46 protein-coding genes and 5 pseudogenes are annotated in these 57421 nt (G+C 71.3%); 32 read left to right on the top strand and 19 right to left on the bottom strand.

The annotated features are described in order from the left end of the window. The first annotated feature begins 182 nt into the window (after window positions 1-182). From CIB93_RS23840 to CIB93_RS23795, 10 genes are all read left to right on the top strand, one after another. Window positions 183-1343: an ATP-binding protein gene (locus CIB93_RS23840; RefSeq protein ID WP_096629682.1), complete on the top strand. Its 1161-nt coding sequence runs from the start codon at window positions 183-185 to the stop codon at window positions 1341-1343. Between the two features lie 169 nt (window positions 1344-1512). Then, window positions 1513-2652 carry a phenylalanine--tRNA ligase subunit alpha gene (gene pheS, locus CIB93_RS23835; protein WP_096629681.1) on the top strand — a complete coding sequence of 380 codons (1140 nt, stop codon included), beginning with the start codon at window positions 1513-1515 and terminating at the stop codon, window positions 2650-2652. Beyond that, window positions 2652-5165: a phenylalanine--tRNA ligase subunit beta gene (pheT, locus tag CIB93_RS23830; protein WP_096629679.1), complete on the top strand. Its 2514-nt coding sequence runs from the start codon at window positions 2652-2654 to the stop codon at window positions 5163-5165. The genes pheS and pheT overlap by 1 nt, the downstream gene beginning before the upstream one ends. Window positions 5166-5583: 418 nt before the next feature. Continuing rightward, on the top strand, window positions 5584-6930 hold the full coding sequence (locus tag CIB93_RS23825; protein ID WP_096629677.1) for a transcriptional regulator: 1347 nt from the start codon (window positions 5584-5586) through the stop codon (window positions 6928-6930). Window positions 6931-7016: 86 nt separating this feature from the next. After that, a complete protein-coding gene (locus CIB93_RS23820) occupies window positions 7017-7547 on the top strand; it encodes an NUDIX domain-containing protein (protein ID WP_096629676.1) in 531 nt (176 codons plus the stop codon). A gap of 938 nt (window positions 7548-8485) precedes the next feature. Continuing rightward, entirely contained in the window at window positions 8486-8824 is a 339-nt protein-coding gene (locus CIB93_RS23815) for a MerR family transcriptional regulator (RefSeq protein ID WP_096629674.1), read from the top strand. Window positions 8825-9223: 399 nt separating this feature from the next. Beyond that, complete coding sequence (locus CIB93_RS23810; RefSeq protein ID WP_096629673.1) at window positions 9224-9427, top strand: cold-shock protein; 204 nt, start codon at window positions 9224-9226, stop codon at window positions 9425-9427. Window positions 9428-9750: 323 nt separating this feature from the next. Then, the gene (locus CIB93_RS23805) at window positions 9751-11265 is read left to right on the top strand and encodes a DEAD/DEAH box helicase (protein WP_096629671.1); all 1515 of its coding nucleotides are present in this window, start codon (window positions 9751-9753) and stop codon (window positions 11263-11265) included. 45 nt (window positions 11266-11310) lie between these two features. Continuing rightward, window positions 11311-11715 carry a CBS domain-containing protein gene (locus tag CIB93_RS23800; protein WP_096629669.1) on the top strand — a complete coding sequence of 135 codons (405 nt, stop codon included), beginning with the start codon at window positions 11311-11313 and terminating at the stop codon, window positions 11713-11715. 57 nt (window positions 11716-11772) lie between these two features. After that, entirely contained in the window at window positions 11773-12084 is a 312-nt protein-coding gene (locus CIB93_RS23795) for an SCO5918 family protein (protein ID WP_096629667.1), read from the top strand. Between the two features lie 104 nt (window positions 12085-12188). Here the strand turns inward: CIB93_RS23795 and CIB93_RS23790 are convergent, their stop codons facing one another. Then, the gene (locus CIB93_RS23790; protein ID WP_096629698.1) at window positions 12189-12548 is read right to left on the bottom strand and encodes a hypothetical protein; all 360 of its coding nucleotides are present in this window, start codon (window positions 12546-12548) and stop codon (window positions 12189-12191) included. A 344-nt stretch (window positions 12549-12892) separates the two neighbouring features. Here CIB93_RS23790 and CIB93_RS23785 point away from each other — a divergent pair, with 344 nt between their 5' ends. Then, window positions 12893-13666 (top strand): potassium channel family protein, encoded by a 774-nt coding sequence (locus CIB93_RS23785; RefSeq protein WP_096629666.1) that lies wholly within the window; start codon window positions 12893-12895, stop codon window positions 13664-13666. Window positions 13667-13968: 302 nt separating this feature from the next. Here CIB93_RS23785 and CIB93_RS23780 read toward each other — a convergent pair. Next, window positions 13969-14081: pseudogene (locus CIB93_RS23780) on the bottom strand (3-hydroxyacyl-CoA dehydrogenase family protein); the annotation flags it as partial. A 306-nt stretch (window positions 14082-14387) separates the two neighbouring features. Between CIB93_RS23780 and CIB93_RS23775 the strand changes: the two are divergent. Continuing rightward, window positions 14388-14797: pseudogene (locus CIB93_RS23775) on the top strand (transposase); the annotation flags it as partial. 156 nt (window positions 14798-14953) lie between these two features. Here the strand turns inward: CIB93_RS23775 and CIB93_RS23770 are convergent. The 6 genes and pseudogenes from CIB93_RS23770 to CIB93_RS23745 form a co-directional block, all read right to left on the bottom strand. Beyond that, on the bottom strand, window positions 14954-15910 hold the full coding sequence (locus CIB93_RS23770) for a glycine betaine ABC transporter substrate-binding protein (protein WP_257002328.1): 957 nt from the start codon (window positions 15908-15910) through the stop codon (window positions 14954-14956). 79 nt (window positions 15911-15989) lie between these two features. Next, on the bottom strand, window positions 15990-18038 hold the full coding sequence (locus CIB93_RS23765; protein ID WP_096629664.1) for a proline/glycine betaine ABC transporter permease: 2049 nt from the start codon (window positions 18036-18038) through the stop codon (window positions 15990-15992). Then, window positions 18035-19105: a glycine betaine/L-proline ABC transporter ATP-binding protein gene (locus CIB93_RS23760; protein WP_096629662.1), complete on the bottom strand. Its 1071-nt coding sequence runs from the start codon at window positions 19103-19105 to the stop codon at window positions 18035-18037. The genes CIB93_RS23765 and CIB93_RS23760 overlap by 4 nt, the downstream gene beginning before the upstream one ends. A gap of 26 nt (window positions 19106-19131) precedes the next feature. Further along, window positions 19132-19697 (bottom strand): annotated as a pseudogene (locus CIB93_RS23755) (aldehyde dehydrogenase family protein); the annotation flags it as partial. Between the two features lie 667 nt (window positions 19698-20364). Then, window positions 20365-20780 (bottom strand): annotated as a pseudogene (locus CIB93_RS23750) (transposase family protein); the annotation flags it as partial. A 10-nt stretch (window positions 20781-20790) separates the two neighbouring features. After that, entirely contained in the window at window positions 20791-22605 is a 1815-nt protein-coding gene (locus CIB93_RS23745) for a SpoIIE family protein phosphatase (RefSeq protein ID WP_096629661.1), read from the bottom strand. A 106-nt stretch (window positions 22606-22711) separates the two neighbouring features. On the opposite strand from CIB93_RS23745, the pseudogene CIB93_RS23740 reads away from it, so the two are divergent. From CIB93_RS23740 to CIB93_RS23735, 3 genes and pseudogenes are all read left to right on the top strand, one after another. Then, a pseudogene (locus tag CIB93_RS23740) lies at window positions 22712-25460 on the top strand (RHS repeat-associated core domain-containing protein); the annotation flags it as partial. A 309-nt stretch (window positions 25461-25769) separates the two neighbouring features. Beyond that, a complete protein-coding gene (locus tag CIB93_RS39035; protein ID WP_257002327.1) occupies window positions 25770-25910 on the top strand; it encodes a hypothetical protein in 141 nt (46 codons plus the stop codon). Then, a complete protein-coding gene (locus tag CIB93_RS23735) occupies window positions 25898-26380 on the top strand; it encodes a hypothetical protein (protein ID WP_096629659.1) in 483 nt (160 codons plus the stop codon). The genes CIB93_RS39035 and CIB93_RS23735 overlap by 13 nt, the downstream gene beginning before the upstream one ends. 486 nt (window positions 26381-26866) lie before the next feature. On the opposite strand, the gene CIB93_RS23730 is transcribed toward CIB93_RS23735, so the two are convergent. Next, window positions 26867-27724 carry a 3-hydroxybutyryl-CoA dehydrogenase gene (locus tag CIB93_RS23730; RefSeq protein ID WP_096629658.1) on the bottom strand — a complete coding sequence of 286 codons (858 nt, stop codon included), beginning with the start codon at window positions 27722-27724 and terminating at the stop codon, window positions 26867-26869. A 232-nt stretch (window positions 27725-27956) separates the two neighbouring features. Here CIB93_RS23730 and CIB93_RS23725 point away from each other — a divergent pair, with 232 nt between their 5' ends. Further along, window positions 27957-29204 (top strand): glycoside hydrolase family 10 protein, encoded by a 1248-nt coding sequence (locus tag CIB93_RS23725; RefSeq protein ID WP_096629656.1) that lies wholly within the window; start codon window positions 27957-27959, stop codon window positions 29202-29204. A gap of 109 nt (window positions 29205-29313) precedes the next feature. Here CIB93_RS23725 and CIB93_RS23720 read toward each other — a convergent pair whose 3' ends face one another. Together CIB93_RS23720 and CIB93_RS23715 are read right to left on the bottom strand one after the other, a co-directional pair. After that, a complete protein-coding gene (locus tag CIB93_RS23720; RefSeq protein WP_096629655.1) occupies window positions 29314-29523 on the bottom strand; it encodes a DUF1918 domain-containing protein in 210 nt (69 codons plus the stop codon). Between the two features lie 59 nt (window positions 29524-29582). Next, window positions 29583-30602 (bottom strand): DMT family transporter, encoded by a 1020-nt coding sequence (locus tag CIB93_RS23715; protein WP_096629653.1) that lies wholly within the window; start codon window positions 30600-30602, stop codon window positions 29583-29585. On the opposite strand from CIB93_RS23715, the gene CIB93_RS23710 reads away from it, so the two are divergent. Then, window positions 30601-32106 (top strand): PLP-dependent aminotransferase family protein, encoded by a 1506-nt coding sequence (locus CIB93_RS23710; protein WP_096629652.1) that lies wholly within the window; start codon window positions 30601-30603, stop codon window positions 32104-32106. The two genes, CIB93_RS23715 and CIB93_RS23710, sit on opposite strands and share 2 nt — an antisense overlap. Here CIB93_RS23710 and CIB93_RS23705 read toward each other — a convergent pair. Next, on the bottom strand, window positions 32063-32644 hold the full coding sequence (locus tag CIB93_RS23705; RefSeq protein ID WP_096629650.1) for a hypothetical protein: 582 nt from the start codon (window positions 32642-32644) through the stop codon (window positions 32063-32065). The genes CIB93_RS23710 and CIB93_RS23705 overlap by 44 nt on opposite strands. A gap of 246 nt (window positions 32645-32890) precedes the next feature. Here CIB93_RS23705 and CIB93_RS23700 point away from each other — a divergent pair, with 246 nt between their 5' ends. Both CIB93_RS23700 and CIB93_RS23695 read left to right on the top strand, forming a co-directional pair. Further along, on the top strand, window positions 32891-33466 hold the full coding sequence (locus CIB93_RS23700) for a histidine phosphatase family protein (protein WP_096629649.1): 576 nt from the start codon (window positions 32891-32893) through the stop codon (window positions 33464-33466). Window positions 33467-33587: 121 nt separating this feature from the next. Further along, a complete protein-coding gene (locus CIB93_RS23695; RefSeq protein WP_096629647.1) occupies window positions 33588-34085 on the top strand; it encodes a peptidylprolyl isomerase in 498 nt (165 codons plus the stop codon). A 112-nt stretch (window positions 34086-34197) separates the two neighbouring features. Here CIB93_RS23695 and CIB93_RS23690 read toward each other — a convergent pair whose 3' ends face one another. Next, a complete protein-coding gene (locus CIB93_RS23690) occupies window positions 34198-34590 on the bottom strand; it encodes a DUF5997 family protein (RefSeq protein ID WP_096629646.1) in 393 nt (130 codons plus the stop codon). A 58-nt stretch (window positions 34591-34648) separates the two neighbouring features. Between CIB93_RS23690 and CIB93_RS23685 the strand changes: the two genes are divergently transcribed. Both CIB93_RS23685 and CIB93_RS23680 read left to right on the top strand, forming a co-directional pair. Next, a complete protein-coding gene (locus CIB93_RS23685; protein ID WP_096629644.1) occupies window positions 34649-35455 on the top strand; it encodes a LysR family substrate-binding domain-containing protein in 807 nt (268 codons plus the stop codon). A 116-nt stretch (window positions 35456-35571) separates the two neighbouring features. Beyond that, on the top strand, window positions 35572-36894 hold the full coding sequence (locus tag CIB93_RS23680) for a hypothetical protein (RefSeq protein ID WP_257002326.1): 1323 nt from the start codon (window positions 35572-35574) through the stop codon (window positions 36892-36894). Here CIB93_RS23680 and CIB93_RS23675 read toward each other — a convergent pair. Beyond that, window positions 36840-37445 carry a GPP34 family phosphoprotein gene (locus CIB93_RS23675; protein WP_096629643.1) on the bottom strand — a complete coding sequence of 202 codons (606 nt, stop codon included), beginning with the start codon at window positions 37443-37445 and terminating at the stop codon, window positions 36840-36842. The two genes, CIB93_RS23680 and CIB93_RS23675, sit on opposite strands and share 55 nt — an antisense overlap. A gap of 323 nt (window positions 37446-37768) precedes the next feature. Between CIB93_RS23675 and CIB93_RS23670 the strand changes: the two genes are divergently transcribed. The 6 genes from CIB93_RS23670 (at window position 37769) to CIB93_RS23645 (ending at window position 44362) form a co-directional block, all read left to right on the top strand. Next, the gene (locus tag CIB93_RS23670) at window positions 37769-39142 is read left to right on the top strand and encodes an ankyrin repeat domain-containing protein (protein ID WP_096629641.1); all 1374 of its coding nucleotides are present in this window, start codon (window positions 37769-37771) and stop codon (window positions 39140-39142) included. A gap of 326 nt (window positions 39143-39468) precedes the next feature. After that, window positions 39469-40497, top strand: coding sequence for an N-acetyl-gamma-glutamyl-phosphate reductase (gene argC, locus CIB93_RS23665; RefSeq protein ID WP_096629640.1), 1029 nt, complete (start codon window positions 39469-39471; stop codon window positions 40495-40497). Beyond that, window positions 40494-41648, top strand: coding sequence for a bifunctional glutamate N-acetyltransferase/amino-acid acetyltransferase ArgJ (argJ, locus tag CIB93_RS23660; protein WP_096629639.1), 1155 nt, complete (start codon window positions 40494-40496; stop codon window positions 41646-41648). The genes argC and argJ overlap by 4 nt, the downstream gene beginning before the upstream one ends. Continuing rightward, window positions 41645-42598: an acetylglutamate kinase gene (gene argB, locus CIB93_RS23655; protein ID WP_096629637.1), complete on the top strand. Its 954-nt coding sequence runs from the start codon at window positions 41645-41647 to the stop codon at window positions 42596-42598. The genes argJ and argB overlap by 4 nt, the downstream gene beginning before the upstream one ends. Next, the gene (locus CIB93_RS23650; protein WP_096629636.1) at window positions 42595-43800 is read left to right on the top strand and encodes an acetylornithine transaminase; all 1206 of its coding nucleotides are present in this window, start codon (window positions 42595-42597) and stop codon (window positions 43798-43800) included. The genes argB and CIB93_RS23650 overlap by 4 nt, the downstream gene beginning before the upstream one ends. A 25-nt stretch (window positions 43801-43825) precedes the next feature. Then, a complete protein-coding gene (locus CIB93_RS23645; RefSeq protein ID WP_019764598.1) occupies window positions 43826-44362 on the top strand; it encodes an arginine repressor in 537 nt (178 codons plus the stop codon). A gap of 35 nt (window positions 44363-44397) precedes the next feature. On the opposite strand, the gene CIB93_RS23640 is transcribed toward CIB93_RS23645, so the two are convergent. After that, window positions 44398-45105, bottom strand: coding sequence for a L,D-transpeptidase (locus tag CIB93_RS23640; RefSeq protein ID WP_096629695.1), 708 nt, complete (start codon window positions 45103-45105; stop codon window positions 44398-44400). Window positions 45106-45268: 163 nt separating this feature from the next. After that, window positions 45269-46189, bottom strand: a complete 921-nt coding sequence (locus CIB93_RS23635) for a hypothetical protein (protein WP_257002325.1) — start codon at window positions 46187-46189, stop codon at window positions 45269-45271. Window positions 46190-46337: 148 nt separating this feature from the next. Here CIB93_RS23635 and CIB93_RS23630 point away from each other — a divergent pair, with 148 nt between their 5' ends. The 3 genes from CIB93_RS23630 to CIB93_RS23620 all read left to right on the top strand — a co-directional run bounded on the left by CIB93_RS23630 (window position 46338) and on the right by CIB93_RS23620 (window position 50120). Beyond that, entirely contained in the window at window positions 46338-47531 is a 1194-nt protein-coding gene (locus CIB93_RS23630) for an argininosuccinate synthase (RefSeq protein WP_096629634.1), read from the top strand. Window positions 47532-47616: 85 nt separating this feature from the next. Continuing rightward, window positions 47617-49044 carry an argininosuccinate lyase gene (gene argH / locus CIB93_RS23625; protein WP_096629633.1) on the top strand — a complete coding sequence of 476 codons (1428 nt, stop codon included), beginning with the start codon at window positions 47617-47619 and terminating at the stop codon, window positions 49042-49044. A 104-nt stretch (window positions 49045-49148) separates the two neighbouring features. Next, the gene (locus CIB93_RS23620) at window positions 49149-50120 is read left to right on the top strand and encodes an aldo/keto reductase (RefSeq protein ID WP_096629631.1); all 972 of its coding nucleotides are present in this window, start codon (window positions 49149-49151) and stop codon (window positions 50118-50120) included. Window positions 50121-50138: 18 nt separating this feature from the next. On the opposite strand, the gene helR is transcribed toward CIB93_RS23620, so the two are convergent. Together helR and rox are read right to left on the bottom strand one after the other, a co-directional pair. Continuing rightward, complete coding sequence (gene helR / locus CIB93_RS23615) at window positions 50139-52307, bottom strand: RNA polymerase recycling motor ATPase HelR (RefSeq protein ID WP_096629630.1); 2169 nt, start codon at window positions 52305-52307, stop codon at window positions 50139-50141. Between the two features lie 80 nt (window positions 52308-52387). After that, the gene (gene rox, locus CIB93_RS23610; RefSeq protein ID WP_096629628.1) at window positions 52388-53848 is read right to left on the bottom strand and encodes a rifampin monooxygenase; all 1461 of its coding nucleotides are present in this window, start codon (window positions 53846-53848) and stop codon (window positions 52388-52390) included. 339 nt (window positions 53849-54187) lie between these two features. On the opposite strand from rox, the gene CIB93_RS23605 reads away from it, so the two are divergent. Both CIB93_RS23605 and CIB93_RS23600 read left to right on the top strand, forming a co-directional pair. Then, a complete protein-coding gene (locus CIB93_RS23605) occupies window positions 54188-54739 on the top strand; it encodes a TetR/AcrR family transcriptional regulator (RefSeq protein ID WP_096629627.1) in 552 nt (183 codons plus the stop codon). Beyond that, the gene (locus CIB93_RS23600) at window positions 54736-56280 is read left to right on the top strand and encodes an MFS transporter (RefSeq protein ID WP_096629625.1); all 1545 of its coding nucleotides are present in this window, start codon (window positions 54736-54738) and stop codon (window positions 56278-56280) included. Before CIB93_RS23605 ends, CIB93_RS23600 begins: the two co-directional genes overlap by 4 nt. 74 nt (window positions 56281-56354) lie before the next feature. On the opposite strand, the gene CIB93_RS23595 is transcribed toward CIB93_RS23600, so the two are convergent. Next, complete coding sequence (locus tag CIB93_RS23595; RefSeq protein ID WP_096629624.1) at window positions 56355-57026, bottom strand: 1-acyl-sn-glycerol-3-phosphate acyltransferase; 672 nt, start codon at window positions 57024-57026, stop codon at window positions 56355-56357. Between the last annotated feature and the right edge of the window lie 395 nt (window positions 57027-57421).

The following is a 57421-nucleotide window of genomic DNA, read 5'->3' as shown; positions in this document are numbered from 1 at the left end:
CGGCCCCCGCCGGAGCAGCGCCCCGACGGCCCGTCAGCGTACGATCCCGGCCAATCCCGAGCCCCGCCCACCGGCGCACTCCTGTCCGCGCCCCCACAGGGTGTCGCCGGTTCACCGGCGGCTAGTAGGGTGACGAACTCGGGGGCCCACTGCACCGGTTCGAGAGGTGGGGATACGGGAATATGGCTGTCGGCATGAGCTCGCCGCGACCGGCGCACACCGCCGTCGTAAGCGCCGCGGGCGAGGACCCGGACGGCGCGGAGACGGGTCCGGACGGCCTCGACGGCTTCGGGATCGACCCGGACGATCTACCCGACGGTCTCGTCGTCGCCGACGAGAGCGGACGCGTCATCTGCTTCAACGCCGCCGCCTCCCGCATCACCGACACCTCCCGCGCCGCCGCGATCGGCCGCCCCCTGGACGCGGCTCTCCCGCTGGAGGACCTCAAGGGCAAGCGCTGGTGGCCGCTGACCGACCCGTACGGCGGTCTCGCCACCCGCAGCGGCCAGCCCGAGCGCAATCTGCTGCTCCCCGGCGGCCGCGAGGTCCTCGTCTCCGCCCGCTACGTACGCGAGACGCCCACCGGGCCCGTGCGCCGGGTGGTGGTCTCGCTGCGCGGCACCGAGGCCCGTCGGCGTACCGAACGCAGCCACGCCGAGCTGATCGCGACCGTCGCCCATGAGCTGCGCTCCCCGCTGACCTCCGTCAAAGGGTTCACCGCCACCCTCCTCGCCAAGTGGGAGCGGTTCACCGACGACCAGAAGCGGCTGATGCTGGAGACCGTCGACGCGGACGCCGGACGGGTCACCCGGCTCATCGCGGAACTGCTCGACATCTCCCGGATCGACTCCGGGAGGCTGGAGCTGCGCCGCCAGCCCGTCGACGTCTCCGCCGCCGTCGCCCGCCACGTCCAGGGCCTGATCACGGGCGGCCAGGCTCCCGAACGCTTCCGTGTCCGCGCCGGGGGGCCGCTGCCCGCCCTCTGGGCCGACCCCGACAAGGTCGACCAGGTCCTCGGCAACCTCCTGGAAAACGCGGTGCGCCACGGCGAGGGAACCGTCACCATTGAGATCGCCCCGGCACCCGCGCCGGGGACGAGCGATGAGATGGGAACGGCTGTCACCGTGAGCGACGAGGGCCCCGGCATCCCCGAGGAGTCGATGGGCCGTGTCTTCACCCGCTTCTGGCGGGGGAGCAAGCGCGGCGGCACGGGCCTCGGGCTCTATATCGTCAAGGGCATCGTCGAGGCCCACGGCGGAACCATCACCGTCGACCGGGGGCCCGGCGGCGGAGCCGAATTCCGATTTATTCTGCCTGTGAGCATGCCCGCCTATCTGAAGTAGAGGGGTTTGCGCAGCAATCAGGCAGGGTGGTGGTGGGCGACGGGAGGGTGTGAGCAGCCCACGGGCTCCCCGACCGTCCTGCGGCCTTTAGACTCGACCTTTGGCACCTTTGCGTCCTGCGGTCGTCGAGCCGGGTCGCGCCATCAGCCAATCGGAAGCACGGGAAGAGATGTCGGCACCGAACAAGTCGTACGACCCAGTCGAGGTCGAGGCACTGAAACCGGAAGAGATCGAGCGCCTGCGGGACGAGGCGTTCGCCGCCTTCGCCGCCGCCGGTGACCTCGACGCGCTCGCCCAGGCGAAGACCGCGCACACCGGAGGTACCTCGCCGCTGTCCCTCGCCAACCGCGAGATCGGCGCCCTGCCCCCGCAGGCCAAGGCCGAGGCGGGCAAGCGTGTGGGCCAGGCCCGCGGCGCCGTCTCCAAGGCACTGGCCGCCCGCCAGGCCGAGCTGGAGGCCGAGCGGGACGCCCGGGTGCTCGTCGAGGAGGCCGTGGACGTCACGCTGCCCTACGACCGCATCCCGGCAGGCGCCCGCCATCCGCTGACGACCATCATGGAGCGCGTCGCGGACGTCTTCGTGGCCATGGGCTACGAGATCGCCGAGGGCCCCGAGGTCGAGGCGGAGTGGTTCAACTTCGACGCCCTGAACTTCGTGCCCGACCACCCGGCCCGCCAGATGCAGGACACCTTCTTCGTCCAGGGCACCACGCCCGACGGCAAGGCGACCGAGGGCGACGAGTCCGGCGTCGTGCTGCGTACGCACACCTCGCCGGTCCAGGCCCGCTCGCTGCTGGAGCGCAAGCCCCCCGTCTACGTGGTCTGCCCCGGCCGGGTCTACCGCACCGACGAGCTGGACGCCACGCACACCCCGGTCTTCCACCAGATCGAGCTGCTCGCCGTCGACGAGGGTCTGACCATGGCCGACCTCAAGGGCACCCTGGACCACATGGTCCAGGCGCTCTTCGGGCCGGACATGAAGACCCGGCTGCGGCCGAACTTCTTCCCGTTCACCGAGCCGTCCGCCGAGATGGACATGGTCTGCTACGTCTGCCGCGGCGAGTCCGTCGGCAACCCGGACCGCCCCTGCCGCACCTGCGGCAGCGAGGGCTGGATCGAGCTGGGCGGCTGCGGCATGGTCAACCCCAAGGTGCTCACCGCCTGCGGTGTGGACCCCCAGAAGTACAGCGGATTCGCCTTCGGGTTCGGCATCGAACGGATGCTGATGTTCCGCCACAACGTCGAAGACATGCGAGACATGGTCGAGGGTGACGTCCGGTTCACCCGGCCGTTCGGGATGGAGATCTGATGCGCGTCCCGCTTTCCTGGCTGCGGGAGTACGTCGACCTGCCGGCGACGGAGACCGGCCGTGATGTACAGGCCAAGCTCGTCTCCGTCGGCCTTGAGGTCGAGACCGTCGAGCAGATCGGTGCGGGCCTCAAGGGCCCCCTGGTCGTCGGACAGGTCCTGACCATCGAGGAGCTGGAGGGCTTCAAGAAGCCCATCCGCTTCTGCACCGTCGACGTCGGCACCGCCAACGGCACCGGCGAACCGCAGGAGATCGTCTGCGGCGCCCGTAACTTCTCGGTCGGCGACAAGGTCGTCGTGGTCCTCCCGGGCGCGGTCCTGCCCGGCGACTTCGCGATCGCCGCCCGCAAGACGTACGGCAAGACCTCCCACGGCATGATCTGCTCCACCGACGAGCTGGGCATGGGCGACGACGGAACGCACGGCATCATCGTGCTGCCGCCGGAGCACGAGGTCGGCACCGACGCGATCGAGCTGCTCCAGCTCGTCGACGAGGTCCTCGACATCGCCGTCACCCCGGACCGGGGCTACTGCCTCTCGATGCGCGGTGTCGCCCGCGAGACCGCGACCGCCTACGGGCTGCCGCTGCGCGACCCGGCGCTGCTGGACGTGCCCGCGCCCAACGCGTACGGCTACCCGGTCCAGATCTCCGACCCGATCGGCTGCGACCGCTTCACCGCCCGTACCGTCACCGGTCTCCAGCCCGAGGCCCGCTCCCCGATCTGGCTGCAGCGCCGCCTCCAGAAGGCCGGGATGCGCCCCATCTCGCTGGCGGTCGACATCACCAACTACGTGATGCTGGAGCTCGGCCAGCCGCTGCACGCCTACGACCGCACCCGGGTCGAAGGCCCCATCGGTGTGCGCCGCGCCCAGCAGGGCGAGAAGCTCACCACGCTTGACGGCACCGTGCGCGTGCTGGACGCCGAGGACCTGGTCATCACCGACAACCGCGGGCCGATCGGCCTCGCGGGCGTCATGGGCGGCGCCAACACCGAGATCGCCGACGCGGACGGCGAGCACGCCCTCACCACCGAGGTCGTCATCGAGGCCGCGCACTTCGACGCGATCTCGATCGCCCGCACCGCGCGCCGCCACAAGCTGTCCTCCGAGGCGTCCAAGCGCTTCGAGCGCGGCGTTGACCCGCAGGCCGCCGCAGCAGCGGCGCAGCGCACCGTCGACCTGCTGGTCCTGCTCGCGGGCGGCACCGCCGAGGCCGGGGTCACCGAGATCACCGCGCCCCACGCGCCCCGCACCATCGCCATGCCGGCGAACCACCCGGACAAGGTCGCCGGTGTGGAGTACGGCCGCGAGACCGTCGTCCGCCGCCTCCAGCAGGTCGGCTGCGACGTCTACGGGCAGGACGAGCTGATCGTCACCGTCCCGTCCTGGCGGCCCGACCTGAACGAGCCGAACGACCTCGCCGAAGAGGTCATCCGGCTGGAGGGCTACGAGAACCTGCCGTCCACCCTGCCGACGCCCCCCTCCGGCCGCGGTCTCACCGACCGCCAGCGGCTCCACCGCCGCATCGGCCGGGTGCTGGCCGGAGCCGGGTACGTCGAGGCGCTGAGCTACCCGTTCATCGGCGACGCGGTCCTGGACCAGCTGGGCCTGGAGGCGGACGACGCGCGCCGCCGCACGGTCAAGCTCGTCAACCCGCTCTCCGACGAGGAGCCGTCGCTGCGCACGACGCTGCTGCCGGGCCTCCTCGGCGCACTGCGGCGCAACGACGGCCGCGGCAGCCACGACCTCGCGCTCTTCGAGACGGGCCTGGTCTTCCGGCCCACGGGCGAGGAGACCCAGGCTGTCCGGCTGCCCGTCGACCGCCGCCCCACCGACGAGGAGATCGCCGGACTGAACGCGGCCCTGCCGCGTCAGCCGCGCCGCGCCGCCGTCGTTCTCGCGGGCGCCCGCGAGCAGGCCGGCTGGTGGGGCAAGGGCACCCCGGCGACCTGGGCGGACGCCGTCGAGGCCGCCCGCTCGATCGCCGCGGAGGCCGGTGTCGAGGTCGTCGTCCGCGCCGACCAGCACGCCCCGTGGCACCCGGGCCGCTGCGCCGCGCTGTACGTCACCGTGAACGGCGAGGAGACCCTCCTCGGACACGCGGGCGAACTGCACCCGCGCGTCATCAAGGCGCTCCACCTGCCCGAGCGGACCTGCGCCGCCGAGATCGAGCTCGACGTCCTGGAGCGGGCCGTCGACGGAGCACTCCAGGCGCCCCGGATCTCCACCTTCCCGGTGGCGACCCAGGACGTCGCCCTCGTCGTCGCCGGGGACGTCCCGGCCGCCGACGTGGAGCGGGCGCTGCGCGAGGGCGCGGGTGAACTCCTCGAATCGCTGCGGCTGTTCGACGTCTTCACCGGCGATCAGATCGGCGAGGGCAACAAGTCCCTGGCGTACGCGCTGCGCTTCCGCGCCGCCGACCGCACGCTGACCGTGGAGGAGGCCTCGGCCGCCCGCGACAGCGCGGTGGCCCTGGCCGCCGAGCGCACGGGCGCGGTGCTGCGCGGGGCGTAGTAGCTGCGAAGGCGTTGAGAAGGGGCGTATCCGGCCACCGGATACGCCCCTTCTCCTTCTCCCGCCGAGTGGCGGAGGGACCACACGCCGGATCCGGCGGGGAACCGGGAGGAACGCGGTTCCGAGCCTCCGTTCCGCAGCCACCCTCCTTCGTCGTCGGTCAGTGGGCCGTGCGGTCCTGGCGCCGTCCGCGCTGCCACGGAGTGTCGGGCAGGTCAGCAGTGCGGACGGCGCGGTGCGGGTCGTCAACCGTTACGAGGGGGAGCCGACGACCCGGCCGCCTCTTGCGAGGGTGTTCATTCAACCGAGACCGGGAGCGGTGCGGCAGAGCGCACAGCAGGAGGGTTCGGGCATTCCGTTCACACCCCGTGTGAATCGTGCTCCACTAGGCTCATTGCGACACGTACCTGGGGGGACGATGGAGCCCAATGTCCTGCTCGAATCCCTGATCGAGGAGGCCGGTGTGTCCCGGGCGGGCCTCGCCGGTCACGTCAACCGGGCGGGCCGGAGCCGTGGCCTGAGCCTGCGGTACGAACACACCGCGGTCTCCCGCTGGCTGAAGGGCCAGCGGCCGCGCGGCCAGGTGCCGGACCTGATCTGCGAGGTGCTGGGCGGCCGGCTGGGACGGCCGGTCGGGCTCGACGACATCGGCCTGGGCGCCGCGGCCGCCTCCGGTACGGACAGCGCCGCCGAGTGCACGTCCCTCTCCGGCTTCGTCGACCGGGCCACCGCGCTGTGGCGCTCCGACGAGCAGCGCCCGCATCTGGCCACCGTGCCCGCCGTCACCGGCACCACGGCGGTGATGCCGGTCTGGGAGTGGGAGAACCCCCCGGAGGACACCGATGTCTCGCGGCCGGGCCCCGGCCGGGTCAGTGAGGCCGACATAGCGATGCTCAGGGCGGCCCGCGACCACTACGAGCAGATGTACCGCAAGACCGGGGGTGTGGCGACCAGGTCCCGGATCGTCCGCTTCCTCAACTCGGAGGCCGCACCCCTGCTGCGCGGCGGCTACAGCGACGCCCTGGGCCGGAGCCTGCACCGGGCGACGGCGGGTCTGGTGGCGGTGGCGGGCATCTGCGCCTACGACTCCGACGCCCACGGGCTCGCCCAGCGCTACTTCCACCAGGCGCTGCGGCTCGCCAAGTCCAGCGGCGACCGGGCGCTCGGCGGCTATGTGATCGCCCTGCTGGTCACCCAGTCCCTGTTCCTCGGCGACTACCGCCGCTCCATCGCCTTCGCCGAGGCCGCGCTGCGGGCCGCCGGCGACCACATCACCCCCGCCCTGGCCGCCGATCTGTACGCCATGCAGGCCAAGGCGTACGGCCGCCTCGGCGACGCGGCGAGCGCCCGGGCCTGCATCGGCCGGGCCGAGGCCCAGGCGGGCCGCATCCACACGGGACGCGAACCGGACGAGACGGGGTACGTCCAGCCCGGCCTGGTGGACGTCCAGGTGGCGGAAGCCCTGCTCAGCCTCGGGGATCTGCCCGGGGCGAGAGAGCACGCGGCCTCCGCGGTGCGCGCCCCGGCGCACGACCGGGGGCGCGTGCACCGTCTTGCGATGCTCAGCCATATCGAACTGCTCCAGGGCGAGCCGGACCGCGCGGCCGGTACCGCCGCCGAAATGGCCGAACGGGCCCGGGGGATGGAGTCCCAGCGGCTGCGCGACCGGCTGCGGCAGGTCCGGGCTCAGCTGGCCGAGAGCGGCTGCGCCGACGCCGTACAGACCGCCGGTCTCATCGAGGGGGCGCTCCGAGTGCCTCTGTGAGCTCCGGCGACGCCCCGCCGTTCGTTCCGCTTCTGAGCCGACCCTGCTGGCATGTTGACCTCAACATGTCGAAAGGCGGCAGAACCGTGCAGTGGACGAACTTAAGCGAACAGAATGTGTATCAGAACCCCTGGTTCCGGGTGAATCTGGCCGATGTCGAGCTGCCCGACGGCAGCCACCTCGACCACTTCGTCATCCGGCTGCGCCCGGTCGCGGCGGCCACCGTCGTCAACGAGGCCAACGAGGTGCTGCTGCTGTGGCGGCACCGCTTCATCACCGACAGCTGGGGCTGGGAGCTGGCCGCGGGCGTCGTCGAGGACGGCGAGGACCTCCCGGCCGCCGCGGCCCGCGAGATGGAGGAGGAGACCGGCTGGCGCCCCGGCGAGCTGCGCCGGCTGCTCACCGTCGAGCCCGCCAACGGCCTCACCGACGCCCGGCACCACCTCTACTGGTCCGACGAGGCGCACTGGACCGGGCCTCCGCAGGACGCCTTCGAGTCGTCCCGGCGCGAGTGGATACCGCTCAAGGTGGTCCCGGACATGATCGCCCGGGGCGAGGTGCCCGCCGCGAACATGGCAGCCGCGCTGCTGATGCTGCACCACCTCAGACTGGGCTGACCGTCCCGCACAGGTGTCCCGTACGCCCCCACGCGCGAGGAGCCGGCCCCGGGGTGTCCGGGACCGGCACCCCCTGGCCGCCCGGGCGGGGCTTGTGCCCTGGCCGGCCGCCCTCTCCGGCTGCGCCCCGGCTGCGGCGCAGCCGGAGAGGGCGGCTGTGGGTAACGGTTCTGGCCGGATGCAGTGGTCTCGGCCGGGGTGACCCGCCCATGCTCCGTCGGTGGTTCAGGCAGAAAGTCTTCCTGACCAACATCTCGAAATCTATGCTGACTGGGGTAGACATTGGGATGCGGGGTGGTTATGGTTTCTCTCGTATCCAAGAGGGACAGCAGAGCTCGGCAGAGATGAACTGCCGGGCGGTAGTAATCAGCAGTTGCAGTACGCAGGTCGGTGCGGTGGTGGAGTTCCGAAGCCGGGGTTGTTGCAGGATGGCGACGGGACTGGCCCCGGACCGGGTGGCCCGCAGTTTCAGGGGCTGCCGCGAGCAGAACCGCAGGACCCAAGTGCAGTCCGCAGTACCAGTGGTCCCTCGGTAAATGGCGTCAGGCTGCGGCGCGCGTACCGGGAAGTTCGGCAGTGGGGTTCTAAGCCAGAGCAGATGCAGGACGGGCGACGGGGCTGGCTGCCGAAGTGGCGCTGTGAGAGGCCACCAGGAGTACGGAAGTAGTTGGCCAGAGGGAAAGAACGGAGGAGTTGAACGCCATCAGGATCGCCCGGGCGGACCTATTGGGCCCGGGTACCGCAGGACATCGATAGTGAGGTGGTCTCCGGTCAAGCAACCGCGATCCCCGCAACCCCCGGACCTCTTCCCGGCAGGTATGCGGAAACATAGAGCCGGCGTAGCCGATCAGGCCGGCTGATGGTGTAGCAGTTCCTTCGGGGCCCGGGTGCCAAATGGCACCCGGGCCCCCCGACGCGTGTTCCACAGGAAGGTACAGATGACAGCAGATGACTCGTTCGGCCGCCTCGACGACGACGACTACCCCGCCTACACCATGGGCCGGGCAGCCGAGATGCTCAACACCACGCAAGGGTTCCTCCGCGCCATCGGTGAAGCCCGCCTCATCACACCCCTGCGCTCCGCGGGCGGCCACCGCCGCTACTCCCGCTATCAGCTCCGCATCGCCGCCCGCGCCCGCGAGCTGGTCGACGGCGGGACCCCGATCGAGGCCGCCTGCCGCATCATCATCCTTGAGGACCAACTCGAAGAAGCCCGGCGCATCAACGCCGAACACCACCGAGCCGCCAAGCCGCCCAGCACTCCGCCCGTAGCCTGAAGCCTGCGCGGCCGGTGGAGAACCGGCAGGTGCCGAACCCCCTGCCCGGAAGTGCGCTCGTCGGCCGCCTCCCTTCCCCGGTGGTCATGCTTCCTGCAACGCTGCGCCCGGAGCGGGCCAATATCTATGGCCGCGGGGTGAGGGTTCAATGCGCCGTGCCGGGAGTATTCTTGACGCAGCAAATAGAGTGGATTTTTTTCACCGTACGGGGACCATTACGGCATGCTACTGTCGATCTCAGTTGCAGTTGTGGTACCCAAATTTCTGAGCTTTCGGGCGAGACCTTCCGGCCCGAAGAGCCTTTTGTATTTCCGGTTCCCTCCGGTCGGGGCATCATCGCGGCGACGCGGGATCCGTGCATCACGGGTCTCGGCGCACTGCCCTCGAAGGAGATGTGACATGGCGTCAGGCACGGTCAAGTGGTTCAACGCGGCCAAGGGCTTCGGCTTCATCGAGCAGGACGGCGGCGGCGCTGACGTGTTCGCCCACTTCTCGAACATCGCCGCCCAGGGCCTCCGTGAGCTGCTCGAAGGCCAGAGGGTCACCTTCGACATCGCGCCGGGCCAGAAGGGCCCGATGGCCGAGAACATCGTTCCCGCCTGATACTGGCGCGTACTTCGTAGCTGGGTCCCGTATCCCTCGGGGTGCGGGACCCAGCTACGGCCATTCTTCCGGAGTGGCGCCATCTGCGGCAGAACCTTCGCCCGCAGAGTCCTCTCGCTGCCCGCTCCTTCCGAGTCCCACCACCGGTGGAACTGGATTCCTCGCCTATATGGCGCCACTCCTCCCATGGTCTGCATCCCGCTCCGGGATTAACTGCAGGTCTCATTTTATTTCGCATCCGCTCGGCCCGTTCTTGTGATTTCCTGCGCTGTTCCACCGCTGCGGAAATTTCTTGATACGTGCCGTATCAGGGAAGGTTCTGAATGAATCCCACACGTACGGGCAACCGCTCGTCCCGCAGCCGTGCCGCCGACTCCGGCCGGGGCGGTAGCCGCTTCAACTCGCCCGCCCCGGCCCGTTCCGCCGCCCCGGCGCGCTCCGGCGGCTCGGGCCGCTCGGGCCGCTCGGGCGGCCAGGGGCGGCGGCCCGCCACGGTTCAGGGCGAGTTCGCCCTGCCGGTCACGGTCACTCCCGCGCTGCCCGCCGTCGAGACGTTCGCCGAACTCGACATGCCGGGGCCGCTGCTGGCGGCGCTGACCGCACAGGGGGTGAGCGTCCCGTTCCCGATCCAGGGGGCGACCCTGCCCAACACCCTCGCGGGCCGCGACGCCCTGGGACGCGGACGCACCGGCTCTGGCAAGACCCTCGCCTTCGGCCTGGCTCTGCTGGCCCGCACCGCCGGTCAACGTGCCGAGCCCCGTCAGCCCTTGGCCCTGATCCTCGTGCCGACGCGCGAGCTGGCCCAGCAGGTGACCGACGCCCTGGCCCCCTACGCCCGCTCGGTGAGGCTGCGCCTTGCCACCGTCGTCGGCGGAATGTCGATCGGGAGGCAGGCCAACGCACTGCGCGGTGGCGCGGAGGTCGTGGTGGCGACGCCGGGCCGGCTCAAGGACCTCATCGACCGTGGTGACTGCCGACTTGACCAGGTCGCGATCACCGTTCTGGACGAGGCCGACCAGATGGCTGACATGGGCTTCATGCCCCAGGTCACCGAGCTTCTGGACCAGGTCCGTCCCGAGGGGCAGCGGATGCTCTTCTCCGCCACCCTGGACCGTAACGTCGACCGCTTGGTCCGCCGCTACCTCAGCGACCCGGTCGTCCACTCCGTCGACCCCTCCGCCGGGGCGGTCACCACGATGGAGCACCATGTGCTGCACGTCCACGGTACCGACAAGCACCGGGCAACGACCGAGATCGCGGCGCGGGAAGGCCGGGTCATCATGTTCCTGGACACCAAGCTGGCCGTGGACAAGCTCACCGACCACCTGCTGGCCAGCGGTGTGAGGGCCGCCGCTCTGCACGGCGGCAAGGCGCAGTCGCAGCGCACCCGGACCCTGACCCAGTTCAAGACCGGGCACGTCACCGTGCTCGTGGCCACGAACGTCGCCGCCCGCGGCATCCACGTCGACAACCTCGACCTCGTCGTCAACGTCGACCCGCCGACCGACCACAAGGACTACCTCCACCGCGGCGGCCGTACCGCGCGGGCAGGGGAGTCCGGCAGTGTCGTCACCCTCGTCACCCCCAGCCAGCGCCGAGGCATGAGCCGCCTCATGACCGCCGCGGGCATCGTGCCCCAGACGACCCAGGTCCGCTCAGGCGAGGAGGCACTCGGCCGGATCACCGGCGCCCGGACCCCCTCCGGTATTCCGGTGACCATCACCGCGCCGGTGGTCGAGCGACGACGGCGCAGCGCGCCCTCACGGGGCCGGCGCAGCCCCGCCTCCGCGGCCCGGCGCGTGACCGCACATCAGTCCTCCTTCGATGCGGCTGCCTGAAACTTCGTGATCCGGAAGCTGACCCATCTGTGCAGGAGGCACCTTTTGACGCTGGTCCAGATGCAGCCGGGCTCGACGCACGCCACGCCCGCAGGCGGGACGGTGGCCGACGTGATGGAGACCGCCGGGCCGCAGGTCTGCGACGACATGACCGTCGAGGTGGCCCTGGCGGTCCTGGCCAGTGCCCGCACCGGACATCTGCTCGTCTGCGACGACAGCGGCCGGTGTACCGGACTGGTCACCCGGTCCCGGCTCGCAGTAGTCCGTGACGGCTCCGCGTACTCGGACAGGGTCCAGCTGCGGGACATCCTCGGCGACCGAGGGCCTTTCATCTCACCGGTGACCACCATGGCCGAAGCCGGGCACATGATGCACCACAGCCGCGTCGACGCCCTGCCCGTGGTCGACGAACACGGCAGCGCGCTGGGCGTTCTCGCCCTCGCCGGCTGAGCCGCCCCATCCGCAGCAGAAACACCCCCCTCTCCGTTCCTCTCCCTGTGAGGCATCATGCGCTGTGTCATCGCCCGCTTCCCGTTCGACCTGACCAAGAGCGGTGTCCTGGAATCGATGAAGGGCGTCAAGCCCGAGCAAGTATCCGGTGAGTCCGTGGTCATCGGCCGACGCACCTACCCCGTCAAACAGGTCGGCCAGGTCATCACACGCCAGGACCGCCGCGACTTCAGCGCGGGAGAAGTCCTGCGGGCCATGACCCAGCTCGGCTTCACCTGCCGCGACCTGCCCCCGGCCCCCGCACCCACTCGGGTTCTCGACCCGTTGCAGCAGGCGTCCGCGATGCTCGGAGCCCCTGTGGCCGCCTGAGCGACAGTCAGGCGTGAGCCGTCAGCAAGCAGCGGTGAGGGTCCGACCGGAGCATCCGGCCGGACCCTCACCGCGTACCCCGGGTTTCCCGGCGAGTCAGCGGGTCAGTTGTCGGAGTAGCTGAAGTCGCCCATCGTCCAGGCGCTGACGTCCTCGATCGCGACCCGGTACATCCCGCCCGTCTCCGGGATCCCCACCGCGCCCTGCAGAATCCGCGCCACGTGGAAGTGCAGATGCGTGGGCTGCCCGTCCTCGGGTGCAGTGGTGGTGAACAGGCCGGAAAAGGCGCTCAGGCGGGCCGAGTCCGCAAGGACTTCCGACACCCGCTGCCTCCAGACGGCTTCGGGAGCCAGCCGACCCGTGATGACAGCACCACCGGCGACCACGGTCAACGACATCTGATTGCTGCGCCCGGACTCCACCAGGGCGGCAACGTCAACGAGCAGCGCGTCAGGCTTCGACATGCGGCCAATCATATTCGTCGACCGACGGACTGCTTTCCTGCGGTCCCGTTCCGGGCTGGACGGCGCCGAGGCCCCTGTGGCTGAAGGCGCTGAACCCCCTGTGAGCGGTACGGCCGGGACGGGCGGCTCCAAGGCCCCGGCGACCGCGAACCGGGCCGCCTCGCAGGCCGGCGACGTGGGCTGCGGCCGGTGCTGGATCTCGGCAGCGGCATCCACGCCGATGCCGAAGGGTTCAAGCATCTGTGGGGCCGCGAGGTGAACCAGATCGGCGCAACGCGGAACCCCTGCTTCACACCCCGAGGCCCTCTGGGGCCTCTCTCCTTCCCGGATCCTACGATGCCCGTATGAAGCATGGAACCAGGCTGAGCCGATGGGAACAGCGCACACGTACGCCCCTTCTGCTGCTGGCAGTGCTGTTCGCCGTCGCATACGCCTTCCCTGTCCTCGCTCCGGACGCACCGGACTGGGTGCACGCGGCGTGCCGTGCCGCCGAGTGGAGCGTTTGGGCGGCGTTCGCCTTCGACTACGCGGTTCGGCTGGCACTGGCCTGCGGCAAGTGGGCGTTCGTCCGGAGCCATCCGCTGGATCTGCTGGCCGTCGTCCTGCCGCTGGTTCAGCCGCTGCGCTTGCTGCGGCTGGTCTCCACCCTGCTCCTGGTGGGCCGACGGGCCAGGCACGCGCCGCAGATCACGATGACGGTCTACGTCGCAGGCTCGGTGGTCGGGCTCATGATGTTCGGCTCGCTCGCGGTGCTCCAGGTGGAGCGGGACGCACCCAATGGCAACATTCGCACGCTGGGCGACGCGGTGTGGTGGTCATTCACCACCATGACGACGGTCGGGTACGGGGACCTGGCGCCCACCACCGGGCTCGGCCGGCTGCTCGCCGTGGGGCTGATGCTCTCCGGCATCGCACTGCTCGGTGTCGTGACGGCGAACATCGCGGCCTGGTTCATCTCCCGCTTCGAACGGGACAACGCCGAGGAACGCAGGCAGACAGCCCTCCTGGAGGCCCTGACCGCGGAAGTCACCGCACTGCGGGCCGAGGTCGCGCGGCTCGCAGTCGCGCCGGGGCCCCAAGCGGCCAACGTGCCCGGACCTTCCTCTCCGGGGCCGTGAACACCTGACGGGAAAAGGCCAGGACCGGCTCCCGGCACTCGCCGGCGACGGATCACCCTTTCACCGCGTCTCTCCTTCGGCCGCCGGATCCGCTGCCGGTCAGCGGCCTGCCGCGGCGGCAGCCAGGGGCCGGAGGCGCTCGTCCAACTCCAGCCGCGCCAGCTGGAGGCGTACCCCTGCGGTGGCGCGCATGACGTCGCCGGTGGCCAGCAGGTCGAGCAGAGCTCCACGCGGGTCCTGACCTCGGGGGACGTGCCCCGGCGGGCCCGGCTGCGTGAGCGCCGGGCCTGCCGGTAGGGCGGTCAGTACGGGTAGAAGCCCGAGCCCGTCTTGCGGCCGAGGCGACCCGCGTCGACCATGCGCTGGAGCAGCGGGGGAGCAGCGGGGGAGCGGCGTACAGCGGCTCCTTGTACTCGCGTTCAACTGGTCGGCGCTGCGCGCCATGGTCGGTGGTCGGGGCGGGACCACGTACCCGAGCGACGAGGACCGCTTGATCGCGCTCGGTTTCGCCGGCGCCTATCTGGAGCAGGTGAGCAAGAGACCAATCGTCGAGGAGCGCCACCGACGCGTCGGTGGCGCTCCTCGACGATTCAGGTGCGGTCAGCCGCGTGCGGTGTGCTGGGTAGCCTGTCCCAGAAGCCGCGCCCGGGGCCTTCGTTCTCACCTTGGACATGGCCTTCGTACCAGCCGTGGACGGCCGCGTGGAGGAGTGGCCTTCTGCACCCGCCCCGAGCACCTGTGGACCAGAGGCACCGACCTGCTCGGCCTCCTCACCGCAGGGTGCCCGGAGATGACCGCACTCGCCCGGCTCACCGGCGAGTTTGCCGCGCTCCTGGCCCCGGCCCAGGCCAACGACGACAAGCTCACCCAGTGGATCGCCACGGTCCGCGCCGCCGGCCTGCCCCACCTGCACAGCTTCTGCAACGGCCTCGAACTCGACCGCGCCGCTGTGAACGCAGGCCTCACCCTGCCCACCGCAACGGCCGGACAGAAGGCGTCGATACCCGAACCAAGAAGATCATGCGGCAGATGCACGGCCGAGCAGGATTCGGCCTTCTCCGTCACCGCATCCTCCTGCAACAAGGAGAACCCACCGTCACCACCGACTACGGAACAGAGCCGAACGTTTGACAGACCCGGCCAGGTAGACGTGCAGGCCCCCGACATCCCGGCCACGCGAGCGACAGAGACGGCGCCGAGGGCGGCCGGGGTACGTGGAGCACCCTGGCCGCCCTCGTGGACGTACGTCCCTCGGTCGCCGTTCTCAGCTGCCGTTCCCGACCGCCGTTACTTCTTCGGCAGCCAAGCCTCCCATACGGCCTTGTTCTCCTTGACCCACTTCTCAGCGGCTTCCTTGCCGGACATTTTGTCCTTCGCTATCCACTTGGCGACCTTGTTCTGCTCCTCGGTCGACCAGTTGAAGTTCTTGATGAACTGGGCCGCGTCGCCGCCGTCCTTCGCGAAGTCGGCGTTCAGGTACTTCTGGAGGGGGGTGACGGCGTAGGCGCAGTCCGTCGCCGTCTCGGGCTCGTTGCAGCCCTCGGTGTATTCCGGCAGCTTGACCTCGACCAGGTCGATGTCGGCGTTCAGCCACTGGGGGTCCCACCAGTAGGTGATGAACGGCTCCTTGTCGCGGTACTTCTGCTGAATCTCCTTGATCTGGGCGGCTTCGTTGCCCGTTTCCTTGACCTTGAGATTCAGGCCGAGGTTCTTGATGATGTGCTCGTCGTACGTGGTGTACGACGGAGCCGCACCAAGGAACTCACCCTTGTCGCCGCTGTTGGCGGACGTGAAGTCCTTCGCGAACTTATTGAAGTTCTTCGCGTCGAGGATCTCCGGGTTCTCATCCGCGTAATACTTCGGCACGAACCAGCCGATGTGGCCGTCGACACCGAGGTCGCCGCCCTTGACGATCGTCTTCTTCTCCTCGACGTAGAGCTGCTCCTTCTTCGGGGAGCCGCCCCAGTCCTCCAGGATCGCGTCGGCCTTGCCGTTGTTCAGCGCGTCGAAAGCGACCGGCTCGTCCAGCTGCTGGAGCTTGACCTTGACGTCCAGCTCCTGCTCCAGGACCACCTTGGCAACCTCGGCGTTGGCGCGGGCGCCGACCCACGACGGGACGGTCAGGGTGACCTCGTCCGCGGAGGAGGCCGACTCGGTCTCGGCGGCTCCGCAGGCGCTGAGGGCGAACATTCCGAGCGCGCCGACTCCGGCGACGAGGGTGGTGCGTATCCGCTTGTAGTTCACGAGTCTGTTTCCTTTTCTTCCATGAGTTGGGAGAGATGGGTGAGCTTGATGAGTTGCGTGATGGACGGAAGTCGGGGGGCTATTGAGAGGCCTCGGCGCGTTCTTTCGCCGTCGTCGCCGGCTGCGAGATCCGGTCGAGCAGCAGCCCCAGGCAGACGATCGCGATACCGGCGGTCATCCCGAGCCCCAGATCACCCTTGGCGAGCCCCTTGACCACATCGACGCCGAGCGCGCCGCCGCCGATCATGCCGCCGATGACGACGATCGCGAGGACGAGCACCAATCCCTGGTTCAGGGCGAGTTGCAGTGCGGGACGGGCCAGCGGGATCTGGACCTGGCGCAGTTGCTGTCCCGTGCTGGCGCCGAGTGAACGGGCAGCTTCCAGGGCCGACGGGTCGATCTGCTTGATTCCCTGAGTGGTGATACGAACCACGGCTGGCAGCGCGTAGACGACCGCCGCGGCGACGGCGGCCGTGCGGCCCCCGCTGAACAGCGCGATCACCGGGATCAGATAGATGAACTGCGGCATGGTCTGCATGACGTCGAGCGCCGGCCTGATCAGCCGTTCCACCCGGCCCGCGCGGGCCGCCAGAATGCCGATGGCGAAGCCGATCAGCAGCGTGACGACGAGCGCGGCGAGCACCTGGGACAGAGTGTCCATGGAGCGGTTCCACAGACCCATGACGCCGATCGCGCTCAGCGCAAGCACGACGGTGACGGTGGCGCGCCAGCGTCCGGCGCGGAAGGCGAGCACACCCGCGAGAGTCAGCATCGCCCACCAGGGAGTGGCAAGCAGGACGTCGCGCATCGGGTTGATGACCCAGATGGCGAAGTTTTCGGCCCAGGTGAGCGTGCCGCCGAGGACGGGGATGCCGGAGCCGAGTTCGCGCTCGATCCAGTTGACGACGGAGTTGACCGGCTCGCTGATGGAGACGGTCCAGGCGTCGGGCCATGTCTGCCGGCCGAGGAGGGACCCGAGGAGGGCGCTGCCGCCGACAGCGACGGCCATGCCGGGCCAGATCAGATACCAGGCGCCGCGGTGTCCGCCGGCCGGGTCGTCGAGCTGCTCGCCGGCCGCGGCTGTCGTCCGGTCCAGCCAGACGGCGATGAGGACGACCGCGATACCGGCGGGCAGGGCGAGGCCGACGTCGACGGTGGAGAGCGCGGTGAAGATCTCGTCACCGAGACCGCCCGCGCCGATCAACGAGGCGAGAACGACCATGGACAGACACATCATGATCGTCTGGTTGAGGCCCAGGAGCATCTGCTTGCGGGCGAGCGGCAGGCGTGCGGTGAACAGCTGCTGCAGGGAGCTCGCCCCGAGCGAGGCGGACGCCTCCAGAGCCGCCGGGTCGGCGCCGCGCAGGCCGAGTGCGGTGAGCCGGGCCATCGGCGGAGCCGCGAAGATGACCGTGGCGACGAAGACCGACGGCGTACCGATGTCGAAGATCAGGACGAACGGCAGCAGATACGCGAAGGCGGGCAGCACCTGCATCGTGTCGAACACCACGCGCAGTATGCGCTCGCCTCGTTCGGAGAGTCCGGCGACGAGCCCGAGGAGGGCTCCGACGACAGCCGAGACGGCGACCGAGACGATCATCAGGGCCAGCGTCTCCATGGCCGGCTCCCACATGCCGAGGAGCCCGACCACCGCGAAGGTGCCGAGCGCGGTGCCCGCGGTGCGCAGGGCCCGGCGGTGCAGGCCGGCCCCTCCGGCGTACCAGGCGATCAGTACGGCGGCGAGGGTCACCCCGATGAAGCCGAGGCCCTCCAGCAGGCTGAGCACACCCTCGACCGAGCTTTCGGCCGTGTTGCTGATGTGCAGCAGGAAGTAGAGGAAGAGGGGGTGGGTGGTGCGGTTGTCGACGAGCCAGCGGTTGAGATCGTCGAGCGGGGACTGGACGTCGGCGGTCAGGCCGGACGGCCACACCCCGCTGCCGGTGCCAGTGACGACGGCGCTGACGACGGCGACGAGGACAACCGCGATCAGCAGCATCGTCTTCGGATTCCCTGCGATCCGGGAGAGCGGGCCGGGCGTGCCGGTGCCGTCCCCGTCCTCGATCAGGTGCGGGTCGGACGTGCGGGTGGTGTCCCGTTGGTCGATGACGGGATTCGGGGCGGCGCTCATACGGCCGCCACCTTCTTGGGCTCCGGCTCGCTGTCGTCGTCGAGCCCGGCGACGACAGCGAGGAGCTGTTCGTGGCCGACGATGCCGAGAGTGCGTCCGTCGTCGACGACGCGGCAGTACTCGCCGCTGCGGGCGACGGCCTCGATCGCTTCGGATACCAGCGTCTCGGGGGCGAGGGCCACCCCCGACTCGTTCTCCCCCGGCTCGACGGGACGCATGGCCCGCCGTACGGAGATTACCTGCTCACGCGGTACGTCCCGGACGAAGTCGCGTACGTAGTCGTCGGCCGGATCGGCGACGATCTCCTCGGGCGTGCCGAGCTGCACGATCATGCCGTCGCGCATCAGGGCGATCCGGTCGCCGAGGCGCAGTGCCTCGTTGAGGTCGTGGGTGATGAAGACCATGGTGCGGCCCTCTTCACGGTGCAGGCGGATGACCTCCTCCTGCATGTCACGGCGGATCAACGGGTCGAGCGCGCTGAACGGTTCGTCGAAGAGGAGCACCTCGGGGTCGACGGCGAGGGCGCGGGCGAGGCCGACGCGCTGCTGCTGCCCGCCGGAGAGCTGGCCGGGGCGGCGCTCCTCCATGCTGGCGAGGCCGACCTTGGCGACGACCTCGGCGGCCTTGGCGCGGCGTTCGGCGCGGGCCATGCCCTGGATCTCCAGGCCGTAGGCGACGTTGTCAATGACGGACCGGTGGGGCAGCAGACCGAAGTGCTGGAAGACCATGGCGGCGCGGTGTCGGCGCAGCTCGCGCAGCCGGTTCCTATCCATGGAGATGACGTCCTCGCCGTCCATGGCGAGTTCGCCGCTGGTCGGCTCGATGAGCCGGGTCAGACAGCGGACGAGGGTCGACTTGCCGGAGCCGGAGAGGCCCATGACGACGAATACCTCGCCCTTGCGGACGTCGAAGGAGACGTCACGGACGGCCGCGGTGCAGCCGGTGCGAGCGCGCAGCTCCTCGGCGGAGAGCCCGGCGAGTTCCTTGTCGCCGGGTATGCGGTCGGCCTTGGGTCCGAAGACCTTCCAGAGATTACGTACGGCGAAGACCGGTTCGGTGGCGGTCATCACGCATCACCTCCCGGTGCGGTTGTTCCAGCAGTAACGGTCACAAGGTCGACGGCGGGATGTTCGGCCATGCTCGCGCCGACGGGGTCGCCGGCGCCGACGGGCAGTCCGGCCTCGGTGAGCAGCCGCATCGGGGCGACGGTGGCAAGCAGGGTGATCTCACTCGGTTTGATCACGAAGGCGTTGCCCGCGGCGAGCGTCGGGCGGTCTTCCATCCGGTCTGGAGAGGAGGACGGTCCCAGGGGGTGATCAGCGCGCAGACGCCGACGGGCTCGTGGACGACGAAGCGGCCCTCTTCGAGGGTCTTTCGGGCGTCCCGGCTCTCCAGGAGACCGATCTCCTCGCGCTCGCGCCGCAGGAGCGCTTCGCCCCGGAGTAATAGGCGTGCGAGCTGGGCGGCCAGGGTACGCGGCCAGGGTCCGGAGTCGAAAGCGGCGCGCGCGGCACCGAGCGCGGCGTCGGCGTCCTCGGCCGCGCCCTCCGCCACGACGGCGAACGGCGTGGCATCGGCCGGGTCGAGGATGTCGCGCGTGGTACCGGGAAGGGCGTTTCGCCACTTTCCGTCCACATGAATGATCTTTTCTACCGACACGCCGACTATTGCCTTCCGTTACCAACGTGGTTTCCCCAGCAGCATCGACTGGCGATCGGGACATCTGCCCTCAGTGGCGCGAAGTATGCGTGTTCGGTAACCGAAAGTGCTACGGGTCTCTCGACGACTGACGTGCCCCGTTCGCCCGGGGCGTCATCGGCCGCGCTCGGCTCGTCCTGAAGGGCGGGCCCGGCGACCCGTAAGGGAGCGTGCCAGTGTCCGACGAGTACCCAGGCGAGGGGGTGTGCGAGCAGGACGAGCACGGCCCCACCACCGACCGGCCCGACGCATACGGCACCGAGCGCGGTGGCGGTGAGCAGGGGGCTGGTCAGCCTGTGTGCGGACGTACATGCGGTCACGCTCAGCGACCTGCCGCTCGTCGAGAATCAGGCCACGGAGCTCAAGGAGTCCGAGGGTGGCCCCGTTGTCGACACCGGTTACGAGGGACGAGGGGAGCAGTGGTTCCGCCATGACGAAGATCGCCCAGTCGACGCCGAACAAGGTAGACCAGATCCAGGCCCCGACGATGAGCCCGGTGAGGACTGCATGCGCCCCGCCTCCGCGTGGAGGTGGCGCAGAGGGCCTGCCGCCCCGGTCGTTCATGAGGGGTGCGTGCGCTGGTCGTAGCGGGTGGGCGTGCTGGACCTTCTGGCGCGTGGTCATGCCTGCTCCTGGTCCTGTCGGTGCCGCAGCGGAGCTTCCGCAGGAGGCGCCGGCCCTTGAGAGTGGCCATGGCCTGCTCGCCGAGGCAGCGGATCTTGGCGCGGCTGCTGTTGTGAAGGCGCTTCCATCTCTTCAGGCAGGGGCCCCGGAAGTGGACTCGGACGAGTCCACCCGCTCCTTGGTACGCCTTGTCCGCCCAGCATTTCAGTTCGGATTCGGTCAGCGCTTCGATGATCCCGCGGGTCCGTGCGGCGGTCAGGTCGTGGACGGACCCGGGAAAGGCGGGGGACGCCCACAACAGCCGACCGAACAGATCGGTGAGACCTGGACGTTCATGCCGTGGCGCTTGTGTTTCCCGGAGTAGTACGGGGTGTCGGCGGCGATCCGGTCGATCGGCAGGAGGGCGCCGTCCGGGATCACGGGGAAACCTTCACACCACGGCCTGGCGCTCGGCTGGGACCGAGGATGGCATGTTCTGTTCTGCCCAGACCACCTTGCCGGTGACCGTGCGGGACGAACCCCAGCGGCGGCACAGCATGTTGATGAGCTGAAGCCCCCGTCCGCCCTCGTCGCTGAGGTCCGCGTGCTGGATCTGGGGCAGGTCGGGGCCGGTGTCCGACACCTCCACGACGAGGCGTTCCCCGCGCAGCAGCCGCAGCTTGCCGGGGCCGTTCCCGTAGCGCAGTGCGTTGCCGACCAGTTCGGAGACGACGAGCTCGGATACGTCGGCGAGTTCCTCAAGGCCCCATGCGGCGAGCTGGCCGGTGACGAGGCCACGGGCGGCCGAGGCGGCCCGGCCGTCCTGCGGCAGCTCCCACACCCGCAGGTCTCCAGCCGGGAGTGCGGCGCTCGTGGTGACGAGGAGCACCGCCTCGTCGAACCGGGCGGCGGCGGCCGGGGCGCGCTCCACCAGACCCCCCTTCTCCAGCGACCCGGGCGGCAGGCTCAGCGCCGCCGTACGCAGCCGGTCCAACTGGGCGTCCACGTCCTGGTCCCGGGACTTGATCAGGCCGTCCGTGTACATGACCAGGTGGGCGCCGTCCGGGACGCGCAGCCGCAGGGGGTCGTACGGAATCACGCCCGCTCCCAGCGGCGCGCCGGTCAGCACCGGGACGAGGTCGGCGGCGCCCTGGCCGTCGAGGAGCAGCGGCGGCAGGTGCCCGGCACTCGCCAGCGTGTAGGAGGAGTCGGCGGGGTCGTAGACCGCGCACAGGCAGGTGGAGACCTGCTCGTCCTCCAGGTCTCGGGTGGCCAGGTCGAGCCGCGCGAGGATCCGCTCGGGGGCCATGTCCAGGGTCATCAGCGTGCGGGCCACCGTCCGCAGGCGCCCCATGGTGGCGGCGGCGGGCAGCCCGTGTCCCATCACGTCGCCCACCATCAGGGCCGTCCTTCCGCCGGGCAGGGCCATCACGTCGTACCAGTCCCCACCCACGCCGTGATGCGCCGCCGCGGGCGCGTACTCGGAGTGCACCAGTAGGCCCGGCGTCGCCGGGGTGACGCGCGGCAGCAAGGAGCGCTGCAACGAGACGACGTGCTCGCGCTCCCGCCCGTACAGACGCGCGTTGTCGATGAAGACCGCCGCCTTGGAGGCGAGCTGCTCCGCCAGCGCCAGGTCGGTGGTGGAGAACGGCGGGGTTCCGCGGCCGCGCACGAAGTCGGCGCTGCCGAGCAGCAGCCCACGGGCGATCAAGGGCACGGCCAGGTAGCTGTGCACACCGGCGGCACGCAACTGCGCGGCGGCGCTCGCGGTGGGCGCGACGCGGATGAAGTCTTCGTCGCGCACCCTGCTCAGCAGCACCGGCTTGCCCTGCCGGAGGACGTACCGGTGGAGCAGCGTCTCGTGCGGCTGCTTGGCGTGCACGAAGATCTCACCCACCGGGGTCGGCTCCAGGTTGGAGAGCTCCTCGATGGCGCACAGCGCCGTGGCCCGCATCTGCGGAATGCCGGGCTCGGTCTTCCGGGAGCCCTCGTCACCCCGCAGGACACTCTCGAGGATGTCCACGGCCGCCCCGTCGGCGAAACGGGGCACGGTGAACTCGGCGAGTTCTTGTGCGGTGCGCTCCAGGTCCAGGGTCGTGCCGATGCGGGAACTGGCGGAATTCAGCCAGGCAAGACGGCTGCGGGTGGTGAACCGGTCCGGCGGCAGAACGCCTCTGCTCCGGCGGAACCGCACGTTCGCGCCGACCGAGCGTCGTCCGGCGGAGCCCCGGCCGGGCAGGCGCCGTCTACCACTGCCGGCGTTCACTCTTCCGCCTCCAAACAGGACTCGACGCCTCTTGGTGCCCAGTGTGCACCGGAAGCGGCCGCGGCACCTCCGGGTACCCCTGAAGTGGTGGATCACCTGTTCAGCCCTGCCGCTGGTCTTCACCCGCCGCACCGAGTCCGGTCTGCTGGCGGGCCGGTTCCTCGGCCCCTCTTGGACCTCCACCGTCGACGAGCGCCTGGAGATCGACGCTGCCGGCATCGTCCGTCACCGCAGACGGCCTCCTGATCGCCTATCCGCACCCCGCCCCAGGCACCCCGACCGAACCGGAGTCCGGGACCGCCCGCACACTGCTGGCCCGTGACGTGACCGGCGATTACACCGTCACCGATCCCGGCACGGGCTTGGTCTGTCACTTCACCGCCCCGGCCGACAGCGAACCCGGCGGCGACGGTGATGCCTGGCTGGACCGGGTCGAGGACCGCCACGGCAACTGGTGGGCCGTGGAACGTACCGAGAACGGCACCCCGCTCGCCCTGACCTGCTCCGCCGGGCGCCGGGTGGCTGTCACGGCGAGCGACGGTCGGGTCACGGCCCTGGCCCTGGCGGGAGCGGGAGAGAACGGGGCGGACCTGCCTCTGATGCGCTACGGCTACGAGGACGGAAACCTCACCACCGTAGTCAAACCGTCCGGCGCCACCACCACCTTCGTCCACGACGACCGCCGCCGCGTCACCGCCTGGATCGACTCCAACAACAGCCGCTACGACTACACATACGACGACCGAGACCGCGTCATCGAGGAGGGCGGTCAGGCCGGCCACATCCAGATCACCCTCACCTACACCGAACCCGACCCGGACACCGGACTTCGCACCACCACCCTCACCACGGCCGGCGGACACACGGCCCGACACCGGATCGATCGCCACTGTCGGGTGGTGGCCCTCACCGATCCGCTCGGCCACACCACCCGCTTCACCTACGACAACCGCGGCAACACCCTGACCCGCACCGATCCGCTGGGCCGCACCACCGCCTTCACCCACGACGCGGACGGCCGCCTGCTCGGCGTCACCCGCCCCGACGGGAGCGAACTACGCACCGTGCGCGACCCGTCGGGTGCGTCCACGGAATTCCGCGGGCCGGACGGCGCCCGCTGGCTCCAGGAATTCGACGAGCACGGCAGCCGCACCGCAGTCACCGACCCGGCCGGCGCCGCCACCCGGTACGCCTACGACGGCCGGGGCAGGCTGACCACCGTCACCGACGCCCTCGGCGCCACCACCACCGTGCGCTGCGACGCCGCGGGGCTGCCGGTGGCAGTGACCGACCCGGCCGGCGGCACCACCCGCCTGGAGCGCGATGCTCTGGGCCGGATGGTACGCACCGTCGACCCGATGGGCAGCGTGACCCGGGTCGTCCTGGACGAGGACGGCAATCTCGCCCGCCGTGTCGCCCCGGACGGTGCCGCCGAGTCGTGGACCTACGATGGCGAGGGCAACCCCCTCAGCCACACCGGCCTGGCCGGCGGCATATCCCGCTTCGAGTACACGCACTTCGACCTGCTCACCACCCGCACCGGACACGACGGCAGCCGCCACACGTTCGAGCACGACGCGGATCTGCGGTTGATCCGGGTCACCGGCCCACACGGCACCTGGTCCTATACGTACGACGCGGCCGGCCGGCTCGCCTCCGAGACGGACTTCGACGGCCGCACTCTCACCTACCGGTACGACGCCGCGGGGCAGCTCACCGCCCGGTCCGACACTCTGGGCCGGACCGTGTCCTACATCTACGACCAGCTCGGCCAAGCGGTTCGCAAGGACGTGGCGGGCAGGGTGACCACCTACGCGTACGACCGGGCCGGACGCCTGCTGCACGCGGCCGGACCGGACAGCGAGATCGTCTACGCGTACGACCGGCGCGGCCGGACCAGGACCGAACTCGTAGACGGCCGCGCCATGAACTACGCCTACGACACCCTGGGCCGCCGGGCACGCCGCATCACCCCCACCGGCGCGGTCACCGAGTACGGCTACGATTCCGCCGGCCGTGCCGACCGGATAACCAGCGGCGGACGCGAGATAGCCTTCACCCACGACGCGGCCGGCCGGGAACTCGAGCGCGTCTTCGGTGGATCCCTCACTCTGGCCTCCGGCTGGGACGAGGCCGGAAGGATCTGCGCGCAGCACCTGACGGTCGGGGGCCGCGCCCTCATGCGCCAAAGAACCCGTCTGTCACGTAAGCCCGACACCTGGCGCTATGAATGGGACGCGGAGGATCGTCTCGTCGCCGTGGTCACACCCGACGGCACCCGCTGGCGCTACCTCTACGACCCCTTGGGTCGCCGCACGGCAAAACAGCGCCTCGCCGACGACGGCGAGAGTGTCGCAGAGGAGGTCCGCTTCTCCTGGGACGGCACGACCCTGTGCGAACAGACCGTCCACACACAGGGCCAGCCACACATGGTCGCCCTCACCTGGGACCACCGCGGCCTGGTCCCGCTGTCCCAGACGGAACGCCTTCTCACCCCGGACACTCGGCAGGAGGAGATCGACCGCCGGTTCTTCGCCATAGCCACCGACCTCGTGGGAACGCCCACCGAACTGGTCGACGAGTCCGGCGAGATCGCCTGGCGGGCCAGGAGCACGCTCTGGGGCACCACCGCCTGGGCCCGCTCCAGCACGACGTACACCCCTCTGCGTTTTCCCGGCCAGTACTACGACCCCGAGACCAGTCTCCACTACAACCTCTTCCGCCACTACGACCCGGAGACCGGCCGCTACACCTCCCCGGACCCGCTCGGCCTCGGCCCCGCGCCGAATCCGGTCGCCTATGTGCACAATCCGTTCACCGTCTGCGACCCCCTCGGGCTGTCGCCGTACTCGCGGTTCAAAGGCCTGGGTTGGCTGACGGACAAGCTGCTTGAGCGCCCGTCATACCGGTACCAGCGGCTCGTCACCGACCAGAGCTACGAGCAGTAACGGATCCTGCCGGACGGCCGGGAGGTCCACGTCGACGGAGGCCCGCGGGACGGCTGGATCACGGAGGCGAAGTGGACCGGCGGTGACAACCTCGGTGAATGGAAGAAGTCCCCGTACAACCCCGATTTCAAGCATTACAACGAGAGCCGGATTGTCGCACAGGCAGACAAGCTGCTCGCCTTCAACGAGGACCTGGGAGGCAAGGGAGTCCGCCATATGGTGTCCAATGAATGGGGTGCCGCGCATGTGAACGAAGTGCTGTCCGAGGCCTTCCCCGAGGCCTATGCCAGCGGGCAGCTGAAGGCGTATCACGTGCCCGGCAACGGCATGAGTGGAATGAGTTCATGGCTGAAGTGATCGCAATGCTGGAAGAGCTCAGGGACATCACCCCGCTGACCGCCGAGGCTGCGGCGGCGCGGTTCTCGGCTCAGGAGTGGACGCCCGGGAGCAAGGTCCGTGACGGTGTGGAGACGTCGTGGGACAAGGGCAGTGTCGGGGGCTGGATCCAGACGTTCGGCGGTGGGGCGGTCAGCGTCTCGTTCTTCGTCTGGATCCGCGACGTCGACGAGTCGGGCTACTTCGACGACCTGGATGCCGTCTACGAGGAGGGGGGCCAGGTGCTGGCCGACTTCCTCCCCGAGATCGAGGAGTCCCCGCTTGCCGGTCACCTCATCGAGGCCGAGGTGACGGAGGCGGATAGGGACGAGTTCATCAAGCTGAAGAAGTGGACCCTCGGCGGCCGGATTCTGACCGCCGGTGTGATCCAGCATGACACCGATCTTCCGGTGATGGTCATGGTGGCGCTGGAGGAGCCCGGCGCTGCCTGACTGAGCCCGTACGCCAGGGCGCCCGCGTCTCCATCCGATGCGAGTCAGTGAGGGCGAAGGGGGGGGCGCGGACCCCTCTGGACATGCCGACACGGGACAACATGAGCGCACCCAACTAGTGCCTTCCGAACACGCGAAACAACATCTGGCGGCACTCTTCCCGGGCACGGTGTGTCAGGACCGCTCGTGTACCTCGCAATGCGTAGGTCCCAGGTCCGAGTCGCAGGGACTTCTCAGGGACTTTCAGCTCTGTCGGAGGGACATCCGAGGGAGTTTTCGCAGTACGAGCACGGAAGGCTGCGACAGAGCTGAAAGGCCCCGGGCTTCGGGCCCACGCATCCGCGCCGTCGCTTCATAGCGCTCCGGCACGGGGTCGGGTCGGCAGTGAAAGACGAGGCTCTTTCGGAGCCGCACACGGCCCTGACCTCGGAGAACGTGCCCCGGGCGGGCCCGCCGGCGTGAGCGCCGGGCCCGCCAGGAGGACGGTCAGTAGGCGTAGAAGCCCGAGCCCGTCTTGCGGCCGAGCCGCCCCGCGTCGACCATCCGCTGGAGCAGCGGGGGAGCGGCGTACAGCGGCTCCTTGTACTCGGCGTACATCGAGTCCGCCACGGAGGCCACGGTGTCCAGGCCGATCAGGTCGGCGAGCTTGAGCGGGCCCATCGGGTGGGCGCAGCCCATCTCCATGCCGTTGTCGATGTCCTCGCGGCTGGCGATGCCGGACTCGAACATCCGGATCGCGGAGAGGAGGTACGGGATCAGCAGCGCGTTCACGACGAACCCGGACCGGTCCTGGGCCCGGATCGCGTGCTTGCCCAGCACATCGTGGACCACTGCCTCGGCGCGCTTGATGGTCTCGTCCGACGTGGTCAGCGCCGGGATCAGCTCGACGAGCTTCTGCACCGGGGCCGGGTTGAAGAAGTGGATGCCGATGACCCGGTCCGGGCGCGAGGTGGCGACGGCCAGCTTGACCAGCGGGATCGAGGAGGTGTTGGAGGCCAGGATCGCGTCCTGCCGGGTCACCACCTGGTCGAGCACCTGGAAGATCTCGGTCTTGACCTGCTCGTTCTCCACGACGGCCTCGATGACGAGATCGCGGTCGGCGAACTCCCCGAGGTCGGTGGTGAAGCTCAGCCGGGCCAGGGTCTCGTCCCGCTCCTCCACGCTGATCTTGCCGCGCTCGGCGGCCTTCGAGAGCGAGTTGTGCAGACGGGTGCGGCCGATCTCCAGGGCCTCGCCGGTGGTCTCGGCGACCATCACTTCGAGGCCGCTGCGCGCGCACACCTCCGCGATACCTGCGCCCATCTGGCCACAGCCCACCACTCCGACGCGTGCAATGTCGGCCATAGAGTCCGTCACCTCGTGCCTTTCGCTGATCTCCGTATCGCAGGGTCCCGTGTGATTCCGGTGCCCGCCTCGACCCCACGACGTTACTCCGCGCGCCGACACGGACGACCTGCGGGTCATCGCGGCTACGGGTGGGCATGATGCGGTTACGCACAGCCATCGGAGCTCGGTGCGGGAGAGCGGAGAGGGGTGGATCAGGATGTGGCGTACGCGAGTGGCCAGAAGGGCCTTCGTGCTGAGCGCGGCCGGACTGCTGGCGGCGATGACCACGGCCGGTGACGCGGTCGCCTCCCCGGCGGCGACGAAGGGTGGCGGCGGTCGGCCCGGGGAGGAGCCCGGGCGGTTGCGGGGCATGTGGCTCGCGACGGTCGCCAACGTGGACTGGCCCTCGAAGCCGGGCCTGAGCGCGGCGCGGCAGGAGGCCGAGCTGTTCGCGTATCTGGACCGGGCGGTCGAGCTGAGGCTCAACGCGGTGGTGCTCCAGGTCCGGCCGACCGCCGACGCGCTGTGGCCCTCGCCGTACGAGCCGTGGGCCGAATGCCTCACCGGGGTGCAGGGGCGGGACCCGGGCTGGGACCCGCTCGGCACGGCGGTGCGCGCGGCACACGACCGCAGCCTGGAGCTGCACGCCTGGTTCAACCCCTACCGGGTGGCGAACCACACGGACCCCTGCCGCCTCGTCGCCTCCCACCCGGCCCGGCTGAACCCGGGGTGGGTCGTGCCGTACGGCGGGAAGCTCTACTACAACCCGGGACTGCCTCAGGTCCGCCGCTTCGTGCAGGACGCGATGCTGGACGCGGTGCGCCGCTACGACATCGACGCGGTGCACTGGGACGACTACTTCTACCCGTATCCGGTGGCAGGTCAGAGCTTCGACGACGACGCGGCCTTTGAACGGTACGGCGGGGGCTTCGCGGACCGGGCGGCCTGGCGGCGTGACAACACGGACCGCCTGGTGCGTGAGACCGCCCAGCGAATCCGGTGGATCAAGCCGCACGTCCGCTTCGGTATCAGCCCCTTCGGCGTCTGGCGCAACGCCGCGACGGACCCGTTGGGTTCGGACACCCGGGCGGGTGTCCAGACCTACGACGACCTGCACGCCGACACCCGTAAGTGGATCAAGCGGGGCTGGGTCGACTACATCTGCCCGCAGATCTACTGGAACATCGGGTTCGAGGCCGCTGACTACGCCAAGCTCCTCGCCTGGTGGAGTGAGACCGTCCGGGGTACGGGCGTCGACCTGTACGTCGGCGAGGCGCTGTACAAGGCGGGCGACCCGGCCCAGCCCTCAGCCTGGCAGGACCCCGCGGAACTCTCCCGCCACCTCACCCTCGCCCGGGACCGCGAGGAGGTGCGTGGCCATGTCTTCTTCTCCGGCAGGAGCGTGATGGCCGACCGCATCGGCGCGATGCGGCGCGTGGTGGCCGACCACTACACGGACCGGGTGCGGCTGTATCCGGAGCACGGCCGGTCGAGGTGAGCCGGGGCCCGGAGCGGCCCGGGGCAGAAGCGATCCGGCCCGGAGCGGCCCGGGGGCAGGGCCCGGTGCCCTGCCCCCGGGTCACGGTCCGTCCGCTGCGGCCGTGTGTCTACTGCGGCTGCCGGTCCTTCGGCGCCTCGATGTGCTGGACGACGCTGTCGGGACCAGGGGACATCAGATGCTCATGGCCGTCCGGGAAACGGAGCCGGTAGGGCGGAGCGCCCCCGTCCCCGAGCACTTCGATGATCTCTGCGACCCGGTCGTGCTGTCCCACGGTCCTGCCGTGCATCAGCAGCCGGTCGCCCGCGTGTGCCTCCATCGGGAGTGACCTCCTCACGAGTGGGCGAGGGTGATCCGTATCGATCCGTATCGACCAGTCTAGGGCCGTACGGACCGGGATTCCCGTCCTGTGCGGCGGCGGCCCGCCCGCTGGGTGGCGGCGATGCAGACGAGGACCGCCACCGCCGCGACGGGCGCGCTCGCCGACACCTCCTCGCCGAGCAGGAAGAAGGACCACACCAGCGTCAGCAGCGGCTGGGCGAGCTGGAGCTGGCTGGCGCGGGCGACGCCGATCGCGGCCATGCCCCGGTACCAGACGTACAGCCCGAAGAAGGCGGAGCCCGCGGCCACCCAGACCAGGCCGAGGACGCCGTGGGCGTTCAGGTGCACCGGTTCGAGCGGCAGGGCCACCGCGCTGCCCGCCACCGCGAGCGGCAGGCACAGGACCAGCGCCCAGCCGATCACCTGCCAGCCCGGCATCTGCCGGGACAGCCGTCCGCCCTCGGTGTACCCGGCGGCGCACACCAGCAGCGCGCCGAACAGATACAGATCACCCGAGGTCAGGGCCCCGCCGCTCTGTCCCACGGTGAAGACGATCACTATCGCGGCCCCGGCGAGGGCCGCGACCCAGAACGCCCGTGAAGGGCGTTCGCCGGTACGCAGGGACCCCAGGACCGCCGTGGTCAGCGGCAGCAGGCCCACGACGACGGCCGCGTGCGAGGTGGTGGAGGTCTGGAGCGCCAGCGTCGTCAGTAGAGGGAAGCCCACCACCACACCGCCCGCCACCACCGCGAGTCCGGCCCAGTGGCGGCGCTCGGGCAACGGGACGCGCGCCGCCAGCAGGAAGCTGCCCGCGATCACGGCGGCGAGGACGCTGCGCAGGGCGACCAGGGACCACGGGCCGAAGCCCTCCAGGCCCCAGGCGGTCGCCGGGAAGGTGAGGGAGAACGCGACGACGCCGAGCCCGGCGAGGACGGTGCCGCCGCGGCCGGTCGTCGGCGCGGGGAAGGCCGGAGCGGCCGCCGCGGAGTCCGGCGCGGACAGTGTGGGCGCCAGGGCGCTTGCGGTGCCCCTGGCCGCTATCGCGGAGGACTGGATAGCGCTATTCTCTGCTCTCATGCATGAGCGTAGCAGTGTTGCGGAACTGGCGACTTCCCTGCGGGCGGAGCTCAACCGCTACTCTCCAGGTGGAAAGCTGCCGTCCAGTCGTGCACTCGTCGAACGGTTCAGGGTCAGCCCCGTCACCGTCTCCCGGGCCATCGCGCAGCTCGCCGCCGAAGGGCTCGTCGTCACCCGCCCCGGCTCGGGCGCCTTCCGCGCGCAGCCCCGCACCGAGCTGCCCGAGCCGGGCGACACGTCCTGGCAGGAGGTGTCGCTGAGCGGCGACGGCGGTCCCGAGGTGGTGCCGCGTACCGTGGACGCCTCCGGAGTGCTGGTCACCCTCGCCGAACCGCCGCCCGGCGTCATCGAGTTCAACGGCGGCTACCTCCACACCTCGCTCCAGCCCGAGCGGGCCCTCTCCGCGGCCCTGGCCCGTGCGGGCCGCAGACCGGGAGCCTGGGGGCGCCCCCCGACGGACGGGCTGCCCGAACTGAGGTCCTGGTTCGCCCGCGAGATCGGGCCCGCCATCTCCGGCACCGACGTCCTGATCACCGCGGGCGGCCAGAGTGCGCTGGCCACCGCGTTGCGCGCGCTCGCCCCGCCCGGCGCCCCGGTCCTCGTGGAGTCGCCCACCTACCCCGGGATGCTCGCCGCCGCCCGTGCCACCGGACTGCGTCCCGTACCCGTCCCGATGGACGCCGACGGGGTCCGCCCGGAGTTGCTCGCCGACGCGTTCCGGGCCACCGGAGCCCGGGTCTTCGTCACCCAGCCGCTCTTCCAGAACCCCACCGGGGCCACGCTCGCCCCCGCCCGCCGAGCGGAGGTCCTGGCCATCGCCCGTGCGGCCGGGGCCTTCGTCATCGAGGACGACTTCGCCCGCCGGCTCGTCCACGACGACGCCGGGCCGTTGCCCGCGCCGCTGGCCGCCGACGACCCCGACGGCGTCGTCGTGCACGTCTGCTCGCTCACCAAGGTCACCTCGCCCAGCCTCCGGGTCGGTGCGCTGGCCGCCAGAGGCCCGGTGCTGGAGCGCCTCCGCGCCATCCAGGTCGTCGACAGCTTCTTCGTGCCCCGGCCGCTCCAGGAAGCCGCGCTGGAACTGGTCGGCTCCCCGTCCTGGGGCCGCCACCTGGCCGCCGTCGCGAGGGAGCTGGGCCAGCGCCGTACGGTCATGGCGGCCGCCCTCCGCAGAGAGCTGCCCGCCCTCACGTTGCCGCACCTCCCGGCGGGCGGCGGCAGCCTCTGGCTCCGGCTGCCGGGCAGCGGCGCGGGCGCGGGGGCCGACGAACCCGCCGTCGTCTCCGCCGCCCTGCGCGCCTCCGTCGCCATCGCCCCCGGCCGCCCCTACTTCTGCGCCGAACCCCCGGCCGGACACGTTCGCCTGAGCTTCGCCGCGGTCTCCGGGGCGGCCGAGATCGCGGAGGGCGTCCGCCGGCTCCGTACCGCGTACGAGTCGCTGGCGGGCCCCGAGGCGCCGGTCACGTACGTGTCCGCCGACGCCGCACCGCGTACGCGACCGTGAGCACGGCCAGCAACGGCCCCCACAGGGTCAACGGTATGTAGCAGATGTGGAACCATGCCTCTTCCCAGCCACCTGCCTGGCCCGGGAAGCTGCTGGGCAGCTCGTCGCCCCGGATGGTGGTGCCCATGAGCTCGGTGGCGAGGGTGAGCACGGTCCACAGCAGGGTGAGGGCCGCGGCCCCCGAGGCGGCCGGAACGACGACGGCCAGCGGCGGAATGCGGCGGCCCCCCAGCCCCGGGACCCAGCGTGGCACCACCTCGCCCCAGCGGGCGACCAGGCCCACCGCGGTGAACGCGAGCGCCTCGGACACGACCGACAGCAGGGCCACATAGGCCCGTTCGCCGAGCGGGACCGTGCCGTCGAACAGGAGCGGCAGGCGCCAGAGGGCCGAGGGAAGAACGGTGAGGGGCACGGCATAGGCGATGAACCGCATCGGCCGGGACACTCCGGCCACGGGCTCGTGCGCCGCCCGCCAAGCACCCCGGAACCGTCCGGGGCGGATGGCAGCGGAGTCCTCGACGGGGGGTGACAGCTTCATGAGCGTCCTCGTTCCTGGTGCAGCGCCGGCCCGGTCCGGTGCGGCGACGGTCCGGCGGGCCGACGTCCGGCCTGTCCGGTGACCAAGGTCCCAGCCGGGGGAGCCCGGGGGCATCGCGCCGCAGGGCGAACTCGCCTGGCCCGTACGGCTGATGGGGGGTGCGCCCGAAGGAGGACGGCGGACGGCCGGGACCGTGCCGGTGCGAGCCCCCTTGACCGGACAGGCGTTCGGCCCCACGATCCCGCCATGACGCTTCGGGTCTCCCTGGTCGCAGCGGCGCGCAGCTCCTCCCGGCTGGCCGAACGCTTCGACGACGACCGGCCGCTCGACCAGGCCGGCTGGCACGAGGTGCAGCTCGTCGCCCACACGCTGATCCCGCTCGGCGCGGCCGAGCTGCGCTACTGCTCGCCCACGCCGCGCAGCCGTGCCACCGGGGACGCCCTCGGCTTCGCCCCGATGGCGCAGCCCGCCCTGCGCGACTGCGACATGGGGCGCTGGCGGGGGCTGACCCTGGGCGAGGTCACCGCCCGCGAACCAGCCGCCGTCGACGCCTGGCTCGCCGACCCGCGCAGCGCCCCGCACGGCGGGGAGTCCCTGCTCGGCTTCATCGGACGGGTGGGCGGCTGGCTCGACACCCGCCCCGCGAGCGACGGCCTCATCGTCGCCGTCGCCGAACCCGCCGTGATCCGGGCGGCCCTCGTCTACGCGCTGAACGCCCCGCCCGCCGCGTACTGGAACGTGGACGTCCGCCCGCTCTCCAACGTCACGCTGACGGGCCTGCCCGGCCGCTGGAGTCTCAGCCTGCAGGCAGGCATCCGCTGACCGCCGGGATGCCGCCGGGATACCGCCGGGATACCGCCGGGGGGTGGACGGAGGCGGACATCCGACGTGCCGCACCCACCCGGGTTTCCCCTGCGGTTGCCAGGAATGTGAGGATGTCAGCATGACAACCAAGGTCTACTTCGACATCACCATCGACGACGCGCCCGCAGGGCGGATCACGTTCAACCTGTTCGACGACGTCGTCCCCAAGACGACGGAGAACTTCCGCGCGCTCGCCACCGGCGAGAAGGGCTTCGGCTACGCCGGCTCGTCCTTCCACCGCGTCATCACGGACTTCATGCTCCAGGGCGGGGACTTCACCCGCGGCGACGGCACCGGCGGCAAGAGCATCTACGGCGAGAAGTTCGCCGACGAGAACTTCAAGCTCAAGCACGACCGCGTGGGCCTGCTCTCGATGGCCAACGCCGGACCGAACACCAACGGTTCGCAGTTCTTCATCACCACCGTGCTCACCCCGTGGCTGGACGGCAAGCACGTGGTCTTCGGCGAGGTCGCAGACGAGGACAGCATGGCCCTGGTCCGCAAGATCGAGGCGCTCGGCTCCTCCAGCGGCCGCACCAGCGCCAAGGTCACCATCGCCGAGTCCGGCGTTCTCTGACCTACGTCAGGTCCTCTGACCCACGTCAGGTCCTCGGGCCCGACAGCCGGAATGCCCGGCCGACGCGATGGCGTCGGCCGGGCATTCCGTTGCGCTGTCGGTACCGCGGGGGTCAGTCCGCCTGGGCGGCCCGCTCCGCGTTGCGCTCCTTGATCCGGGCGGCCTCCTTGCGGACCTCCGCCTGGGTGGCGCGCTCCTTCTTCAGCCACTCGGGCATCTCGTTCTTCAGCTGGTCGATCTGCTCGGTGGTGAGCGGCTCGGTGACCCCGCCGCGGGCGAGCCCCGCGATGGAGATGCCGAGCTTCGCCGCGACGACGGGGCGGGGGTGCGGGCCGGTGCGGCGCAGCTCCACCAGCCAGGCGGGCGGGTCGGTCTGGAGGGCGTTGAGCTCGGTGCGCGAGACGGCACCCTCCTGGAACTCGGCGGGGGTGGCCTGGAGGTACACACCCAGCTTCTTCGCCGCGGTGGCGGGCTTCATGGTCTGGGCGGTCTTGTGCGACGTCATGGGTCCAGGGTATCGACCGTGGGACATACCTCCGACCACGGACCGGTAGCCTGAACCCGTGACAGGCTCGGACATCCCCTCATCCTTCAGGCTCGCGTACGTCCCCGGCGTGACGCCCACCAAGTGGGTGAGGGTCTGGCACGAGCGGCTGCCCGGCACCCCCCTGGAGCTCGTCCAGGCCACGGCGGCCGAGGCACCGGAGCTGCTGGCGGACGGCGGCGCGGACGCGGGCCTCGTACGGCTGCCGGTCGACCGGAACGTCCTGAGCGCCATCCCCCTCTACACCGAGACGACCGTTGTCGTGATCCCCAAGGACCACGTCGCGACCGCCGCGGAGGAGCTCTCGCTCGACGAGCTGGCCGACGAGATCGTGCTGCACCCGCTCGACGACGTCCTCGGCTGGGAGACCCTCCCGGGCCGCCCCGCGATCGAGCGCCCGGCCACCACGGCGGACGCGATCGAGCTGGTGGCGGCGGGCGTCGGCGTCCTCCTCGTGCCCCAGTCCCTGGCCCGGCTGCACCACCGCAAGGACCTCACCTACCGTCCGGTCCCGGAGGCCCCCGAGTCGCGCATCGCCCTCTCCTGGCCCGAGGCGGAGATCACCCCCGACCTGGTGGAGGAGTTCATCGGCATCGTCCGGGGGCGCACCGTCAACAGCACCCGTGGCCGCGCGGCCACCCCGCCGCAGCAGACGGCGAAGGCGAAGGCGAAGGACAAGGCGAGGGACAAGGCCAAGGCCACCGGGAAGGCCAAGGGCGGCGGATCGGGCGGCGCCCGGCACAAGTCCGCGTCGGGCCGGAAGCCCCAGGCGGGCGGCCGGGCAGGCGGCCAGAGCGGCAAGCGCGGAAAGCCGCGAGGCCGGTAGCGCCCCGAGCGGTCGGGCCGCACGCGTTCCGGCGGGGACCTCTCCCCTCGGAACGCCACCCCGCGCCGGTTCTCTCGTTGATGGGACAACCGCCGTACGCAGGGGAGCGCCGTCCGATGCCGAACACCCGCAGAACCCAGCACCTGGTCCTCATCGGGATGCTGCTCATCGCCGTGGCCTTCACCGGACTCCAGCTGACAGCGGTCACCGGACGGGCCTCGCCCGACACCAAGAACTACCTCTCCTACGCCCTGAGCCTCAGTGGTGAGAGCCGGGAGGAGGCGGGCCGGCGGGCCATCGCCTACTCCTGCGACAGCGGGCAGCGCGCACCCCTGTCCACCATCCCCTGGACCAGCAGGAAGGCGGCGGGGGAGACAGAGGGCGCATGCGTACGCCGACTGACCGACTCGGTCGCCCACTGGTCCCGTAACGGCAACACCTCGGGAATGACCGCGCCGTTCGCGAACCACCGGTTCATGGCCATCTTCGAGGCCCGCCCCGGCTACCCGCTCCTCCTCGTCCCCTTCCTGACCCTCTTCGGCGTGGTGTGGGGCCTCTGGCTCGCCGGGCTGGCCGTCGCGCTGGCGGGGAGTGTCTGCGTTCTGCTCGCCCTCCGCTGCTCGGGCGCCTCCTGGCGTGCGGGACTGGCCGGTCAGGCGCTGTATCTCGCCCTGCCCACCGGCACCGTCGCCATGAACCCGCTCAGCGACGGGCTCACCCTCGCCCTGGGCACGGCGGTCGTCCTCGGCTGTGTCCTGCTGCTGCGGGACCGGCCGCGCCTCGGTGCGGCGCTCGTCGCGGGCGGGCTGGCCCTGATGTTCCCGGTGCGCTACTCGCAGGCCCTGCTGCTGGCGGCCGCGCTGGCGGCCGGGTTCACGCTCTGGTGGGGGTGGTGCCGCCTGAGGGGGCAACCGGTGGCCCGTACCGGCGCGGCGGCCGTCCTGTGCGGGGGCCTGGCGGCCTCGATCTACGCGGGCGTCCACCTCCCGTCCTGGCCGACGGGCCAGGACAGCGCCCAGGATCTGCTGACCCACCACTACCGGCGCCCCGACCTGCCGAACCCCTGGCCCGAGTTCTTCGCTCAGGAGTGGGTCTTCTGGACGGCCTGGCTGGGCCGCCAGGCCACGTACCCCGTTCTTCCCGCCCTGCTCGCACTCTCGGCCTGGGCGCTGCTGCGGCGGCGCTCCGTGGTGCTGCCCGTGGCCCTGGCGGCAGGCGCGGCGGGCCTCCTCAACCAGGCGGGCCACCCGAACCTGGCCCAACTTCTCGGCTACCGCCTGATCGTGTTCGTCTGGCTGCTGCCCGTGCTGGCGATCCCGCTGCTCCTGGACCGGCAGCCCCGGCCGGGGCCGGCCCGGCCGGACGCCTCGGTGACCGACGCGGATCAGGGGCCGCGCCAGACATTGGCGAAGGCCGTGTTCTCGATGGTCCGCCGCTGACGTACGGCCTCCAGCTCCATCACCGCGTCGTGAACGGCGGCGACCACGGTGGTCACCGTCTCGTCGTCGAGGCGGAGTTCGTCGTCGGGCGGTCCGCCGTCGAGGCCCACGACCGACGCGAGGGCGGCCAGGACGGGTTCCCCCTCCTCCCGGCGGCCGACGGCCCGGCGGCGGCCGGGCGTATCCACCAGCTCCACGTGCTTCGGGCCGAAGGGCAGCCGGCCGCTCCTCCGCTGCGTCAGCTCGCCGTCCGCTTCCAGGGCGTCCTGGTAGGTGGCCGACAGATCCCGGCCGCGGCGCCACAGCCAGTCCTCGATCCGCTCGTAGGGGGGTTGCGGGGTGATCAGCCCCGCGGCCTCGCCGAGCAGCCGATCGTCCGGCGCGGACGCCCCGCCCGGCACGATGCGGTCGTCGTCCACGGTGACGGCTCCCGCACCGATGAGATCGAGCAGCTCGGCTCCCGCGAGTGCGAGCGACAGGTCGCCCTGCCCCACGGTGTGTTCCGGCGCCGGGTCCATCGCGATGATGAACAGGTCTTTCGCCGTGGTCATGAACGGCTCCCCTCAAGAGCGTCGGCCGAGGACGGGACCCCACCGGCCGAGACCGGCCCGGGGCCGGATCGGCGGCGAGGTGACTGCCACGACCAGTATCGCCCCCCGCCCCTGATCCGCGGTGCTCACCTTCTCCCACGCCTCGATCGCTCGCACCGACGACCGTCCGGTCCAGCCCGTCGGGAACGCCGCGGACGCCTCCGCCGTTGTCTCCGAGTTCGCCGTCGTCCTCCCGGTCACGGTGGTGGTGGCGCCCCGAGTACGGGACGGGGGGTACGGGCCGAGCAGGCGACGGCGGTCACGGAACAGGGGGGAACGGCACATTGAACGCCAAGGGGTTGATCGCGGGGGTCCGGCGGGGGGACGCCGAGGCGGTGACCGCGCTGCTGGGGGCGGGGGCGGCCCCGGACACGGCCACGGAGGACGGCCTGCCGGTGCTGTGCCTGGCGGTCGGCGCCTATCACGTCGCCGTGGCCGAGGCTCTGGTCGAGGGCGGCGCGAACCCGGACCGCAGGCTTCCGGACGGCACGACCCCGCTGGTACGGGCCATCGACGGAGGCTCTCCGGCGATGGTGAAGGCCGTGCTGGGCCGGGAACCCCGCCTGCGCCTCCCGGAGGCCGAACGGCAGCACCTGCTCTCCCTGGCCCGGGACCGGTACGAGCGGGGCGCGGAAGCCGGGCTCCGGAGCAGGACGAGCGGGACCGGCCCCGTGCACCGGGCCCGGGTGAAGGACGACGAGTACGACCACGTGACGCAGCTGACGCTGGAAGGCGCCACGGTCCGCGCCGGGCACGGTGCGATCCTGACCGATCTGGAGTGGGCCTTCCGCGTCCTGACGCCCGTGGACGAGCTGGTGGCCAGGGCCGTGGCGCAGCCGGACGCGGACCACGTCGACTGGTCGTCCGCCCGATGGGTCCTCAGCGAACGCCGCAGCAAGGAGACCTGGTCCGCCGTCGCGGCGCACCGCCACAGCCCGCATCCGGAGTGCCGTCGCTTCGCCCTCGACGTCCTCCGCTGGTACGAGCTGACGCGGTCGAGCCGGCGGAACTCCTACAGGAAGGAGACGGCGGAGCTGCTCGAAGCCTGGGCCGACGGGGGCGAGGACGACCCGGCCGTCCTCGCGGAGGTGCTCAACGTCCTGAGCGAGACGGAGCACCGGGCGACGGACGCGGTGGGACTGCGCTACGCCGACCACCCGGACCCGCGCGTCCGCGCGGAGGTCCCCGACCTCCTGCTCAGCCGGGATGTGCCTGGCACCGTCCTCGGCGCGGCGGCCCGGGCCGCCCTGCTGGAGCTCGCCGGGGACGGGCACGGGACGGTGCGCGCCGGGGCCGGCCGGGCTCTGGTCGCGGCTCATGACGGCGGCGCCGAGGTCACGGACGCCATCGTCGCGCTGCTCCAGGATCCGGCGGCCGATGTGCGGGCCCTCACCGCCGAGGCTGTCGCGGACGGCGCGGACCGTACGGTCGCCGTCGCCGACGCCCTGGTGGCCCTGCTCGACGAGGACGACCTGGGGACGCGGCTCAACGCCGCCTACGGCCTCCTGCGCCGGAACGACCCGCGTACCGGGGAGGCGATCGAACGCGTGGGGTCCCACATGCGCCCCGGCTACGAGCACGACCACCGCCTCGCCGCGTTCTGGAGATGGGAGTGGGCCCGGGAGGACCGCCCGGAGGCCCGCTCCGCCGAGCGGTGAGCCCCCTCCCGGAGCCCTGCCGCCGGCTGCGGTTCCGCGCCGCGCACATCGCTCGCAGCGATTCGCGGGGAGCGGGCCTCGGAACGGCGTCCACGCACACCGCCCATCGGACGACGGCGTGATCCGCGGTCGACGACTTCGCCCCGGAGGCGTTCCCGCAGTACGTCCGCCGTCATGTTTCCGCATGTCCCCGACTTGGTGGCCATCACCGTGGTTCTGAGCGCCCCCGTCCTTCCCGATGTCGCCTTCTTGGCCGCCCGACGATCACTCATTGCATAAAAGTGCGGCGCTGCGTATAGTCATGCCATCAACGAGGAGGGTCACCGATGGTCGTACGTGCAGCAGTGGCAGGAGCGAGCGGATACGCCGGCGGTGAGCTGCTCCGCCTCCTGCTGGCGCACCCCGACGTCGAGATCGGTGCGCTCACCGCTCACTCCAACGCCGGACAGGCCCTCGGCCCGCTCCAGCCGCATCTGCGGCCGCTGGCCGACCGGGTGCTGGAGCCCACCACCGCCGAGGCCCTCGCCGGGCACGACGTCGTCTTCCTCGCTCTGCCGCACGGGCAGTCCGCCGCCGTCGCCGAGCGGCTCGGGGACGAGGTGCTCGTGGTGGACATGGGGGCCGACTTCCGGCTGAAGGACGCCGGGGACTGGGAGAAGTTCTACGGGTCCCAGCACGCCGGGACCTGGCCCTACGGGCTGCCCGAGCTGCCGGGCGGGCGGGACGCGCTCGCCGGGTCGCGGCGGATCGCGGTGCCCGGGTGCTACCCGACCGCCGTGTCCCTCGCGCTCTTCCCGGCGTACGGAGCGGGCATCGCCGAGCCGGAGGCCGTGATCGTCGCCGCGTCCGGCACCTCGGGTGCGGGCAAGGCCGCCAAGCCGCATCTGCTCGGCTCCGAGGTGATGGGGAACATGACCCCGTACGGCGTCGGTGGCGGGCACCGCCACACGCCCGAGATGATCCAGAACCTCAGCGCCGCCGCCGGTGAGCCGGTCACCGTCTCCTTCACGCCCACCCTCGCCCCCATGCCGCGCGGCATCCTCGCCACGTGCAGCGCGAAGGCGAAGCCCGGCGTGAGCACGGGGAGCCTGCGCGCGGTCTACGGGAAGGCGTTCGCGGACGAGCCGTTCGTGGACCTCCTGCCCGAGGGGCAGTGGCCCGCCACCGCCTCGGTGTACGGGTCCAACGCCGTACAGGTCCAGGTCGCGTACGACGAGGCCGCCGGGCGGATCGTCGTCGTCGCCGCCATCGACAACCTCGCCAAGGGCACCGCGGGCGGTGCCCTCCAGAGCATGAACATCGCCCTCGGACTCCCCGAGGACACAGGTCTTTCGACGATCGGAGTCGCACCGTGAGCGTCACGGCAGCACAGGGATTCTCGGCGGCGGGCATCGCCGCGGGGATCAAGGAGAGCGGTAACCCGGACCTGGCCCTCGTGGTCAACCACGGGCCCCGTCGCGCCGCCGCGGGCGTCTTCACCTCCAACCGCGTCAAGGCCGCCCCCGTGCTCTGGTCGGAGCAGGTCCTCAAGGGCGGCGAGGTCACCGCCGTCGTCCTCAACTCCGGCGGCGCCAACGCCTGTACGGGGCCCAAGGGCTTCCAGGACACCCACGCCACCGCCGAGAAGGTCGCCGAGGTGCTGGACGGGCACAGCGCGGGCGAGGTCGCCGTCGCCTCCACCGGGCTCATCGGCATCCTGCTCCCCATGGACAAGCTGCTTCCCGGCATCGAGCAGGCGGCCGCGGCCCTCAGCGAGCACGGCGGTGAGAAGGCCGCGATCGCCATCAAGACCACCGACACCGTGCACAAGACGGCCGTCGCGGGCGGCGAGGGCTGGACGGTGGGCGGTATGGCCAAGGGTGCGGGCATGCTCGCCCCGGGCCTGGCCACCATGCTCGTCGTCCTCACCACCGACGCCGATGTGGAAGCCCCCGTGCTGGACGCCGCGCTCCGCGACGCCACCCGGACCACCTTCGACCGGGTCGACTCCGACGGCTGCATGTCCACCAACGACACCGTGCTGCTGCTCGCCTCCGGCGCCAGCGGCATCACGCCGGAGCGGGGCGCGTTCGCCGAGGCCGTCCGGGCCGTCTGCGCCGACCTCGCCCGGCAGCTCATCGGGGACGCCGAGGGCGCCTCCAAGGACATCCGGATCGAGGTGATCAACGCGGCCACCGAGGACGACGCCGTCGAGGTCGGCCGGTCCATCGCCCGCAACAACCTCCTCAGGTGCGCCATCCACGGCGAGGACCCCAACTGGGGCCGTGTCCTCTCCGCCATCGGCACGACAAAGGCGGCCTTCGAGCCGGACCGGCTCAACGTCGCCATCAACGATGTCTGGGTCTGCAAGAGCGGCCAGGTGGGCGAGGACCGCGACCTCGTCGACATGCGCTACCGGGAGGTCAAGATCACAGCCGACCTCGCCGCGGGCACCGAGTCCGCGGTCATCTGGGCCAACGACCTCACCGCGGACTACGTCCACGAGAACAGCGCGTACAGCTCATGAGCGCCGCGCGGAAGCACACCGCACTCCCGAAGGCGCAGATCCTCATCGAGGCGCTGCCCTGGCTGACCCGGCACAACGGCAAGACCGTCGTCATCAAGTTCGGCGGCAACGCCATGATCGACGAGGAGCTGAAGGCCGCCTTCGCCCAGGACGTCGTCTTCCTGCGCCACGCCGGCCTCAAGCCCGTCGTCGTGCACGGCGGCGGCCCCCAGATCAGCGCTCAGCTCGACAAACAGGGCCTGGTCAGCGAGTTCAAGGCCGGGCTGCGGGTCACCACCCCCGAGGCGATGGACGTCGTACGGATGGTGCTCGCCGGACAGGTCCAGCGCGAGCTGGTCGGTCTCCTCAACCAGCACGGCCCGCTCGCCGTCGGCATGACCGGCGAGGACGCCCACACCATCACCGCCACCCAGCACCGGCCCACCATCGACGGCGAATCCGTCGACATCGGCCGGGTCGGCGAGATCACCGCCATCGACACCGGGGCCATCCAGGCGCTGCTGGACGACGGCCGCATCCCGGTCGTCTCCTCCATCGCCCGCTCCGCCGACGACCACCACGTCTACAACGTCAACGCCGACACCGCGGCCGCCGCGCTCGCCGCCGCCCTGGGCGCCGAGACGCTGATGGTCCTCACGGACGTCGAAGGGCTCTACGAGGACTGGCCCAACAGCGACGACGTGATCAGCCGGCTCACCGCCAGCCAGCTGGAGAAGTTGCTGCCCGAGCTGTCCAGCGGCATGGTCCCCAAGATGCAGGGCTGTCTGCACGCCGTGCGCAAGGGCGTCGAGACCGCCCGCGTCATCGACGGCCGGGTCCAGCACTCGATCCTGCTGGAGATCTTCACCGACGAGGGCATCGGCACCATGGTCGTGCCGGACGCCTCCACCGACACACAGGCAGCCGGCGTACGGACAACCGACGCACACCAGCAGCAGGGGGAATCATGACCGGCACCGGAGCCGAAGGGCTCACCTCGCGCTGGCAGGGCGCGCTGATGGACAACTACGGCACCCCCCGCCTGCCCCTGGTCCGCGGCGAGGGCGCCCACGTCTGGGACGAGGACGGCAACCGCCACCTCGACTTCGTCGGCGGGATCGCGGTCAACGCCCTCGGCCACGCCCATCCCGCCGTCGTCGAGGCCGTCTCCACCCAGGTGGCCTCCCTCGGCCACGTATCGAACCTGTTCATCGCCGAGCCGCCCGTCGCGCTCGCCGAGCGGCTGCTCCAGCTGTTCGGCCGCGAGGGCCGGGTCTTCTTCGCCAACTCCGGCGCGGAGGCCAACGAGGCCGCCTTCAAGATCGGCCGGCTCACCGGGCGCACCCACATGGTCGCCACCGACGGTGGCTTCCACGGCCGGACGATGGGTGCGCTCGCCCTCACCGGACAGCCGGGGAAGCAGGAGCCGTTCCGCCCGCTCCCCGGTGACGTCACCCATGTCCCGTATGGGGACGTGGACGCCCTGCGGGCGGCGGTGACCACCGACACCGCCCTCGTCATCATCGAGCCGATCCAGGGCGAGAACGGTGTCGTCGTGCCGCCCAAGGGCTATCTGGAAGCCGCCCGGGAGATCACCCGAGCGACCGGGACCCTGCTGGTCCTGGACGAGGTGCAGACCGGGATCGGGCGCTGCGGCCAGTGGTTCGAGCACCAGGCCCACCAGGGCGTCGAGCCCGACCTCGTCACCCTCGCCAAGGGGCTCGGCGGCGGTCTGCCGATCGGTGCGACCGTCGCGTTCGGACCGGCGGCGGACCTGCTGAAGCCGGGTCACCACGGCACGACGTTCGGCGGGAACCCGGTCGCCTGCGCCGCCGGACTGGCGGTCCTGGACACCCTCGCGGCCGACGGCGTGCTCGACGACGTCAAGCGGCTCGGCGAGAAGATCCGCGACGGAGTCGAGGCGCTGGGCCACCCGCTCGTATCCCATGTCCGCGGCAGCGGCCTGCTGCTGGGTATCGTGCTCACCGGACCCCTCGCACCGCAGGTGCAGCAGGCGGCCCAGGGAGCCGGCCTCCTGGTGAACGCGCCCGCCCCCGATGTCGTACGGCTCATGCCGCCGCTGATCATCGGTGACGCGGAGGTGGACGCGTTCCTGGAGATCCTGCCGAGCGCTCTCGACGCGGCACACGGGGACGGACGATCCGGAGCATGACCCTCCGGAGAATGAGGCGACGACGATGACCGAGGCGCAGGAAACCGAGCACGGCGGACCGTCCGTGCCGCAGACCCGCACCGCCCGCCACCGCCGGATCGTGGACATCCTGAACCGGCAGCCGGTCCGCTCGCAGAGCCAGCTGGCCAAGCTGCTCGCCGACGACGGGCTGAGCGTCACTCAGGCGACGCTCTCCCGCGACCTCGACGAGCTGGGCGCGGTGAAGATCCGCAACACCGGCGGCGAGCTGATCTACGCGGTGCCCAGCGAGGGCGGATTCCGCACCCCGCAGGCCCCGTTGGGCGGCTCGGCCAAGGAGGAGCGGATGCGCAGACTCTCGGCCGAACTGCTCATCTCGGCCGAGGCGTCGGCCAATCTCGTGGTGCTCCGTACGCCGCCGGGCGCGGCCCAGTTCCTCGCCTCGGCGATCGACCAGGCCGAGCTGCACGACATCCTCGGCACCATCGCGGGTGACGACACGCTGATGCTCATCAGCCGCGACCCGAACGGCGGCCAGGCGCTCGCCGACCATCTGCTGAGGCTCGCTCAGAACGACCGCTGAGCTGTTCCGTCGGAACGACCGCTGCGCGGTCCCGTTCAGTAGCGCGTGATCGCGGTCGGGCCCGATGAGGTCCCGACCGCGATGTGCGGGCGCCGCTCCGGCTCGGCCCAGGCCAGGATCCGGGCCATCGCCTCCGCGGGGACCGAGACGCATCCGGCCGTCGCCCCGCGCCCGTTCACATGCAGGAAGATTCCGGCGCCCCGGCCGCGTACGGGCCCGTCGTAGTTGAAGCCGATGACCAGCGCCCGGGCGTACTGCGTGCCGTAGGTGACCAGGTGCTCGGCCTCGTCCGCCCGGCAGTCGGCGGGGCGCGGCTCCACCCACCGGTTGTACGCGCGCGAGGCGTTGTCCTGGCACCACCAGGAGTCCTCGGTCACCTTCCGGTACGGGTACGTCGTGCCCGCCGGGGCCTCCTCGATGCCGAAGGCGTACGGCAGGTCGTACAGGCCGGTCGGCGTGGTGCTGGTGCCCTGCTCACGGGCCGACCCCTCGGCCAGCCCGTTCGCCCCGAACCGCGCGGGCGCGGAACCGGCCTTCGTCCATCTGCCGCCGCGCCGCTCCCACCAGGTCACCGTGCCCGTCGTGGACCCCGTGTCCGGGGCCTCGGCGGTGATGAGCTGGGAGCCGCCCCCCGTGTCCGCCATCCGGTACGGCAGGGGAGGCGGCGTGCCGGCGGGGGCGGCCCCGAGGGAGCCGGTGGCCAGGGTGAGGAGCACGGCGAAGGTCAGCAGAGGTCGGCGCATGCTCCGGACCGTACGGCGGCCGGGGGCGACGGCCCACCGGACCTGCTCCGTACGGCCCAGCGGCTCACTCCGGCAGGGATGCCCCGTCGTCAGGGGCGGCAGCGGGATGGGCAACCGCTACAGTCCGTCAATACGCTCGTACGTTTGTCCCATGGGCCGATTATCAACTCCGCCCGATCTCGTGGTGCCGCCCCGCCGCCCGCAGCAGCCGCTGCGCCGCCACCCGCACCGCGCGCGGCCGCTCGGGCGCGGTGCGTTCGCGCAGCAGGGCCTCCGGAATCCCGGCGGCCTCCGGCAGCAGGGCCCGGGTCGCCGCCCGCACCACGGCCGGGCTCGGGTCGTCCAGCGACGGCGTCAGCCGCTCCCGGACCACTTCGTCCAGCGCGCGCAGCCCGGTGATCGCGTGCAGGCGCACGGCGGGCAGCGGGTGCTCCACCAGATCCCACAGCGTCCCGGCGTCCGCCGCGCGGTTCCCGCACTCGCCCAGACCCGCCGCCGCTCCCGGATGCGCGGCGGGCTCGGCGCACAGGGCCCGGTACAGGGGGAGTGGGTCGATGCCGCCCTGCCGCAGGACGTAACGCGCGCAGGCCCGCACGACGCAGGAGCGGTCGGCCAGGAACGGCCGCGCCTCGCCGGGCCGCCCCGCCCGCCGCAACGCGGTCACTCCGGCAGCGCGCACCCGGGCGGCGCGGGCTGTCAGCAGCCGGTCCAGCGCGGCGGCCCCGGACTCCGCCCCGCTCGCGTCCGCGGACCCGGCCAAGGTGGCGACGGCGGCCTCCGCGCAGAGGTCCTGGAGCGTGACGTCACCGCAGGTCGCGGCCGTGGCGGCCAGCTCCACCGCAGTCAGCAGCCCGCGCTCCACCGCGATCCGGTACGCCAGCCGGTACGTGGTCCGGTCCCGGTGCGACATCAGTGCCACGACATCCGCCGCCGGGCCCTTTCGAAGCGCGCGCTCCAGCAGCGCGCGGGCGTATCCGCCCTGAGTGCGCCGGGACAGCAGCAGGATCAGCTCCGCGAGCGGAAGCAGCTCGCCCCCGGGCAGCCGCACCACGGCCTCCCGGGCCTTCTCCTCGCTGCTGTTCACGTGGGCCTCCCATCGTCAGCTGCCGATGCTGGATGCCGACCGGCCCAGGAGCACCGCCATTTCCACCGCCCTGACCTGGAGCTTTGACAAGTCATACGGAGGTCTGCATAGTTATGCCTACCAGTGAATGCACCGTTAGGAGAAACCCGTGACCGAGCGCGTCGTACTCGCCTACTCGGGCGGCCTGGACACCTCCGTCGCCATCGGCTGGATCGCCGAGGAGACGGGCGCCGAGGTCATCGCCGTCGCCGTGGACGTCGGACAGGGCGGCGAGGACCTGGACGTCATCCGCAAGCGCGCGCTCGCCTGCGGTGCGGTCGAGGCCGAGGTCGCGGACGCCAAGGACGAGTTCGCCGAGGAGTTCTGCCTCCCGGCGATCAAGGCCAACGCCCTCTACATGGACCGCTACCCGCTGGTCTCGGCCCTCTCCCGGCCGACGATCGTCAAGCACCTCGTCGCCGCCGCCAAGAAGCACGACGCCCAGATCGTCGCCCACGGCTGCACCGGCAAGGGAAACGACCAGGTCCGCTTCGAGGCCGGTATCTCCGCGCTCGGCCCCGACCTGACGTGCATCGCCCCGGTCCGCGACTACGCGATGACCCGGGACAAGGCGATCGCCTTCTGCGAGGAGAAGAACCTCCCGATCGCGACCACCAAGAAGTCCCCGTACTCCATCGACCAGAACGTCTTCGGGCGCGCCGTCGAGACGGGCTTCCTGGAGGACATCTGGAACGCCCCGATCGAGGACATCTACGAGTACACCGCCGACCCCGCCACCCCGCGCGAGGCCGACGAGGTCGTCATCTCCTTCAAGGAGGGCGTGCCCGTCGCCATCGACGGCCGTCCCGTCACCGTCCTCCAGGCGATCCAGCAGCTCAACGAGCGGGCCGGGGCCCAGGGCATCGGCCGGATCGACATGGTCGAGGACCGGCTCGTGGGCATCAAGTCCCGTGAGGTGTACGAGGCCCCCGGCGCGATCGCGCTGATCACCGCCCACCAGGAGCTGGAGAACGTCACCGTCGAACGCGAGCTGGCCCGCTACAAGCGGCAGGTCGAGCAGCGCTGGGGCGAGCTGGTCTACGACGGCCTGTGGTTCTCGCCGCTCAAGCGCGCGCTGGACGGCTTCATCGACGAGGCCAACCAGCACGTCACCGGCGACATCCGGATGACCCTGCACGCGGGCCGGGCCGTCGTCACCGGCCGGAAGTCCGAGGAGTCGCTGTACGACTTCAACCTCGCCACCTACGACTCGGGCGACACCTTCGACCAGTCAAAGGCGCAGGGCTTCATCGAGATCTTCGGCCTCTCCTCGAAGATCGCGGCCAAGCGCGACCTCGCCTGACCTCTTCGCCGTACAGCCGCCTCCCTGCCCCTGCGCGGCGTGGAGGAGGCCGCATATTCGCACCCTTGCCCATGAGGAGCACGCAGTGAGCAGCAACAACGGTGACGTCCGGCTCTGGGGCGCCCGGTTCGCCGACGGACCGGCCGAGGCCCTGGCCAGGCTGTCGGCCTCCGTCCACTTCGACTGGCGGCTCGCGCCGTACGACATCGCCGGCTCCCGCGCCCACGCGCGCGTCCTCAACAAGGCGGGCCTCCTCACCGAGGACGAGCTGACCCGGATGCTCGCCGGGCTCGACCGGCTCGAAGCCGACGTCACGGACGGCTCGTTCACCGGAACCATCGCCGACGAGGACGTCCACACCGCCCTGGAACGCGGACTGCTGGAGCGCCTCGGCCCCGACCTCGGCGGCAAGCTGCGGGCCGGACGGTCGCGCAACGACCAGATCGCCACCCTCTTCCGGATGTACCTGCGCGACCACGCCCGGATCATCGGCGGCCTGCTCGCCGAGCTTCAGGGCGCGCTGGTCGGCCTCGCCGAGGCCCACCCGGACGTGGCGATGCCGGGCCGCACCCACCTCCAGCACGCCCAGCCCGTGCTCTTCGCCCACCATGTGCTGGCCCATGTGCAGTCCCTGTCCCGGGACGCCGAGCGGCTGCGCCAGTGGGACGAGCGCACGGCCGTCTCCCCGTACGGCTCCGGGGCGCTCGCCGGGTCCTCGCTCGGGCTCGACCCCGAGGCGGTCGCCGCCGACCTGGGCTTCGAGCACGGCTCGGTCGCCAACTCCATCGACGGCACCGCCTCGCGGGACTTCGTCGCGGAGTTCGCGTTCATCACCGCGATGATCGGTGTGAACCTCTCCCGGATCGCGGAGGAGGTCATCATCTGGAACACGAAGGAGTTCTCCTTCGTCACCCTGCACGACGCCTTCTCCACCGGCTCCTCGATCATGCCGCAGAAGAAGAACCCCGACATCGCCGAGCTGGCCCGGGGCAAGTCCGGTCGCCTCATCGGCAATCTGACCGGCCTGCTCGCCACGCTCAAGGCGCTCCCGCTCGCGTACAACCGGGACCTCCAGGAGGACAAGGAGCCCGTCTTCGACTCCTGCGACCAGCTGGAGGTCCTGCTGCCCGCCTTCACCGGCATGATGGCCACCCTCACCGTCAACCGCGAGCGCATGGAGGAGCTGGCCCCGGCGGGCTTCTCGCTCGCGACCGACATCGCGGAGTGGCTGGTCAAACAGGGCGTCCCCTTCCGGGTGGCGCACGAGGTGGCGGGTGCCTGCGTGAAGGAGTGCGAGCAGCACGGCATCGAGCTCGACCAGCTCACCGACGAGCAGTTCGCCACGATCTCCCAGCACCTCACCCCCGAGGTCCGCACCGTCCTCAACGTGCGCGGCGCCCTCGCCTCCCGCAGCGGCAGGGGCGGCACCGCTCCCTCCGCCGTCGCGGTGCAGCTGGCCGAGGTGAAGCGGGACCTGGAGGTCCAGACCGACTGGGCGGCCGCCCGCTCGTAGGACACCACAGCCGTACGCACGGTGCCGTCACAGGTGCACGAAAGGCGTCGCGGGCTACGTTGACCGGGGTAGGAGTATCCGCAACCGACCCCGAGGAGCCCGCGATGCCCTTCACCGCCCTGGCCACCGCGACGACCCCGACCGCCCACATCGGACTGGGCCTCGCAGCCGTCGGGAGGCCCGGATACATCAACCTCCACCGCGACCGGGACCTGCCGGAAGGCCGGGACGCGGAGGCCCTGCGCGCCCGTACGCACGAGCTGCTGGACGCGGCGTACGCACAGGGCGTCCGATACGTCGACACGGCCCGCTCCTACGGCCGCGCCGAGGAGTTCCTCGGTGAGTGGCTGGACGCCCGGCCCTCCTTCACCGACCTCGTCGTCGGCTCCAAGTGGGGGTACACCTACACCGCCGACTGGAGCATCGAGGCCGAGGTCCACGAGGTGAAGGACCACAGCCTCGCCACCTTCGAGCGGCAGCGCGCCGAGACCCGCGAACTCCTCGGTGACCGGCTCGACCTCTACCAGATCCACTCGCTCACCCCCGACAGCCCGGCCCTCGCCGACAAGGAGCTCCACGAACGCCTGGCCGCACTCGCCGCCGAGGGGGTCGCCGTCGGGTTCTCCACCAGCGGCCCCGCCCAGGCGGACGCCATCCGGGCCGCGCTCGCCGTCACGGTCGACGGCGATCCCCTCTTCCGTACCGTCCAGGCCACCTACAACGCCCTGGAGACCTCGGCCGCCCCCGCTCTCGCCGAGGCCCACGACGCCGGGCTCACCGTGATCGTCAAGGAGGGCATGGCCAACGGGCGGCTCGCCGGGGACGAGGCCCCCGCCGTCTTCCAGGAGATCGCCGCCGACGCGGGAGTGGGCGGCGACGCGGTGGCCCTGGCGCTCGTCCTGCACCAGCCGTGGGCCGGGGTCGTCCTCTCCGGCGCCGCCACGGTCACCCAGCTCGCCGGAAACCTGCACGCCCCCGTCGTCGACCTCGACGAGGAGCAGCGGGCCCGGCTGGACGCCCTGGTCGAGGACCCGGAGGCCTACTGGCGGCACCGCGCGACCCTGCCCTGGCACTGAACCGAGGCGCGGCCCCCGTCAGGGGCTCGTGAGGACCACCAGCCGCTGCGTCGCCCGGGTCATCGCGACATAGCGGTCCACCGCCCCCTCGATCCCCGCGCCGAACGCCTCCGGGTCCACGAGCACGACCAGGTCGAATTCGAGTCCCTTCGCCAGCTCCGGGCTCAGCGACCGCACGCGGGCCGTCCCCCGGAACGCGGGGGCGCCGATGACACAGGCCGTCCCCTCGGCGTGCTCCGCGAGCCAGGCACCGAGGACCGCGTCCAGGTCCCGGGCGGAACCGCGGGCGACGGGGAGGCCGCCGGCGCGGACGGACGCCGGCACGTTGGCATCCGGCAGCACGGCCCGGATCACCGGCTCGGCCTCGGCCATGATCTCCCGCGGCGTCCGGTAGTTGATGCTCAGGGAGGCCAGGGTGATCCGGTCGAGCCCGACCCGCTCCAGCCGCTCCCGCCACGGCTCGGTGAACCCGTGCCGGGCCTGTGCACGGTCCCCGACGATCGTGAAGCTCCGGGACGGGCAGCGGGCCAGCAGCATCTGCCACTCGGTGTCGGTCAGCTCCTGCGCCTCGTCCACGACGATGTGGGCGAACGGCCCGGCGAGCAGGTCGGGCGCGATACCGCCCGCCCCTTCCGCGTCGTCCAGGGAGTTCCTCAGGTCCTGGCCGTGCAGCATCATCAGCGCGCCCTCCCCGTCCGCGTCCGCCTCGGCCAGGGTCTCGTCGGCGAGCAGACTGTCGATGACCTGGGCCATCCGCTCGCGCTCCGCGGCGGCGGCCGCCTCCCGCCGACGCCTGCGCCCCGAAGCCTCCGGGTCCCCGAGCCGCTGCCGTGCCGCGTCCAGGACCGGCAGGTCGGACACCGTCCAGGCCTGCGGGTTCGCCCGCTGCAACCTCCGTACGTCCTCGGGGCTCAGCCAGGGCGCGCACTTACGCAGATACGCGGGCACCGACCACAGGTCCCCGACGAGATCCGCCGCCTCGATCAGGGGCCAGGCCCGGTCGAAGGCCGCGAGCAGCTCCCGGTTCTGCCGCAGGGACGCCCGCAGCTGCTCCTCGGGGGCATCGCCGTCGTGCTTGTCCACGAGGATCGTGAGCAGCTCGTCCCAGATCCGGTCGCGCGCCTCGTTGTGCGGAGTGCCGGGGTCGGCCGCCTCGAACGCCGAGGCCCAGTCGGCTGGGCCCAGCCGGATGTCGGACCAGTGCGTCTCCACCCGCAGCTCCGTGGCGGGCGGCTCCTCGTAGAACCGGACGGCGGGCTCGATCGCCTTCACCAGGTCCGCGGACGCCTTGAGGCGAGCCACTTCCGGATCGGTCTCGACTCCTGCCCCGGCCCCCTCGGCGACGAGGTCTTGCAGGGTGCAGGTCTGGACGCCCTCCTCTCCCAGGCTCGGGAGCACATCGGCGACGTACCCCAGATAGGGCCGGGACGGGCCGATGAACAGCACCCCGCCCCGGCGGTGACCGAGGCGCGGATCGGAGTGGAGGAGATACGCGGAGCGGTGCAGGGCGACGACGGTCTTCCCCGTGCCCGGGCCGCCGTCCACGACCAGAGCGCCCCGGGAGCCCGCCCGGATGATGGCGTCCTGGTCGGCCTGGATGGTGCCGAGCACATCGCGCATCCGGGCCGAGCGGTTGTCGCCCAGGCCCGCGATGAAGGCCGACTGGTCGTCGAGCGCGGCATGCCCGGCCAAGGCGTCCGCCGTGAACACCTCGTCCCAGTAGTCGATGATCCGGCCGCCGGTCCAGCGGTACCGGCGGCGGCTCGCCAGCCCCATCGGGTTGGCGTGGGTGGCTCCGAAGAACGGTTCGGCGGCGGGGGAGCGCCAGTCGATCAGCAGTCGGCGGCCCGTGCTGTCGGTGAGGCCGAGCCGTCCGACGTAGACCGGGGCGGAGCCGTCCGCACCGGCCATGTGCCCGAGGCACAGGTCCACGCCGAAGCGGCGCAGGGTGCGCAGCCGGGTGCTGAGCCGGTGGATCTCCGCGTCCCGGTCCATCGCCTGACGGCCGCCGCCGCCCGGTGCCCTGCGTTCGGCGTCGAGGCGCTCGGACAGCTCGGCGATCGACGCCTCCAGACACCGGGCGATGGCGGCGAAGTGGTGCTCGTCGTCGGCGACCAGGGCCGGGTCGGCCTTGGCGGCGAGGCGGTCGGGGAGGTTGAAGGCACTGGTGGTGGTCAGGGGTCTCACGTCGTCAGTTCCGATCTCACGTTCGTACGTACAAGGCGGCCTTCCCCGGCCTGTCCCGGCTCTGTGGGCGCGGCGGTGCTTCAGCCCGCGGGTGCGCCGAACCACCGCGCCAGCGCGTCCGGCAGCCCCGCCGGGTCCTGCCCGGCCCAGGCCACATGGCCGTCGGGCCGCAGCAGCACGGCGGGCACGTCCAGCTCCTCCGCGCGGTCGACCACGTGGTCGACCCGGTCCTCCCAGCCCGCCGCCGACAGCTCGCCGGTCCGGTCGAGCAGCAGTCCGCGGCCCCCGTGCATCAGCTCGTACAGGCGGCCCCGCTTCAGTGTCAGGTCCCGCATGCGGCGGCCGAGGAGTTCGTGTCCCTCGCCCAGGTCGTAGTGGACGTCGACCGCGGTGACCATGCCGGTCAGGTAGCGGTTCACCTCCTCGAAGTCCATCAGCCGCGAGAGCAGTTCCCGCAGCGCGGTCGCACCGGCGTCCGTGCCGAGCAGCTTCATCTGCGCCCGGGTGTTGTCCAGCACCCGGGCGCCCACCGGGTGCCGCTCGGCGTGGTAGCTGTCCAGCAGTCCGTCCGGCGCCCAGCCGTTGACCTCGGCCGCCAGCTTCCAGCCGAGGTTGAACGCGTCCTGCACACCGAGGTTGAGCCCCTGCCCACCGGTCGGCGGGTGGATGTGGGCCGCGTCCCCGGCCAGCAGCACCCGGCCGACCCGGTAGCGCTCGGCCTGCCGGGTGGCATCGCCGAACCGGGACAGCCAGCGGGGCGAGTGGACGCCGAAGTCGGTGCCCGCCACGGCCCGCAGCCGCTGCCGGAACTCCTCCAGGGTCGGTGCGGCCGCCCGGTCCTCGGCCACCTCGGCGGCGGGCACGATGACGCGGAAGGTGCCGTCCCCGTTGGGGATGGTGCCGAAGCGCAGGTGCGTCCGGCGAACCTCCTCGACGACGGCGGCGACCGTCTCCTGGTCCTCGGCCATCTCCATGTCGCCGAGCAGCGTCTCGGCCGTGGCGGGTTCGCCGGGGAAGGCGACGCCGAGCTGCCTGCGCACGGTGCTGCGGCCGCCGTCGCACCCGACGAGGTACCGGGAGCGCAGCCGCGTGCCGTCCGCCAGCTCGACGGTGACCCCGTCGGCGGCGGACTGGATCAGCCCGGTCACTTCGCAGCCGCGCCGGATCTCGGCGCCGAGCTCGACGGCCCGCTCGCGGAGCAGCCGTTCGGTGACCGGCTGGAGGGTTGACAGGCCGTACGGGTGCGCGGTGTCCAGCCGCTCCGGCCACGGCTTCTGGATGCCGCCGAAGAACCCGCCGACCTGGAACGTCTCGCTCACCGCGAGGAACCGGTCCAGCAGCCCCCGCTGGTCCATCACCTCGACGCTGCGCACATGCAGGCCGCGCCCCCGGGACTCCCGGGTCGGCTCGGTCAGCTTCTCCAGGACGACCGTGCGCACTTCGGCCAGCCGCAGCTCGCAGGCCAGCATCAGCCCGGTGGGGCCACCTCCGACGACGATTACGTCTGCGTCTGCGTCTGCGTCTACGCCTGCGTCGATCATCACTGTTCCGCCCCTGTCGACGTCGAATTTCTGGAAGCCACCGGTGTATCCGGGCTTCGGCCGACGATTCTGCGGCCTTTGGGGGGCCTTGCCGCAAGACCCCCCATGCGCTATAAGTTGAGAGTGGCAAGGAGTGGGTTCGCCCCCTGCCGACAAGGAGTGGGTTCACCTCCTGTCCGATCCCGCCGCTCGTTCCGGCACCCTCCCCGCGCGTGACCGTCGCCGCGTCCCCCCCCCGTATCTCCTCAGGGTCGTTCGTGACCCCGGGCCCCTTCAGCACCGGGACCTTCACGACCTCTCAATGAGACATTGATGTCTCACATGGGTTATGGTCGTCTCATGACTCTCGACCGTGAGCAGGTGCTGCGCAGCGCCGCCGCCCTGCTGTCCCACAAATCGACCGCCACCATGGACGAGGTCGCCAGGGCAGCCGGTATCGGCCGGGCCACCCTCCACCGCCACTTCGCCGGGCGCGACGCCCTGGTGAAGGCGCTGGAGGATCTCGGCATCCAGGAGTTCGAGGCAGCCCTCGACGCCGCCCGGCTCGACGAAGGCGCCTCCGATGAGGCCCTGCGCCGTCTCATCGCCGCCGTCGAGCCCAGTGCCGGACTCCTCTCCTTCCTCGTCAACGAGAACCAGCTCTTCGAGGGCGACGAGGTCAACGAGGGCTGGAACCGGGCCGACGCCCGTGTCTCCGCCTTCTTCCGCCGTGGCCAGGAGCGCGGCGAATTCCGTATCGACCTCACCCCCGCCTGGCTGACCGAGGCCCTCTACGGGCTCGTCGGCACCGGCGCCTGGGCCGTCCAGGTGGGACGGGTCGCCGCACAGGACTTCCAGTACATGGTCGTCGAGCTGCTGCTCGGCGGAGCCCGCCGGAGCGTGGAGCAATGACCAGCATCGACCAGCACCCGAAGACCGCGGACGAGGTACGCCGCCCGGGGCGGTGGATCGCGCTCGCCGTGCTCGTCCTCGCCGTGCTGCTGGTGGCCGTCGACGCCACCGTACTGGGGCTCGCCACCCCGTTCCTCAGCGAGGACCTCGCGCCCACCGGCACCCAGCTGCTCTGGATCGGTGACGTCTACTCCTTCGTCATCGCCGGACTGCTCGTCTCGATGGGCAGCCTCGGCGACCGCATCGGCCGCAAGAAGCTGCTGCTGGTCGGTGCCGTGGCGTTCGGCGCGGTGTCCGTGCTCAACGCGTACGCGACCACGCCCGAGATGATGATCGTGGCCCGGGCCCTGCTCGGGGTCGCGGGCGCCACCCTGATGCCGTCCACCCTCGCCCTGATCCGCAATCTGTTCCACGACCCGCGCGAGCGGAGCCTCGCCATCGGTATCTGGGGCGCGATGGCCTCGGCGGGCGCGGCCGTGGGCCCGGTCGTCGGCGGATTCCTGCTGGAGCACTTCTGGTGGGGCTCGGTCTTCCTGATCAACCTGCCCGTGATGGCCGTGCTCGTGGTCGTCGGCGTCAAGCTGATCCCGGAGTCCAAGAACCCGGCCCCCGGCCCGTGGGACATGCTCAGCGTCGGGCTCTCCCTGGTCGGCATGATCGGCGTCGTGTACGCCATCAAGGAGACGGCCTCGCACGGGCTGAGCTGGGAGTCCGGTGCGGCAGCCGTCCTCGGAGCCGTCGCGCTCACCTGGTTCGTGCGCAGGCAGCTGAGGCTGCCCGCGCCCCTCCTGGACATGCGGCTCTTCCACCACCGGGGCTTCTCCGGCGCGGTCCTCGCGGACCTGCTGACCATCCTCGGCCTGTCCGGTCTGGTCTTCTTCCTCTCCCAGTTCCTGCAACTGGTGCAGGGCCGGGGGCCGCTGGAGGCGGGGCTCGCCGAACTGCCCGCGGCCATCGGCGCGGTGACCGCCGGTCTGCTGGCCGGATTCGCCGCCCGCCGGTTCTCGGTGCGCTCGGTCGTGGCGGGCGGACTCGGCGCGGTCGGTCTCGCGCTCGGCACGGTGACCCTGCTCGACCAGCACACCGGCTATCCGCTGCTGGGCTCCATGCTGCTGGTCGTCGGTGTCGGCGCCGGATTCTCCTTCACCGTCACCGCCGACGTCATCCTCTCCAGCGTCCCCAAGGAGCAGGCGGGCTCCGCCTCCGCGGTCTCCGAAACGGCGTACGAACTCGGCGCGGCCCTCGGCATCGCTCTGCTCGGCTCCATCGTCACCGGCGTCTACCGGGGCTTCCCGACCCCGGCCGGCACCCCCGCCGACGCCGAGTCGGCCGCCCACGAATCGCTGGGGGGAGCCGTCGAGGCCGCCACGGCGCTGCCCGCCGCCCAGGCCGGCCCGCTGGTCTCCGCGGCGCAGGAGGCGTTCGTCGACGGGCTGCGGTCCGCCGCGGGCGTCGGTGCGGCAGTGCTGCTCGCGGCGGCCGTCGCCTCCTGGTTCCTGCTGCGGGGTCAGAAGCTGGAAGACGGCATCGAGCACCCGTAGCCGTGGCCGTTCACAGAGAAGGGCCCGCACCCCGTTCCGGGTGCGGGCCCTTCCGCGTACCAGGCTCTACGCGCTCAGGCGGCCTTGGCCTTCGTCGCGTACATGTCCACGTACTCCTGGCCGGACAACCGCATCACCTCGGACATCACCGAGTCGGTCACCGCCCGCAGCACATAGCGGTCGCGGTCCATGCCCTCGTAGCGCGAGAACTCCATCGGCTCGCCGAAACGCACCGTCACCTTGCCCGGCCGGGGCAGCCCGGCGCCGCCCGGCTGGAGCTTGTCGGTCCCGATCATCGCGAACGGGACCACCGGGGCGCCCGTCATCAGGGTCAGCCGCGCGATGCCCGTACGGCCCCGGTAGAGACGGCCGTCGGGGGAGCGGGTGCCCTCCGGGTAGATCGCGAAGGCCTGGCCCTCCTCCAGCACCCGGCGCCCGGTCATCAGCGCCGCGACACCGCCCCGGCCGCCGTCCCGGTCCACCGGGATCATGCCGGCACCGGTGAAGAACCAGGCCATCAGCCGGCCCTTGAGGCCCTTGCCCGTGACGTACTCGTCCTTGCCGATGTAGAACACCGGCCGGTCGACGCAGACCGGCATGACCATCGAGTCGATGAAGGTGAGGTGGTTGCCCGCGAGGATCACCGGCCCGGTCCCGGGGATGTTCTCGACGCCCTCCACCTGTGGGCGGAACATCAGGCGCAGAATCGGTCCGAGCACTGCCTTGAAGACCGTGAGACGGGACAACGGGTTCCTCCGGTGTGGTGGCCGGGCCGGCCGCGGTGGACTGGATGGGGTGGAACGGGCGGTGGCCGGAGCCGACGGGCGATGGTGGTGCAGGTGAGGACGATACTCGCGGGTATGAGCTGATCGCACATCGGGTTCACGTAGCGGATACGCGGTGTTGACGCGTGTTTCCGCCATGTTGGCCGTCGATCCGCCCTCCCGTACGCCTTCCAGCCTACGATCGGGCCTCGTTCGACCGGTCCCGGACATCACCGAGCGAGGAGCATTCATGACGGAGCGTGCGCGCACGACCCCCGGCCGACGGACCCTGCTGGGCGCCGCCGTCCTCGGCACGGCGGCCCTGGGGCTGCCCGGCGCGGCCCACGCCGCCGGGCACGGCGGCGGCCACGGGCGCG

It is taken from the genome of Streptomyces sp. WZ.A104, assembly GCF_002382885.1.
GTDB lineage: Bacteria > Actinomycetota > Actinomycetes > Streptomycetales > Streptomycetaceae > Streptomyces.
This window is presented reverse-complemented; position numbering and strand designations above follow the sequence as displayed.

Bases quoted from the DNA above. Each gene is read 5' to 3' on its own strand.
- CIB93_RS23840 (WP_096629682.1), top strand. From the start codon at position 183: ATGGCTGTCGGCATGAGCTCGCCGCGACCGGCGCACACCGCCGTCGTA.
- pheS (WP_096629681.1), top strand. From the start codon at position 1,513: ATGTCGGCACCGAACAAGTCGTACGACCCAGTCGAGGTCGAGGCACTG.
- pheT (WP_096629679.1), top strand. From the start codon at position 2,652: ATGCGCGTCCCGCTTTCCTGGCTGCGGGAGTACGTCGACCTGCCGGCG.
- CIB93_RS23825 (WP_096629677.1), top strand. From the start codon at position 5,584: ATGGAGCCCAATGTCCTGCTCGAATCCCTGATCGAGGAGGCCGGTGTG.
- CIB93_RS23815 (WP_096629674.1), top strand. From the start codon at position 8,486: ATGACAGCAGATGACTCGTTCGGCCGCCTCGACGACGACGACTACCCC.
- CIB93_RS23810 (WP_096629673.1), top strand. From the start codon at position 9,224: ATGGCGTCAGGCACGGTCAAGTGGTTCAACGCGGCCAAGGGCTTCGGC.
- CIB93_RS23805 (WP_096629671.1), top strand. From the start codon at position 9,751: ATGAATCCCACACGTACGGGCAACCGCTCGTCCCGCAGCCGTGCCGCC.
- CIB93_RS23795 (WP_096629667.1), top strand. From the start codon at position 11,773: ATGCGCTGTGTCATCGCCCGCTTCCCGTTCGACCTGACCAAGAGCGGT.
- CIB93_RS23790 (WP_096629698.1), bottom strand. From the start codon at position 12,548: ATGTCGAAGCCTGACGCGCTGCTCGTTGACGTTGCCGCCCTGGTGGAG.
- CIB93_RS23785 (WP_096629666.1), top strand. From the start codon at position 12,893: ATGAAGCATGGAACCAGGCTGAGCCGATGGGAACAGCGCACACGTACG.
- CIB93_RS23765 (WP_096629664.1), bottom strand. From the start codon at position 18,038: ATGAGCGCCGCCCCGAATCCCGTCATCGACCAACGGGACACCACCCGC.
- CIB93_RS23760 (WP_096629662.1), bottom strand. From the start codon at position 19,105: ATGACCGCCACCGAACCGGTCTTCGCCGTACGTAATCTCTGGAAGGTC.
- CIB93_RS39035 (WP_257002327.1), top strand. From the start codon at position 25,770: ATGGTGTCCAATGAATGGGGTGCCGCGCATGTGAACGAAGTGCTGTCC.
- CIB93_RS23735 (WP_096629659.1), top strand. From the start codon at position 25,898: ATGGCTGAAGTGATCGCAATGCTGGAAGAGCTCAGGGACATCACCCCG.
- CIB93_RS23730 (WP_096629658.1), bottom strand. From the start codon at position 27,724: ATGGCCGACATTGCACGCGTCGGAGTGGTGGGCTGTGGCCAGATGGGC.
- CIB93_RS23720 (WP_096629655.1), bottom strand. From the start codon at position 29,523: ATGGAGGCACACGCGGGCGACCGGCTGCTGATGCACGGCAGGACCGTG.
- CIB93_RS23710 (WP_096629652.1), top strand. From the start codon at position 30,601: ATGCATGAGCGTAGCAGTGTTGCGGAACTGGCGACTTCCCTGCGGGCG.
- CIB93_RS23715 (WP_096629653.1), bottom strand. From the start codon at position 30,602: ATGAGAGCAGAGAATAGCGCTATCCAGTCCTCCGCGATAGCGGCCAGG.
- CIB93_RS23705 (WP_096629650.1), bottom strand. From the start codon at position 32,644: ATGAAGCTGTCACCCCCCGTCGAGGACTCCGCTGCCATCCGCCCCGGA.
- CIB93_RS23700 (WP_096629649.1), top strand. From the start codon at position 32,891: ATGACGCTTCGGGTCTCCCTGGTCGCAGCGGCGCGCAGCTCCTCCCGG.
- CIB93_RS23695 (WP_096629647.1), top strand. From the start codon at position 33,588: ATGACAACCAAGGTCTACTTCGACATCACCATCGACGACGCGCCCGCA.
- CIB93_RS23690 (WP_096629646.1), bottom strand. From the start codon at position 34,590: ATGACGTCGCACAAGACCGCCCAGACCATGAAGCCCGCCACCGCGGCG.
- CIB93_RS23680 (WP_257002326.1), top strand. From the start codon at position 35,572: ATGCCGAACACCCGCAGAACCCAGCACCTGGTCCTCATCGGGATGCTG.
- CIB93_RS23675 (WP_096629643.1), bottom strand. From the start codon at position 37,445: ATGACCACGGCGAAAGACCTGTTCATCATCGCGATGGACCCGGCGCCG.
- argC (WP_096629640.1), top strand. From the start codon at position 39,469: ATGGTCGTACGTGCAGCAGTGGCAGGAGCGAGCGGATACGCCGGCGGT.
- argB (WP_096629637.1), top strand. From the start codon at position 41,645: ATGAGCGCCGCGCGGAAGCACACCGCACTCCCGAAGGCGCAGATCCTC.
- CIB93_RS23650 (WP_096629636.1), top strand. From the start codon at position 42,595: ATGACCGGCACCGGAGCCGAAGGGCTCACCTCGCGCTGGCAGGGCGCG.
- CIB93_RS23645 (WP_019764598.1), top strand. From the start codon at position 43,826: ATGACCGAGGCGCAGGAAACCGAGCACGGCGGACCGTCCGTGCCGCAG.
- CIB93_RS23640 (WP_096629695.1), bottom strand. From the start codon at position 45,105: ATGCGCCGACCTCTGCTGACCTTCGCCGTGCTCCTCACCCTGGCCACC.
- CIB93_RS23620 (WP_096629631.1), top strand. From the start codon at position 49,149: ATGCCCTTCACCGCCCTGGCCACCGCGACGACCCCGACCGCCCACATC.
- rox (WP_096629628.1), bottom strand. From the start codon at position 53,848: ATGATCGACGCAGGCGTAGACGCAGACGCAGACGCAGACGTAATCGTC.
- CIB93_RS23605 (WP_096629627.1), top strand. From the start codon at position 54,188: ATGACTCTCGACCGTGAGCAGGTGCTGCGCAGCGCCGCCGCCCTGCTG.
- CIB93_RS23600 (WP_096629625.1), top strand. From the start codon at position 54,736: ATGACCAGCATCGACCAGCACCCGAAGACCGCGGACGAGGTACGCCGC.